The organism is Mesorhizobium sp. LNHC252B00 (assembly GCF_000502955.1).
In the GTDB taxonomy this organism is placed as follows: domain Bacteria; phylum Pseudomonadota; class Alphaproteobacteria; order Rhizobiales; family Rhizobiaceae; genus Mesorhizobium.
This window is the reverse complement of record NZ_AYWO01000001.1, coordinates 286470-344140: the sequence shown is the minus strand read 5'-3', so window position 1 is coordinate 344140 and position 57671 is coordinate 286470. Positions and strand designations below refer to the sequence as shown.

Annotated in this window: 39 protein-coding genes and 3 pseudogenes (2 of these 42 cut by a window edge); 14 read left to right on the top strand and 28 right to left on the bottom strand. The window is 63.4% G+C overall.

The features are described 5' to 3' along the window. The 4 genes from hydA to X744_RS167685 all read right to left on the bottom strand — a co-directional run. A protein-coding gene (gene hydA / locus X744_RS167670; protein WP_023756954.1) for a dihydropyrimidinase crosses the window boundary here: on the bottom strand, nt 1–32 show its beginning. It extends 1420 nt beyond the left edge of the window; only the first 32 of its 1452 coding nucleotides appear in the window; its start codon is at nt 30–32; its stop codon lies beyond the left edge, outside the window. A gap of 64 nt (nt 33–96) precedes the next feature. After that, nucleotides 97–1347 carry a Zn-dependent hydrolase gene (locus tag X744_RS167675; RefSeq protein ID WP_023756953.1) on the bottom strand — a complete coding sequence of 417 codons (1251 nt, stop codon included), beginning with the start codon at nt 1345–1347 and terminating at the stop codon, nt 97–99. A gap of 3 nt (nt 1348–1350) precedes the next feature. Continuing rightward, nucleotides 1351–1797 (bottom strand): endonuclease domain-containing protein, encoded by a 447-nt coding sequence (locus X744_RS167680; protein WP_023756952.1) that lies wholly within the window; start codon nt 1795–1797, stop codon nt 1351–1353. Nucleotides 1798–1909: 112 nt separating this feature from the next. Further along, the gene (locus X744_RS167685) at nt 1910–3238 is read right to left on the bottom strand and encodes an aspartate aminotransferase family protein (RefSeq protein ID WP_023756951.1); all 1329 of its coding nucleotides are present in this window, start codon (nt 3236–3238) and stop codon (nt 1910–1912) included. 226 nt (nt 3239–3464) lie between these two features. On the opposite strand from X744_RS167685, the gene X744_RS167690 reads away from it, so the two are divergent. Next, a complete protein-coding gene (locus X744_RS167690) occupies nt 3465–4100 on the top strand; it encodes a TetR family transcriptional regulator C-terminal domain-containing protein (RefSeq protein WP_023756950.1) in 636 nt (211 codons plus the stop codon). Nucleotides 4101–4104: 4 nt separating this feature from the next. Here the strand turns inward: X744_RS167690 and X744_RS167695 are convergent, their stop codons facing one another. Then, the gene (locus tag X744_RS167695) at nt 4105–4992 is read right to left on the bottom strand and encodes a helix-turn-helix transcriptional regulator (protein ID WP_023756949.1); all 888 of its coding nucleotides are present in this window, start codon (nt 4990–4992) and stop codon (nt 4105–4107) included. 103 nt (nt 4993–5095) lie between these two features. Here X744_RS167695 and X744_RS167700 point away from each other — a divergent pair, with 103 nt between their 5' ends. Together X744_RS167700 and X744_RS167705 are read left to right on the top strand one after the other, a co-directional pair. After that, nucleotides 5096–5941 carry an SDR family NAD(P)-dependent oxidoreductase gene (locus X744_RS167700; protein ID WP_023756948.1) on the top strand — a complete coding sequence of 282 codons (846 nt, stop codon included), beginning with the start codon at nt 5096–5098 and terminating at the stop codon, nt 5939–5941. Further along, nucleotides 5938–6660, top strand: a complete 723-nt coding sequence (locus X744_RS167705) for an SDR family oxidoreductase (protein ID WP_023756947.1) — start codon at nt 5938–5940, stop codon at nt 6658–6660. The genes X744_RS167700 and X744_RS167705 overlap by 4 nt, the downstream gene beginning before the upstream one ends. A gap of 231 nt (nt 6661–6891) precedes the next feature. On the opposite strand, the gene otsB is transcribed toward X744_RS167705, so the two are convergent. The 10 genes and pseudogenes from otsB to X744_RS167750 form a co-directional block, all read right to left on the bottom strand. Next, on the bottom strand, nt 6892–7653 hold the full coding sequence (gene otsB / locus X744_RS167710) for a trehalose-phosphatase (protein WP_023756946.1): 762 nt from the start codon (nt 7651–7653) through the stop codon (nt 6892–6894). After that, nucleotides 7650–9428 carry a trehalose-6-phosphate synthase gene (locus tag X744_RS167715; RefSeq protein ID WP_023756945.1) on the bottom strand — a complete coding sequence of 593 codons (1779 nt, stop codon included), beginning with the start codon at nt 9426–9428 and terminating at the stop codon, nt 7650–7652. The genes otsB and X744_RS167715 overlap by 4 nt, the downstream gene beginning before the upstream one ends. Nucleotides 9429–9570: 142 nt before the next feature. Next, nucleotides 9571–11733 carry an amylo-alpha-1,6-glucosidase gene (locus X744_RS167720; RefSeq protein ID WP_023756944.1) on the bottom strand — a complete coding sequence of 721 codons (2163 nt, stop codon included), beginning with the start codon at nt 11731–11733 and terminating at the stop codon, nt 9571–9573. 44 nt (nt 11734–11777) lie between these two features. Further along, nucleotides 11778–12839 carry a glycosyltransferase family 4 protein gene (locus tag X744_RS167725; RefSeq protein ID WP_023756943.1) on the bottom strand — a complete coding sequence of 354 codons (1062 nt, stop codon included), beginning with the start codon at nt 12837–12839 and terminating at the stop codon, nt 11778–11780. 155 nt (nt 12840–12994) lie between these two features. Continuing rightward, nucleotides 12995–13372 carry a DoxX family protein gene (locus tag X744_RS167730; protein WP_023756942.1) on the bottom strand — a complete coding sequence of 126 codons (378 nt, stop codon included), beginning with the start codon at nt 13370–13372 and terminating at the stop codon, nt 12995–12997. Between the two features lie 67 nt (nt 13373–13439). Further along, nucleotides 13440–13898 carry a carboxymuconolactone decarboxylase family protein gene (locus X744_RS167735; RefSeq protein WP_023756941.1) on the bottom strand — a complete coding sequence of 153 codons (459 nt, stop codon included), beginning with the start codon at nt 13896–13898 and terminating at the stop codon, nt 13440–13442. A 10-nt stretch (nt 13899–13908) separates the two neighbouring features. After that, nucleotides 13909–14427, bottom strand: coding sequence for an Rrf2 family transcriptional regulator (locus X744_RS167740; RefSeq protein WP_023756940.1), 519 nt, complete (start codon nt 14425–14427; stop codon nt 13909–13911). A 107-nt stretch (nt 14428–14534) separates the two neighbouring features. Next, nucleotides 14535–15771: pseudogene (gene preA / locus X744_RS01000000169120) on the bottom strand (NAD-dependent dihydropyrimidine dehydrogenase subunit PreA). Nucleotides 15772–15773: 2 nt separating this feature from the next. Continuing rightward, nucleotides 15774–17138: an NAD(P)-dependent oxidoreductase gene (locus X744_RS167745; RefSeq protein ID WP_023756939.1), complete on the bottom strand. Its 1365-nt coding sequence runs from the start codon at nt 17136–17138 to the stop codon at nt 15774–15776. 131 nt (nt 17139–17269) lie between these two features. Beyond that, nucleotides 17270–18007, bottom strand: coding sequence for a gamma-glutamylcyclotransferase (locus X744_RS167750; protein ID WP_023756938.1), 738 nt, complete (start codon nt 18005–18007; stop codon nt 17270–17272). Between the two features lie 172 nt (nt 18008–18179). On the opposite strand from X744_RS167750, the gene X744_RS167755 reads away from it, so the two are divergent. After that, complete coding sequence (locus tag X744_RS167755) at nt 18180–18956, top strand: VOC family protein (protein WP_023756937.1); 777 nt, start codon at nt 18180–18182, stop codon at nt 18954–18956. An 82-nt stretch (nt 18957–19038) separates the two neighbouring features. On the opposite strand, the gene X744_RS167760 is transcribed toward X744_RS167755, so the two are convergent. Next, complete coding sequence (locus X744_RS167760) at nt 19039–19527, bottom strand: hypothetical protein (protein WP_023756936.1); 489 nt, start codon at nt 19525–19527, stop codon at nt 19039–19041. Between the two features lie 193 nt (nt 19528–19720). On the opposite strand from X744_RS167760, the gene X744_RS167765 reads away from it, so the two are divergent. After that, nucleotides 19721–20113 carry a DoxX family protein gene (locus X744_RS167765; protein ID WP_023756935.1) on the top strand — a complete coding sequence of 131 codons (393 nt, stop codon included), beginning with the start codon at nt 19721–19723 and terminating at the stop codon, nt 20111–20113. Nucleotides 20114–20136: 23 nt separating this feature from the next. Here X744_RS167765 and X744_RS0135725 read toward each other — a convergent pair. Beyond that, nucleotides 20137–20940: pseudogene (locus X744_RS0135725) on the bottom strand (aminomethyltransferase family protein); the annotation flags it as partial. A gap of 1973 nt (nt 20941–22913) precedes the next feature. Then, entirely contained in the window at nt 22914–24452 is a 1539-nt protein-coding gene (locus X744_RS167770) for a trimethylamine methyltransferase family protein (RefSeq protein ID WP_023756934.1), read from the bottom strand. Between the two features lie 217 nt (nt 24453–24669). Between X744_RS167770 and X744_RS167775 the strand changes: the two genes are divergently transcribed. Then, on the top strand, nt 24670–25260 hold the full coding sequence (locus tag X744_RS167775) for a membrane protein (protein ID WP_023756933.1): 591 nt from the start codon (nt 24670–24672) through the stop codon (nt 25258–25260). 29 nt (nt 25261–25289) lie between these two features. Here the strand turns inward: X744_RS167775 and X744_RS0135715 are convergent, their stop codons facing one another. From X744_RS0135715 to X744_RS167800, 6 genes are all read right to left on the bottom strand, one after another. Continuing rightward, nucleotides 25290–27500, bottom strand: coding sequence for an ABC transporter ATP-binding protein (locus tag X744_RS0135715; protein ID WP_031259506.1), 2211 nt, complete (start codon nt 27498–27500; stop codon nt 25290–25292). Between the two features lie 73 nt (nt 27501–27573). Further along, on the bottom strand, nt 27574–28731 hold the full coding sequence (locus tag X744_RS167780) for an ABC transporter permease (RefSeq protein ID WP_023756932.1): 1158 nt from the start codon (nt 28729–28731) through the stop codon (nt 27574–27576). A 12-nt stretch (nt 28732–28743) separates the two neighbouring features. Continuing rightward, a complete protein-coding gene (locus X744_RS167785; RefSeq protein WP_023756931.1) occupies nt 28744–29778 on the bottom strand; it encodes an ABC transporter permease in 1035 nt (344 codons plus the stop codon). Between the two features lie 226 nt (nt 29779–30004). Next, nucleotides 30005–31657: an ABC transporter substrate-binding protein gene (locus X744_RS167790; protein ID WP_023756930.1), complete on the bottom strand. Its 1653-nt coding sequence runs from the start codon at nt 31655–31657 to the stop codon at nt 30005–30007. A 266-nt stretch (nt 31658–31923) separates the two neighbouring features. Then, nucleotides 31924–37977, bottom strand: a complete 6054-nt coding sequence (locus tag X744_RS167795) for a translocation/assembly module TamB domain-containing protein (protein WP_023756929.1) — start codon at nt 37975–37977, stop codon at nt 31924–31926. A gap of 2 nt (nt 37978–37979) precedes the next feature. Continuing rightward, a complete protein-coding gene (locus tag X744_RS167800) occupies nt 37980–39908 on the bottom strand; it encodes an autotransporter assembly complex family protein (RefSeq protein ID WP_023756928.1) in 1929 nt (642 codons plus the stop codon). Between the two features lie 273 nt (nt 39909–40181). Here X744_RS167800 and X744_RS167805 point away from each other — a divergent pair, with 273 nt between their 5' ends. The 8 genes from X744_RS167805 (at nt 40182) to X744_RS167840 (ending at nt 54013) form a co-directional block, all read left to right on the top strand. Then, nucleotides 40182–45662, top strand: a complete 5481-nt coding sequence (locus X744_RS167805) for an alpha-2-macroglobulin family protein (protein WP_023756927.1) — start codon at nt 40182–40184, stop codon at nt 45660–45662. Nucleotides 45663–45836: 174 nt separating this feature from the next. Beyond that, nucleotides 45837–47918, top strand: coding sequence for a penicillin-binding protein 1C (pbpC, locus tag X744_RS167810; protein ID WP_023756926.1), 2082 nt, complete (start codon nt 45837–45839; stop codon nt 47916–47918). A gap of 336 nt (nt 47919–48254) precedes the next feature. After that, the gene (locus tag X744_RS167815) at nt 48255–49280 is read left to right on the top strand and encodes a sulfate ABC transporter substrate-binding protein (RefSeq protein ID WP_023756925.1); all 1026 of its coding nucleotides are present in this window, start codon (nt 48255–48257) and stop codon (nt 49278–49280) included. 18 nt (nt 49281–49298) lie between these two features. Beyond that, entirely contained in the window at nt 49299–50150 is an 852-nt protein-coding gene (cysT, locus tag X744_RS167820) for a sulfate ABC transporter permease subunit CysT (protein ID WP_023756924.1), read from the top strand. Next, nucleotides 50143–51027 (top strand): sulfate ABC transporter permease subunit CysW, encoded by an 885-nt coding sequence (gene cysW, locus X744_RS167825; protein ID WP_023756923.1) that lies wholly within the window; start codon nt 50143–50145, stop codon nt 51025–51027. The genes cysT and cysW overlap by 8 nt, the downstream gene beginning before the upstream one ends. 13 nt (nt 51028–51040) lie before the next feature. After that, nucleotides 51041–52084, top strand: a complete 1044-nt coding sequence (locus tag X744_RS167830) for a sulfate/molybdate ABC transporter ATP-binding protein (RefSeq protein ID WP_023756922.1) — start codon at nt 51041–51043, stop codon at nt 52082–52084. A 235-nt stretch (nt 52085–52319) separates the two neighbouring features. Next, entirely contained in the window at nt 52320–53306 is a 987-nt protein-coding gene (locus X744_RS167835) for a sulfate ABC transporter substrate-binding protein (protein WP_023756921.1), read from the top strand. Nucleotides 53307–53563: 257 nt separating this feature from the next. Next, the gene (locus tag X744_RS167840; RefSeq protein ID WP_023756920.1) at nt 53564–54013 is read left to right on the top strand and encodes an Rrf2 family transcriptional regulator; all 450 of its coding nucleotides are present in this window, start codon (nt 53564–53566) and stop codon (nt 54011–54013) included. A 363-nt stretch (nt 54014–54376) separates the two neighbouring features. Here the strand turns inward: X744_RS167840 and X744_RS01000000169115 are convergent. The 4 genes and pseudogenes from X744_RS01000000169115 to X744_RS167855 form a co-directional block, all read right to left on the bottom strand. Then, nucleotides 54377–54932, bottom strand: a pseudogene (locus X744_RS01000000169115) (gluconokinase). A 2-nt stretch (nt 54933–54934) separates the two neighbouring features. Then, on the bottom strand, nt 54935–55921 hold the full coding sequence (locus tag X744_RS167845; protein ID WP_023756918.1) for an ABC transporter permease: 987 nt from the start codon (nt 55919–55921) through the stop codon (nt 54935–54937). Next, nucleotides 55918–56898 carry an ABC transporter permease gene (locus X744_RS167850; RefSeq protein ID WP_023756917.1) on the bottom strand — a complete coding sequence of 327 codons (981 nt, stop codon included), beginning with the start codon at nt 56896–56898 and terminating at the stop codon, nt 55918–55920. Before X744_RS167850 ends, X744_RS167845 begins: the two co-directional genes overlap by 4 nt. Continuing rightward, nucleotides 56895–57671, bottom strand: partial view of a sugar ABC transporter ATP-binding protein gene (locus X744_RS167855; protein WP_023756916.1) — the 3' portion only. 771 nt of this gene lie beyond the right edge of the window; only the last 777 of its 1548 coding nucleotides appear in the window; its start codon lies off the right edge, out of view; its stop codon occupies nt 56895–56897. The genes X744_RS167850 and X744_RS167855 overlap by 4 nt, the downstream gene beginning before the upstream one ends.

Sequence of the window (57671 nt, the reverse complement as noted above, 5' to 3'; positions counted from 1 at the left end):
ACGATGGTGCCGTTCTTGATGACTTTGGTCATTTTCGTGTTCCCTTGCTCTCTTCGCGCTTCTTTGCGAGCGGCGTTTGGAAAGTAGTTTCTAAGCTCACTCCACGATGACAGCCGTCTCCACCACTGCATGGAACAAAACGTCGGCGCCGGCGCTGGCCCATTCCTTGGTGATCTCCTCGGCCTCATTGTGGCTCAGCCCGTCGACGCAGGGGCACATCACCATGGCGGTCGGCGCAACGCGATTGATCCAGCAGGCGTCATGGCCGGCGCCGGAGACGATGTTGCGGTGGGAATAGCCGAGGCGTTCGGCGGCATCGCGGATCGCCTTGACGCAACCGGCGTCAAAGGTGACCGGATCGAAAGCGCCGACCTGTTCGATCTCGTAGCGGATGTCGAGCGCCTCGCAGATCGTGTCGATGCCTTCGCGGATGCGGCCGTCCATGGCGTCCAGCACTTCCTTCTCGGGCGAGCGGATATCGATGGTGAAGACGGTGCGGCCGGCGATGATGTTGCGCGAGTTGGGATAGACCTCCATGTGGCCGACCGCGCCGACGGCATCGGGCTGGTAGTCCATGGCGATCTCGTGCACCAGCTCGATCACGCGTGCCATGCCGAGCCCGGCATTGCGGCGCTTGGGCATCGGCGTCGAACCGGTATGCGCCTCCTTGCCGGTCAGCGTTACCTGCAGCCACTTCAGGCCCTGGCCGTGGGTGACGACACCGATGTCGATGTCTTCGTCCTCGAGGATCGGTCCTTGCTCGATATGCAGTTCGAAGAAAGCGTGGATCTTGCGGTCACCGACCTTCTCGGTGCCCTTCCAGCCGATGCGTTCGAGCTCCTCGCCGAATTTTTTCCCCTGCTGGTCGGTGTGCCCGTAGACATCGGCCTGGTCGAGCACGCCGGCGAACACGCCGGACGCCATCATCGCCGGCGCGAAGCGCGCGCCCTCCTCGTTCGTCCAGTTGGTGACGACGATCGGATGTTTGGTCTTGATGCCGAGATCATTGAGCGAGCGCACCACTTCAAGCCCGCCCAGCACACCGAGCACGCCGTCATATTTGCCGCCCGTCGGCTGCGTATCCAGATGGCTGCCGACATAGACTGGCGGCAGGCTGGGATCGGTGCCTTCTCGGCGGGCAAACATCGTGCCCATCTCGTCGACGCCCATTTCGAGCCCGGCCGCATCGCACCAGCGCTTGAACAGATGCCGGCCCTCGCCGTCCTCGTCGGTCACGGTCTGGCGATTGTTGCCGCCGGCAATGCCGGGGCCGATCTTCGCCATCTCCATGATGGAATCCCACAAACGGTCTGAATTGATTCGCAGATTCTCGCCGGGTGCGGCCATGCTTTAAAACCTCATCGATTGCAGGACGCCCGCGTCCCCCTCCCCCTCGAGGGGAGGGTGGCCGCGAAGCGGTCGGGTGGGGTCGCCGAACATGCGCTCGACCTTCTCCTTGACCACCTGTGCGACATGCCAAGCGCTATTTATGACATCGGGCTCGTCAACGCGAAAGACGTCGAACCCGAGCGAGCGGAGATAGGCATCGCGGACGGCATCGTGCCGTTTACCCCTCTCGTGTTCGTGCAGATCACCATCGACCTCTACGACCAGCTTTACGGCGAGGCACGCGAAGTCGACGATATAAGGCCCGATCGGGCACTGGCGGCGGAACTTGATGCCCACCGACTTCAGCTCCCGCAGTTCATACCACAGCAGGGATTCGCCCTTGGTCGCGTGAACTCGAAGCGCGCGCGCCTTCTGGCGCATTTCGAAACTGACGCGGGTACGGGGCATCAGGAGCGACCTCGCAGCAAAAGATCAGGTCGGCGCACTGCCGCACCGACCCCACCCGACCGCTTCGCGGCCACCCTCCCCTCGAGGGGGAGGGATATCCGCGTCCAGTTCTTCAATCGATCGCCCTCAGCACTTCCCGGACATGGTCGATCAACTCGTTGATCTGGCCCTTGGTGATGATCAGCGGCGGCGACAGCGCGATGATGTCGCCGGTGGTGCGGATCAATGCGCCGCGCTCGAACGCCTTGACGAAGGCGGAGAAGGCCCGTTTGGTCGGCTGGCCGGCGATCGGCGCCAGCTCGATCGCTCCGATCAGGCCGATGTTCCTGATGTCGATGACGTTCGGCTCGCCCTTCAGCGAATGCAGTGCGTCTTCCCAGTACGGCGCCAACTCCTCGCCGCGGGTGAGCAGGCCCTCTTCCTTGTAGGTGTCGAGCGTGCCCAGAGCGGCTGCGCAGGCGATCGGATTGCCCGAATAGGTGTAGCCGTGGAAGAACTCGATCATGTGCTCGGGACCGGTCATGAAGGCGTCGTGGATTTCCTTCTTCACGAACACCGCTCCCATCGGGATAACGCCGTTGGAGACGCCCTTGGCGGTGGTCATGATGTCGGGCGTGACGCCGAAGTAATCGGCGGCGAACGGCGTGCCGAGACGGCCGAAACCGGTGATGACCTCGTCGAAGATCAACAGGATGCCGTGCTTGGTGCAGATCTCGCGCAGCTTCTGCAGATAGCCCTTCGGCGGCAGGATGACGCCGGTGGAACCGGCGACCGGCTCGACGATGACGGCGGCGATGGTCGAGGCGTCATGCAGGGCGACGATGCGCTCCAGTTCGTTGGCGAGTTCCGCGCCATGCTCCGGCACGCCCTTGGTAAAGGCGTTCTTTTCCGGCAGATGCGTGTGCGGCATATGGTCGACGCCGCCGAGCAGCGTGCCGAACATCTTGCGGTTGGTGACGATGCCGCCAACCGAGATGCCGCCGAAATTGACCCCGTGATAGCCGCGCTCGCGGCCGATCAGGCGCGTGCGCGAGCCCTCGCCCCTGGCGCGGTGATAGGCGATCGCCATCTTGAGCGCGGTTTCGACCGATTCCGAACCGGAATTGGTGAAGAAGACATGATCCATGCCCTTGGGCGCGAGGTCGACCAGGCGGTTGGCCAGTTCGAAGACGATCGGGTGGCCCATCTGGAAGGCGGGCGCATAGTCGAGTTCGGCGGCCTGGTGCTGGATCGCCTCGGTGATCTTTGGCCGGCAGTGGCCGGCGTTGACGCACCACAGGCCGGCGGTGCCGTCGAGCACCTTGCGGCCGTCGCTGGTCGTGTAATGCATGTCCTTTGCGGACACCATCATGCGCGGCGCCTGCTTGAACTGCCGGTTTGCCGTGAACGGCATCCAAAATGCGCTGAGATCGTTCGGCGTGACTTTCAGCCGGTTGGACATGACCAAGACTTCCCCTTGTAACCTGTTTCGGTGCGCCCAACGCTTGGTCTTTGCCGCGCTTTCATGCTACGCAAATTTTGACCGATTGGACAAACGTTAGCACCGCCCTGCCGGCGGTCAAGGGATTACTAGCGGAAATGCAGCACCTGAAGTGCGTTCCACAGGCTAGGGAAAAACTGGTCCAGAGAATTGGTCCAGATGACCCTCAACACGAGGGCTTGCAACGGTGACCACCGGGACGGACGCCCCTCGCCGGACCCGCATCCAGCAGGAAAAGCGGGAACTCATCCTGGAGGCGGCGCTCGAGGTGTTCTCCACCAACGGTTTCCGTGGTTCGACCATCGACCAGATCGCCGAAGCCGCCGGCATGTCGAAGCCGAACCTGCTCTACTATTTTCGCCGCAAGGAAGACATCCACGAGACGCTGATGCAGCGCCTTCTCGACACCTGGCTTGCGCCGCTGCGCGAGTTGGACGACATTGGCGATCCGCTCACCGAATTGCGCAGCTATATCAGGCGCAAGCTGGAGATGGCGCGCGATTTCCCGCGCGAGAGCCGGCTGTTCGCCAACGAGATCCTGCAAGGCGCGCCGCGCATCATGCCGCTGCTGGCCGGCGAGTTGAAAACGCTGGTCGACGAGAAAGCCGTCGTCATCAAGGGCTGGATGCGCGCCGGCAAGATTGCCCGCACCGACCCCTGGCACCTGATCTTTTCGATCTGGGCAACGACGCAGCACTATGCTGACTTCGACGTCCAGGTCCGCGCCGTGCTCGGGCCGAACCGCGGCGGTGACGGCCGCTTCGAGGACGCGGCGAGGTTCTTGGAGCAGCTGTTCCTCGACGGGCTCAAGCCAAAGGGCTGACACCTCAGGCGCTGCGACGTTCGGCTGGCAGCGCGTCCAGTAATGTCTGCAGCTTGGCGACGGAGTTTTGCTCGGCAAGCGGCGTGTAGACGATCAGCTTCATGTCGGAGCCGTCGCCGATCGACAAGCTCATATGCTCGAAGGTCATGGCGCCTGCGCTCGGGTGCCGGACGTGCTTCACTCCCGACAGTCGGTGCGCGACGTCGCGCTGCGGCCACCAACTGCGAAACTCGGGGCTAGAGCGTGTCATCAACTCAATCAGCCGCTCGAAATCCGGGTCGCCGACATATCTGGCGCTTGCGGCCCGAAACGAGGCAAGCACGGTGCGCGCCAATTGCTCCCAGTCAACCAGCAGGCGCCGGTGGTGCGGGTTGGTGAACACCATGTGGACGATGTTGCGGGCGTCACCTTCCAGCAGGCCATAATCGCCGAACACCGCGACCGCCGCCGGGTTCCAGGCCAGCACGTCCCAGCGCCGCCCGACAACATAGGCCGGCTGCAGCACCAAGCTCTGCAGCATATGCAGCAACGGACCGTCGACCTTTTCCGGCGCTACGGCACGGCGCTCCGGCTGCTGGCGGTCGGCAAGGATGAACAAATGCTGTTTTTCGGCGACGTCGAGGCGCAACGCTTCGGCGAGCGCGGTCAGCACCTCGACCGACGGCCTGACCTCACGCCCTTGCTCCAGCCATGTGTACCAGGTCGTGCCGACGCCGGCGATCATCGCCACCTCCTCTCGGCGCAAGCCCGGCGTGCGCCGCCTGAGACCCGTGGCGATGCCTGCGGCTGACGGCGTCAGCCTTTCGCGGCGCGAGCGCAGGAAGGCGCCAAGCTCGCGCCGGCGGCTGTCTTCAGCCGAGTGAGTAGGGGTCGGGCGGGGTTGGGACTCCATGCGCCTAATATAGCAGTATTGATACCAGGATAAAGTTTGAACTGTTTGGCTCGCGCCAACTGCCCCATCTTCCACTCAGAGCAACAGAACGGAGGCTCTGAACATGGACCCGAAAGACAAGACAATCCTCGTCACCGGCTCAACCGACGGCGTCGGCCGCGTCGTCGCGCAACGGCTCGGCGCCGCGGGCGCCCGCGTGCTGGTACATGGCCGCGATGCAACGCGCGGCAAGGCTGTTATCACTGAAATTGAAGCCACCGGCGGCAAGGCCGAGCTTCTGGTCGCCGACCTGTCGTCATTGGCCGAGGTCCGCCGTCTCGCTGAGGCCGTGCGCGCCGGAACGGACCGGCTCGACATCCTCATCAACAATGCCGGTGTCGGCACCGCGGGGCAAGGCGCCAAGCGCCAGGTCAGCGCCGATGGCTACGAACTGCGCTTCGCCGTCAATTATCTCGCTGGTTTTCTGCTGACGTCGGAGCTTCTGCCGTTGCTGAAGGCCAGTGCTCCGGCGCGCATCGTCAATGTCGCCTCGGCGGGGCAGCAGGCGATCGACTTCGGCGATGTCATGCTGACCCGCTCGTATGACGGCGTGCGCGCCTATTGCCAGAGCAAGCTGGCGCAGATCCTGTTCACCATCGACCTTGCGGAGCAGCTAAAGGGTACCGGCGTCATCGTCAACGCGCTGCATCCGGCGAGTTACATGAACACCACCATGGTTCGGCAGGCGGGTGTCACGCCTTGGAACTCGGTCGAGACCGGGGCTGACGCTATCCTCAATCTCGCCACGTCGCCAGCGCTCGACGGAAAAAGCGGCCTCTATTTCGATGGCCTGCGCGAATCCCGAGCCGATGCCCAAGCCTACGACGCCAAGGCAAGACAACAGTTGCGCGCCTTGAGTCTCGACCTCATCGGCCCGGCCTCACCAACATCGAAAGAACAGCGTTCATGACCAAGGCAACCCAGCACACCGTTATCATCGGCGGCTCGTCCGGCATCGGCCTGGCGACGGCGCACAAACTGCTTGGCCCCGGCATGAAGGTGACCATCACCGGTCGCAACGAAGAGAAGCTGAGGAGCGCGTGGAAAAGCCTTGGTGGCGCTGCCGACAAGGCTGCTTTCGATGCCGCGAAGCCGGACGAGGTCAGCGGGTTCTTCGAGCGCCTTGGCCCGTTCGATCATCTCGTGTTGGCGGCGAGCGGCGGCAAGGGCCTTGGCCCTTTCCCGACGCTCGACCTGACCGACATCGGCAGCGGCGTCGACGAGAAAGTCCGCCCGCAACTGTCCTGCCTGCAGGCGGCCTTGCCGACACTCAGCAAGGGCGGATCGGTCACCTTCATCTCGGCCGTCTCGGCTCAGCTCGCCATGCCGGGCGTCGCCGGCATCGCTGCCATCAACGGCATGCTGTTGACCGTGGTGCCGATCCTGGCGGTGGAGCTGAAGCCCTTGCGCGTCAATGTCGTCGCGCCCGGCGTCATCGACACGCCGTGGTGGGATTTTCTGCCCGAGGAGCAGCGACAGGCGCTCTTTGCCGATTATGCCGGCAAGACCCCGGTCGGCCGCGTCGGCCGCGCCGAGGACGTCGCGGAGGCAATAGCCTTTCTCGTATCCAACGGCTTCATGACCGGCCAGGTGCTGACGTGCGATGGCGGTCTGCGGTTTGCGGCTTAACAGGGCGCTCCGGAACGTGGGAATAATCAGGCGTGTCGGCCCCATACATCTTGTTGTCGATCGCTTCTTGCCATCTGGAATCGGCATCGGACGGTGAGACGCCGGCGGTCCCATGCGAGCGGGAATGAAGCCAATTCGGCGTGATTTCTCGAATCAATTGTGCAAGGCGTCCCATCGAAACCGTTCCTTTCCTTCCTTTCCCGCACGCGCGATCGCGGTTGCGCCGTAGACCTAAAGTTGGCCTCTCAGCCAGGCGAGCGTCTCGGCAACGCCGGCAAGGCCGTACTGCGCCGTGGTATATTCTGGTGGTTTGACCCTTATCGATATGCCGCCGGCATCGTTGACGGTTTCGAAGCCGTTTTCGTCCGACGTGTCGTCGCCCAGGAAGACCGGGCGCCGGCCGGTGAATGGCGCGATATCCATGAAACGCCGGATCGCGGCGCCCTTGGCCGCCTCGAGCGGCAGCAACTCGACACCGGCATTGCCGGCAACCACCCGGTAGCCCTTGGGCAGCACGGCCAGCGCTTGCTCGACAAGCTGCGTCGCGCGAGGGAGCAGGTGCGGGGCGGCGCGCGTGTGGATGGCCAGCACCCGGCCTTTGCGCTCGATATACGCCCCACGACCGAGCTCGGCCTCGATCTCGTCGGCAAGAGCCGCAATATCCGACGGCTCATCCGCGATTTCGACGTCGTCGCCCGGCAGGAGCCTGTGTTCCAGGCCATAAAGCCCGGCCGCGCGCAGCTTCAAAGGCTGAAACAACTGGTCCACGGCCGCAACGGAGCGGCCTGTGATGAAGGCCAATGCGCCGTTCAACTTGTGATCCAGGCCTTGCAGCAAAGCGCGAAGCTCGGCGCTGACCGAGACGGCGTCCGGATGTTCCGCATGCTCCAGCAGGGTGCCGTCGATGTCGAGGAACAACGCCCAATCGCCGGTCAGCAAGGCCTGCGGCTTTTGCAGGGTTTTGCTCGCAACCTTTTGCAGGATTTCACTCATGACAGCGCCACCCGTTTCCGCTCGAACATGGACACGACATTGTCGATGCCCGGCGGCCGGTCGCCAGCACCGGTTACGCGATCGAGGTCACCGCGCTTGCGCAAGCGTGCCGCGTCCAGAAGCATGCTGCCGGCCCAGCGATAGACATTGTTGTCGCGAACCATCTGCCGCATGGGCCGCATGCGCTCGCGCTGTTCGTCTGGCGTCATGTTCAGCGCCTGCAGCAGCGCTTCGCTCATCATGGCCGCGTCGTAGGGGTTGACGATCAGCGCCTCCAGCAATTCGCGCGAAGCACCGGCGAATGTGCTGAGCATCAAGACGCCCTGTTCGTCGTCGCGCGCCGTGACGAATTCCTTTGCGACCAGGTTCATGCCGTCATGCAGGCTGGTGACCATGCATATGTCAGCGGCCCGATAGATCTCATAGACCTGTTCCTGCGAATGATGTTCAGCCACCATGATCACCGGCTTGTAGCCCTCGCTGCCGTAACGCTGGTTGAGCTCTTCTGCATAGCGATGGCATTCGTCGTGGAGCAGCTTGTAGGCCGGGAGCGTGCCACGGCTGGGGGCCGCGATCTGCAGGAAGACCAGTTTTCCGATCCACTCAGGGTATCGCTTGAACAATTCGTCCAGCGCATGAAACCGATCCAGAATGCCCTTGGTGTAGTCGAGACGTTCGACCCCGACGGCCAGCTTCACATCCGCCGTAAGTCCGAACCTATTCCGCAGGCGGGCGCGGCAGTCATCGGCATCAGGCAGTTTTGCCAGCAGGTCCGCCGGCCATTCTATCGAGATCGGATAGGCGTGCACCAGCGTCGTCTGCCCACCATAGGAGATGGCCGCATCCGCCCGCTCGATACGGCTTTCCAGGAAGCGATCGACGCTCTCGGTGAAATTGTTGGCATGGAACTGGGTATGGAAGCCGATGATCGAACTGCCGAGCAGCCCTTCGAGGATGCGTTCGCGCCATGGGCAAATGCTGTAAACCTCCGAATTCGGCCATGGGATGTGCCAGAAGGTGATGACGATCGCCTCGGGCAGGCGCTCTCGGATCATGCGCGGCAGCAGCGCGAAATGGTAGTCCTGGACCAGCACGATCGGCCGCTCGTTACGCGCCTCGGCCACCACCGTGTCGGCGAACTTCCGGTTGACGGCTTGATAGGCTTCCCAATCCGAGGCGCGAAAGATCGGCCGGGTGAAGGCGATGTGGCAAAGCGGCCAGAGGCCCTCATTGGCGAAGCCGAGATAGTAGCTCTGATATTCTTCCTCCGTCAGCCAGACCCGGCGCAGGGTATAGGACGGATTGCCGGGCGGCACCTGCACGCGGTCGTTGTCGTCGACCATGAGACGGTCCGCCGTTCCGCCGCCATAGGCGATCCAGGTGCCGCCACAGGCGCGGGTAATCGGCTCGAGCGCAGACACCAGCCCGCTGGCCGGCACCAGTAATTCGACGTCATCATTCTTGCTGTTGTGGATATAGGGTTCGCGGTTGGACACCACGATAACCTGCGCCCCCGGCAGGTCGTCGGCCAGAATCTTGCGCAATGTTTCAGGCGACCATGTCACCAGCGCCGCATCGGCCGATTGGCCATTCTTTTCGAACTCGCGTATCACCTTGCGCGCCGCTTCCGCGGCTACGTCTTCGCCGGCGATATGTGCAACCGTCGGAGGGCGACTGCGGCGCTGACGCGATATGGAGACGAAGACGGCGAAAGCGGAAAAACCGAGGCTCGCAAAGATCAGAACCCAGAGCAGGTCCGCACCGTAATTTGTCATTGGAATATCAACTCACCTCCGGCCGTTCGGCCGCCGTCTTGTTCGTGTTCCCGATTTAAGACTACCCGCGGGGATAGGGCCGCCGTTCGGGCCTGTGCTTTTTGCAACGCAGAAAGCCGGGATCGGTTCCGCCCAATTTGGTTCATGTTCTGACGACGAGCGGCACCAGCCCTTCATGGCGGTCCGCGAGGAACGCGACTACCCGATCGCCGACGCGTTGGAAGGTAAGATCGACCACCCTTTCGCCGACGCCTAGGTGGCGAAGCGGGAGCGTGTCGATGCCTATCGGCAGCCTGGGACGGGTAACGCGGATTTCACCATCCCAGCCGTCGATTTCCAGGCCAAGGCAGGCCTGCATCAGCATGAAGGCGGAACCCGCCGACCACGCTTGCGGCAGGCAGGCTACGGGATAGGCGATCGGTGCTTCGCCCGGCGCTCGGGTAAAACCGCAGAACAGTTCCGGCAACCGCATGTTGAAATGGACCGCGGATTCGAACGTGCCGCTCAACAGGCGAACCACGCTTTCACGCTCGCCGTAGCGCGCCAGGCCGGTACCGCACATAGCGGTGTCATGCGGCCAGATCGAGCCATTGTGATACGACATTGGGTTGAAGAACACGGCATCGTCGGCAAGCGTCCTCAACCCCCAGCCGGAATGGAAGGAGGCGGAAAGAAGCTGATCGGCGACCATCCGCGCCCGCTCCGGCTCAGGCAGTCCGACAAAGAGGAGGTGGCCCGCATTCGAGGTCCGCACCTTGCAGGGCTCCCCTGCTCCATCGATCGCCAACGCATAAAAGCCCAGATCGTCGACCCAGAAATCGCGTTCCACCGCTGCCCGCATGGCCTCCGCGCGGTCATCCCAGTGATCGGCCCTCTCGTCCTCGCCGCGGCGACGGGCAAGTGCGGCCAGCCCCCGGAAGGCGGCAAAGACATAGCCTTGAACCTCGACCAGCGCGATCGGACCCTTGGGGATGCGGCCATCGGCGTGAAAGATGGAATCGAAGCTGTCCTTCCATCCCTGGTTGGCGAGGCCGGACTCGGCGGCCCGCTGGTAGGTGACGAATCCGGTCTCGCGGCCCGCCTCCTCCGTCCATTCTGCCGCGGCGCACAGCGACGGCCACAGGATGTCGATGAACGCCATGTCGCCGGTACGATCGGCATAGGCACAGGCGAGATGGATGTAGAGCGGCGTCGTGTCGACGCCGCCATAGTAGCGGCCGAACGGAAGCTCCCGCAGCGCCGCCATCTCGCCCTTGCGCGTCTCGTGCATGATCTTGCCGGGCTGCGAATCGCTGAATGGCAATGTCTCCGTCGCCTGGTGCTGGGCAAGGAAGGCCAGCACCCCCCGCGCCAGGCCTGGATTGAGCCACAGCATCTGCAGCGCCGAGATGACGCCGTCACGGCCGAACGCCGTCGAGAACCAGGGGATGCCGGCATAGGGATAGGGTCCCGTCGCCAGTTCGGTTGTGAGCAGCGCGACATCGGCGCGGGCGCGCTCCACCCAGTCGTTGAAGACGCGGCCCGAACTGTGCACCGTTGCGCCGTGGCGGCGCTTGGCCCGCATGCCAAAGCGAGCCCGGGCGGCGGCCGCCCGGAAACGGTCGCGGTCAGGCGCATCCGCCATCTCGGGACCGACCTCGACATAGAACACCTTGCTGCTGCGCTTGGTGACGGCAACCAGGAAATCGGCGCGTTCGGAGGTCAATTTGTCCGGCGCCTGCGAGAACGATATCGCCGATACGCGCACCAACTCATCCAACCCCTCGTAGCGCAGCAGGACGGATGTCGCATTCATCTCGGCCACATGGGCCATTCCGCGCCTCGGCCGCGTCGAGCCGCGCACTTCGAACATGTCACGGAAATCGGCGGCAAAGTGCAGGGAAACGCCGATTGTCGAGGTCTCCCGGCTGTAGTTGGAAAGGGTGATGCGCTCGAACAGCCTGTCCTGCCATAGCAGCCTGACGCGTTCGATATGAATCGCGCCCTGCGGAATGTCGCGGCCGCTGACGCTCTGGATCGGCAGATTGGTCAGGTTGGCGGTGAACAGCACATTGTCCTGGCTGAGGGAGGCGCCAAGCAGCGACGTCTGCCTGCCGCCGATGGTCAGCCGGAATTCGGAGAGCACCCGTGTATCGTCGCGGAAGAAACCGTCGCCGGCGCCGCGTATGTCGCCATAGGCATCGGCAACCGCAAAGCAGTCGGCCTGCTTGAGCGCAAACAGCCGGTGCGGCTCACGAGGAGCGGTCGCGTCGAGCGACGCAAGCGCTACGGCGGGATCGAGCTGGCGCTCATCGAGTTGGGCCATTCGTCACAAATCCTATTGTTTCGTTGCCATCGCTCGAACGTTGCTCACGATGCCTTCGCCTCAACCGGGACGCCGATCAGGCGCGCATAGGCGGCGAGGTAGTCCCCAGCCATTCTTCTGGCGGAAAACCGCTTTTCGAAAACAGCCCTCACCTTTCGCCTGTCGAGTCGCAGCAGGTCCGGCACCGCGGCGACGGCGTCGTCCATCGACCCGGCAATAAAACCGGTTACGCCCTGATCGATGATCTCTGGCAGTGCACCACAATTCCAGGCGATCACCGGCGTGCCACAGGCCATAGCCTCAATGGCGGCAAGACCGAACGGCTCCGGCCAGTCGATCGGAAACAGCAGGCCAGCCGCCTTGCCGAGAAATTCCACTTTCTGGTCCTCTTCGATCTCGCCGACATAGACGACACGGTCGCCGTCGATCAAAGGCTCGACCATCTCGTGGAAATAGGAACGATCGTCGTCGCCGATCTTTGCCGCAAGCTTCAGTTTCAAACCCGAGCGCAAGGCGATCTCGATGGCGCGGTCCGGGCGCTTGTCGCGTGAAAACCGGCCGAGGAAGCAAAGATAGGGTTCCTCCGCCGTCGTCTCGAAACTCGGCTCGTAGATGTCGGTCGGCAGTCCGTGGTGAATCGTCGCCAACCAGTTGGCCTTTGCGAGGCCCGCCTTCTGGCTGCGCGAAATGGAAATCATCGGAAAGCGCGGAAAATGCGCATAGGCCGGCGCCAGGTCGACATAATCCAGCCTGCCATGCGGCGTCGTTACCGTCCGCTCCGCCATGTCCTCGAAGAAGGAAAAGTGCAGGAAGTGGCTGAGATGGAAGTGGATGACGTCGAACTCCCGCGCCCGTTTCCGCACATCGGCAAGCATCGAAAGATGCGCCGCGATCTCGGATTTGAAGGGACGCGGATCGAGGCGAAGCGCGCATTCCCGGCCGGCCACCAGCTTTGCGGAAGTCCGGCTGTCGCCACTGGCAAACAGCGTCACCTCATGCCCCAACTCGACGAGCGCTTCGGTGAGATACGACACGATGCGTTCGGTGCCACCATAGAGCCTTGGCGGCACCGACTCATAAAGCGGCGCGACATGGGCAATTTTCATATTGTGTCCTGGATGCTCGGCATACAGGTGCCAAATGCGTCAACGGCTCGATTGGTTCCGATTTAATGATCGATGCCGTCTGCGCCATGCGTCCGCCCTTGTCCTGAAAACGCGCATCGAGGGAACGAAAATGGCTTAGGGCCGCGGCCGGACTGTCAAACAGACTGCGCGATCAGCGTCAGGAAACCGCCGACTAATGCGACATTGCCGACGAAGCCATTGATGCGCGAAGCCCGATCCGGGCCCTGGTGGTCCCAGAAATTGTGGAACATCGGCGTGGCGACGATGAGGAATAGCAGCAGTACCGCCGCAGCGATTGCCGTCCACAGGCCGGCGATCACCAGCACGCCGGCGGCGAGCCGAAGCACGATGCCAAGCCACAGCGCCAACCGCGCTTGCGGCACGCCGCGCGCGGCCATCAGCTGGGTCAGGAAAGCCGCGTTCTGAATGTTGCGCAGGCCGGCGAAAACGAAGGCGCCGCCGAGCAGCAGGCGGCCAAGAAACAACAAGCCCGAAGGCAAATCGGCAGGCATCGAACTCTCCCTTTGAAAAACGATTGGAGCGCCGCCTCTCGACGGCGCTCCAAAACTGACCGGACAATCAGGCGGCCTTGGCCGCCGGCATCGGATGAAGTGCCTGAAACGGGACGCAGAGCCGGTTCCAGGTGTTGATCATGCCGAGCGCGACGGACAGCTTGACCAATTCTTCTTCCGAGAAATGCTCAAGTGTCCTTGCATAGAGTTCGTCCGGCACGCCGTTGTTGGCGATCAGGGTCACCGCCTCGGTCCAGGCTAAGGCGGCGCGTTCACGCTCTGAAAACAGAGGCGATTCCTTCCACGCCGACACCAGGTAGAGCCGCTGCTCGGTCTCGCCGTCGCGCCTCGCCTCGCGGCTGTGCATCTCGACGCAGAACGAGCAGCCATTGATCTGCGACGCCCGCAATTTGATCAGGTGCAGCAGGCTTTCCTCGATCCCGCATTCGTCCACCGCCTTGTTGAGCGCCGACACCGCCTTCATGATCTCCGGCGCCTTGGCGAAAAATTGCAGCCTCTGTTTCATCTGATGTCCTTTACGCTTGCTTGGTTGAACTGGATTTCTGCGGCCGCTGATGGCGCGCGACAAAGGCGCAGCCGGCGGCGACCGAACGCGGATCGGCATCGGTCACGTATTCCGAAACGATGTCGGACAGCTTTGCTTCGGCGAGTGCAGCGCGATAGGCCTTCTCGGCCTTCAGCATCGCGGCGTTGATGCCGCAGGGTTTGACATAGGCAGACGCGTCGAGCCTGACCGGACCGTTGCGGCGGATCTCGCCGCAGCGAAAGGCCGGCTCACGCCCTTCGACGGCCAGCACGATATCGAGCAGCGAAATCCGTTCGGCCGACCGCGCCAGCCGATAGCCGCCGGCCGGTCCCGAGACCGATTCCAGGATGCGCGCGGCGGTAAGCATGTTGAGATGTTTCAGGAGATAGCTCGGCGACAGGCCGAAAGCCTCCGCCATAGCGGAGGCCGCCATGGTGCTGTTGCCTTCGACACCGGCCAGCATGGCGGCGCAGTGGATGGCTGCCTCAACGCCCTCGCCCAACTTCATTGGATGGATTTCCTAATCATGGATATTCTTTATCGTGGATAATGTTTATCTGCAATAGGAAAATGAAAAAACGGCGTCCGAAGGCGCCGTTTTTGTCGAACGGCTCGCTACTCCGCCGCCACCTTGGCCATCGGGTTGTTGGGGTGCGTCGTCCAGTTGGCGTAAATCGGCGACACCGGCTTGCCGGTGCGCTGGTCCATCGCGCCGGCGGCCAGCGGCTCCATGGTGATGCAGTTCTCGACCGGGCAGACATTGACGCACAAATTGCAGCCGACGCATTCGGCCTCGATCACCTCGAAGTGCCTCTTGCCGTCGACCATGCTGGTGATCGCCTGATGCGAGGTGTCCTCGCAGGCGATGTGGCAGCGGCCGCATTTGATGCAGGCGTCCTGGTCGATACGCGCCTTGGCGACGTAGTTGAGGTTGAGATACTGCCAGTCGGTGACATTGGGCGTGGCGCGGCCGACGATGTCGTCGAGCGAGGCATGGCCCTTCTCGTCCATCCAGTTTTCCAGGCCGGCGATCATCTCCTGCACGATCTTGAAGCCATAGGTCATCGCCGCCGTGCACACCTGCACATTGCCGGCCCCGAGCGCCATGAATTCGGCCGCGTCGCGCCAGGTGGTGATGCCGCCGATGCCGGAGATCGGCAGGCCGTGGGTTTCGGGATCGCGCGCGATCTCGGCCACCATGTTCATGGCGATCGGCTTCACCGCCGGGCCGCAATAGCCGCCATGCGAGCCCTTGCCGTCGATGGTCGGCTGCGGCGCGAAGCTGTCGAGATCGACGCCGGTGATCGAGTTGATGGTGTTGATCAGCGAAACCGCGTCGGTGCCGCCGGCGTGTGCCGCGCGCGCTGGCTTGCGCACATCGGTGATGTTGGGCGTCAGCTTGGTGATGACGGGCATGCGGGTGTTCTGCTTGCACCAGCGCACCACCATTTCGATATATTCCGGCACCTGGCCGACGGCGGCACCCATGCCGCGNCTTCCAGGCCTCCTCGACGCAAGGCACCATCAGCGAGACGACGATGGCGCGATCGGGCCAGTCCTTCTTGACCTGCTTGATCTCGCGCAGGTTGACCTGCAGGTCGCGATCGGTGATCAGCTCGATATTGTTGAGGCCAAGCAGTCGGCGGTCGGCGCCCCAAATCGCGCCATAGCGCGGGCCGTTGACGTTGACCACCGGCGGGCCTTCCTCGCCCAGCGTCTTCCACACCACGCCGCCCCACCCGGCCTTGAAGGCGCGGATGACGTTGTAGGCCTTATCGGTCGGCGGCGCCGAAGCGAGCCAGAACGGATTGGGCGATTTGATGCCGACGAAATTGTTTCTGATATCTGCCATGCTCATGCCCTCCCGTTCGAGGTCAGTGCCCGATTGATACTCTCCGCCGCGTCGCGGCCCTGCGCGACCGCCGAGACGGTGAGGTCGTCGCCGCCGAAGATGCAGTCGCCGCCGGCCCAGACCCTGGCGAGTGAAGTGCGCCCTTCGGCATCGACCTTGATGCGGCCTGCTTCGAGCTCGATAGACGCGCCGCTGCCGTTGAGTGCTGCCGGCACAAAGCTCTGGCCGATGGCCTTGAACACCTGGTCCGCAATGAGCGTCAGCGTCTCGCCTGTGCCGGCAAGCGTGTCGCCGTTCAACGCCGTATATTCGAGTTCGATGGCACTGACCTTGCCGCCCTCGGCTATGACCCGCTTCGGCTGCAGCCAATGGCGAATGGTGACGCCATTGGCGGCGGCAAGATCCTGTTCGAACTCGGACGCGTTCATGTGCTCCTGGCCGCGCCGGTAGCAGATAGTCACCTCCTCGGCGCCGAGCAGCTTCGACTGCACGGCGGCGTCGATCGCCGTCATGCCGCCGCCAATGACCACGACGCGCCGGCCAACCGGCAGGCCGGAAAGGTCACTCGCCTGACGCAGCTCGGCAATGAACTCCACCGCATTGACGACGCCGTCCGCGTCCTCGCCATCGGCGCGCAGCGCATTGACGCCGCCAAGCCCCATGCCGAGAAACACCGCATCGTAATTGCGGATCAGGTCCGACAGTTGATAGTCGCGGCCAAGCGCCTTGCCGTTCTGGATATCGATGCCGCCGATCGCGGTCACGTAGTCGACTTCGGCCTGGGCGAAATCGTCGACGCTCTTGTAGGCGGCGATGCCGTATTCGTTGAGGCCGCCTGCCTTCGGGCGCGCCTCCAGTATGGTCACGTCATGGCCATGGCGGGCAAGCCGGTGCGCGGCGGCAAGGCCGGCCGGCCCGGCGCCGACCACGGCGACTGTCTTCCCGGTCGGCTCGGCGCGCGCATAAAACTGCTTGTTCTCGCCCATCGCGACGTCGGTAGCATAGCGCTGCAGGCGGCCAATCTGCACCGGCTTGCCCTCCGCCACTTCGCGTACGCAAACTTCTTCGCACAGCGTCTCGGTCGGACAGACGCGGGCGCACATCCCGCCCAGAATGTTCTGATCGAAGATCGTCTTGGCCGAACCGATCGGATTGCCGGTCGATATCTGGCGGATGAACAGCGGAATGTCGATCGAGGTCGGGCATGCATTCATGCACGGCGCGTCGTAGCAGAAATAGCAACGGTCGGATTCGACCAGCGCCTCATGGTGATCGAGCGGCGGGTGCAGGTCGGAGAAATTGTCCGCGTACTGGTCGGCCGAGAGCCTCCCGCCTGCAATGCCTTCTTTGAACTGGCCTTCTGGCATTTTCAGTTCCCCATGTTTTTCGCTTTGGGGAAGGCTAGCACATTTAGTTTTTTTATCAATTGGTCAATTTTTCGCGCAAGACCGCGCAAGACGTTGAAAAGCTTCGCAATAATATGAATTTTTTACTCATGTTAAGGCGATTGCCGTTGCCTCCGCGGAGCGAGCGAATGGCTCGGATCAAGTCTGCGGCCATGAATAACCCTGACCTCGTCCGCGACCAGTTGCTGCAACCGCCACAGGTTGCGATCGTGGATGCCGAATGCTTCGAGATGGCTGACCGTGTTGTAGAGATATTCGGCGCCGGACCCGATATGACCGCAAGCTCTGGCCAGCACGCTCGCCACCTTGTCCAGCGGCTGGTTCAGCGACGTTCCCCTGCCCTTCACGCCGACCCAGAAGCCGAGCGCGCGCAGCGCGCCTTGCAGCGTGTGCACCGGCAGCCACCTGACCGTGTCGATGCTTTCGTGGTCGCTGATCTCGCGTCGCAGCAGCCTTTCGATCTGGGTCGGTTTTTCGCCCTCCGGCAAACGATAGATCACCCCGTTGCACCGGCCGCCCCGCTCGAGCGCCATCATCAGACCCGGCTGCTCGGCGCTGCCGCGCCAGCGCACCATGTCGAGGCAGAAGGAGCGGTGCCAGCCAAAGGCGGTGGCGAGCTGTTGCTCGACCGACTCGAATTCCGGCTTCCAGATCAGCGACCCGTAGGCGAACACCCACAGCGGCCCCTCATCGGCTTCACCGGACAGCCGCAAGGCAAGGGCCCGGAAATCCTCGTCGTTCAACTCCGTCCAGCTCGGGTCCGGACCGGGATCGGCCTCTTCCCGATGGCACAGTGCGACAAGCTCGGCCGTGAGCGACATAAAGCGCATGAATGATAACCCCTCATGACCGCAGAGAAATCGAAAAACGCCGGGCGCGCAATCGGGGAACGCTTGGCATGCAGAGACATTGTTGTTCGGGGGCTGTCGGATTTCCGTGGTGAAGATCGTCCTAGGATGGATCGGACGACGATCGATGCATGAAAGGTGAGGAGACCGAAAAATGCCAAAAGCCCCGATGCCCTTCTTCTGGTACGAATTGATGACATCAGACCTCGACGCCGCCGAGGCGTTCTACCCCAAAGTGGTCGGCTGGACGGCACAGCCTTTCGACAAGGCGCCCGGCATGCCACGCTACATCGTCATGAATGTCGGCGAGCGTGGCGTCGCCGGCCTGATGACCCTGCCCGAGGATGCCGCCAAGATGGGCATGCCGCCCGCCTGGCTGGGCTACATCCATACAAAAGATGTCGATGCCGCAACGGCATCGCTGGAAAAAGCCGGCGGCACCGTTCACCGCCAGCCCGAAGACATTCCGGGCGTCGGACGATTTGCCGTCGTCGCCGATCCTCAAGGCGCGACATTCATGTTCCTGCAGCCGAACGGCCCCGACCAGCCTGTCGTGCCGGCCAGCACGCCCGGCCATATCGGCTGGCACGAGCTTTACACGAGCGACTGGAAGGCCGCGTTCGATTTCTATTCGGACCAGTTCGGCTGGATCGATGCCGGTGATTTCGACATGGGCCCGATGGGCACCTACCAGACCTTCACGGCGGGCCCCGAATCCGGCGGCGGCATCATGAACAAGCCGGAGCAGATTCCAGTCCCGGTCTGGCAATTCTATTTCAATGTTCCGGCCATCGACGCGGCCGCCAAACGCGTGACCGACAATGGCGGCAAGATCCTGATGGGGCCGATGGAGGTCCCCGGCGGCAGTTGGGTCGTCCAGTGTCAGGACCCGCAAGGCGCGCATTTCGCATTGATGGCGCCGGTACGCTGACGGCGATAAACAGCGTGGGAACAAAGCGCCGGCCTTTCATCGCACCACCGATGAAGGCGGTATTCCTTAGCCTGGCGCCGACCTATTCCGGCGCCAGGACCGCGACCTTCAGGTCAGCCCCTTTCGCGCCGCTGAACTGGACGGTGGCCGGGCCGGACGCAAGCTTGAAGCGTACGCTCTTGCGGATGCCGGGGCAGGTTTTCACGCCGCTATAGCCCGCCGACTTGATGGCGTGACCATCCTGAATGACATCGATCCAGGCCTCACCCGAGAGACTTATCTGTATAGCTCCCTCGGGTGGCACCTCCACGCTGGTAACAGCGCCGAACGTGCCTGCCACCGGAGCCCGTTCGGGCGGTATCGCGAAGCCGGCTCTCTCGACCGGCACCAGTGCCAGGTCCGCGGCCGCACCGACCGCCAGCGTCGTTCCCGACGGGGTCGCCGGCGCTGCGGCAAACAAGACCTGTTCCCGGGTCACCGGCCATTTGAAGGCCTCGCAGCCTGCCTCCTCGGCCACGGCGAAGCTGGTGCCTGCAAGGAATGCGAATAGGCTGATGACGACTTTTTTCATGGCAAGGGGACCCACGGGTTGGAGTTCCACACCAATACAACCATAACGGAAATAATGCAACCCTAGCGTGAATAATATAAAGTGGCTGCGGAACATTTCCGATCACCGACTGTTGATGGCAGGCCATGGGATGTGAATGGTCCATTGCCAGGCGATAATTTATGCCCGGCCCGGGAGGTAAAGGGAGTTTAAGATGAAGCTTTTCGATGGCCTTGCCAGATATCAGCCGCAGGCACTCGGCGTATTGCGCATCGTCACGGCCCTGCAGTTCATCGAGCATGGCTCGCAGAAACTGTTCAATTTCCCGGTCGGCGAGCATGCCGAAGCCCTGACCGGACTGACACTCTCAGCCGGCATCCTCGAATTCGCAGGCGGTATCCTGCTGGCGCTGGGGCTGCTCACCCGCCCGGTCGCATTCCTTCTGGCTGGCGAAATGGCGATCGCCTATTTCATGGCGCACATGCCGCGCGACTTTTTCCCCGTCAACAACGGCGGCGATTCGGCGATCTCGTTCTGCTTCATTTTCCTTTATCTGGTGTTTGCCGGCGCCGGCGCCTTCGCGCTGGACAATCGCCGCAACGCCTGACGCCTTGCAGCGCCCGCCTGGCTTCAGGCGCGCATCCGCTCAAAATTGGCGTCGAACAACGGAGCCGGTTGCATGCGCGCCGCATGTCGCTTGCCCAACAACTCGATCTCGAACCCGTCGCTCTCATCGGCGATCTCTTTTGGCACATAGCCGACAGCGACGGATTTTTTCGAGTGATGCGCGTAGCCCCCCGACGTGACCCAGCCTCGCACGGCGCCGCCGAACCAGATTGGCTCGTCGCCGATGACATCGGCGTCGTCTGCATCGACGATGAAGGCGCGCAGGCGCAGCCTGCCGCCTTGCTTGCGCTCGGCGAGCGCAGCGGCCTTGCCGATGAAGTCGGCGTCCTTGCCGTAGGCTACGAAACGGTCGAGCCCGGCCTCGAGCGGCCCGTAGATCGGCCGGTACTCGCGTCCCCAGGAGCCGTAGTTCTTTTCCAGCCGCAGCGCGTTGAGCGCGCGCGAGCCGAACAGGCCGATACCGAATTCCACCCCCGCCGCCATCAGCGCCTGATACGCGGCACGTTGATATTCCGGCGCCACCCAGATCTCGTAGCCGAGATCGCCGGTGTAGCTGACGCGGCCGACCATGCACGGCGCCGTGCCGACGTCCATCTTGCCGACTGCCATGAAGGGAAATGCCTCGTTAGATGTGCCGGAGCGCGTGGCTTTTGCCAGCACGTCCCTGGCCTTGGGGCCGGCAATCGACAGGCCGGTAAGCTTTTGTCCCAGCGCTTCGATATGAACCGAGCCATCATCAGGCAGATGCTGCTCGAACCAGCGCATGTGATATTGCTCGGCAATGCCGGAGCCGGCCAGGAACCAGCCCNAGTTCAGACGTGTGCTCTTCCGATCTCTCCGGTGTAGCTGACGCGGCCGACCAGGCACGACGCCATGCCGATGTCCATCCTGCCGATGGCCATGAACGGAAACGCCGCATTCGACACATCGGAGCGCGTGGCCTTTGCCAGCACATCCCGCGCTTTCGGCCCGGCGATCGACAGGCCGGTGAGCTTCTGGCCAAGCGCATCTATGCGAACCGATCCGTCGTCAGGCAGATGCTTTTCGAACCAGCGCATGTGGTATTGCTCGGCGATACCGGAGCCAGCGAGGAACCAGCCTTCGCTACCCAGATTGGCCAGCGTGAAATCGCCGATCAGTCTGCCGTCGTGCTTCAGCATCGGCGCCAGCGTCATGCGGCCGGGCTTCGGCAGTTTGCAGGCAAGCATCCGGTCGAGCCAGGCGGCCGCGCCCTCGCCCGTCACCTCGTATTTGGCAAAGCTCGAAATCTCGGACAGGCCGACACCGTCGCGAACGGTCGCGACCTCCTTGGCCAGTTGTGTGAAATCGCTCGAGCGGCGCCAGGAGAACTCGTCCTTGACGCCCTCCGGCGCGTACCAGAGCGGCACCTCCAGCCCATAGGCAACGCCCCATTGCGCACCCTTGGCCGACAACAAATCATAGACCGGCGTCGTCTTCAGTGGCCGCCCCGCGGGCAGTTCCTCATTGGGGAAGCGGATCGAGAACCGCCTGGAATAGTTCTCGCGCACCTTGGCGTTGGTGTAGGCCATCGTCGCCCAGTCGCCATAGCGCGCGACATCCATCGCCCAGATGTCAGCGCCGGGATCGCCTTCGATCATCCAGTTTGACAGTGCCAGCCCGACGCCGCCGCCTTGTGAAAAGCCAGCCATGACACCGCAGGCGACCCAGAACCCTGGCAGCCCGCGCACCGGCCCGACCAGCGGGTTGCCATCCGGGGCGAAGGTGAAGGGGCCGTTGATGATCTGCTTGATGCCAGTGTTCTGGAAGGCCGGGAAATGCCGGAACCCGACTTCCAGCGACGGCGCGATGCGGTCGATGTCCGGCGCCAGCAATTCGTGGCCGAAATTCCACGGCGTCTGGAACTCGGACCACGGCTTGTTGGCCTTCTCATAGGTGCCCATCAGCATGCCGCCCCGCTCCTGGCGCAGGTAGAGCTCGCCATCGAAATCGACCGCGTGGATGATTTCGGTACCAGTCTTGGCGTTCCAGGCGGCGACCTCCGGCATGTCCTCGGTGATCAGGTACATATGCTCCATCGCCAGCACCGGCAGTTCGAGCCCGACCATGCGGCCAACCTCGCGCGCCCACAGGCCGCCGGCGTTGACGACATGCTCGGCCACCACCTCGCCCTTGTTGGTGATGACGCGCCATAGGCCGTCCGGACGACGCACGATGTCCTCGACCTTGGTGAAGCGTTCGACCTCGGCGCCTAGTTTCCGCGCCGCCTTGGCATAGGCATGGGTGACGCCGGAGGGATCGAGATGGCCATCCTCCTTGTTCCTGACAGCGCCGACGAACTGCTTGGGATCGAGCAGCGGCATCAGCTCGGCCGCCTCGCTGGGCGAGATTTCCTCAAGCTCGATGCCGAGATAGCGGCCCTTGGCGACGACGCCGCGCAGCCAGTCGAGGCGTGCCTCGGTCGCCGCCAGGAGCACGCCACCGGTCAGATGCACGCCAGTCGCCTGGCCGGAAAGCTCCTCGATCTCCTTGTAGAGGTTGATGGTGTATTTCTGCAGCTTGGCGACATTGGGGTCGCCATTGATGGTGTGCATGCCGCCGGCCGCATGCCAGGTCGAGCCGGACGTCAGCTCGTCTCGCTCCAGCAGCACCACGTCGGTCCAGCCGTGGCGGGCGAGATGGAACAGCACGGAGCACCCGACGACACCACCGCCAATGACCACGACTTTTGCATGCGATTTCATGGATTTTTCTCTGATATCAGTGGGTTGGATGGGCGAATGGATTCACGATGGGAGGCATCACGGTTCGCCCTGCCCGATCGCTTCCTTACGCTTGGCCATGTAAGCCTCCAGCGCCTCGCGCACGGCGACGTCCATCACCGGCTCGACATAGTCTTCCAGCGCCTTCTTCCACAGCCGCGTCGCGCGTGCCGTGGCGTCGAGCCCGCCGGCTTCCTGCCAGGCCTCGTAGTTCTGCCAGTTGGACAGCATCGGCTGGTAGAAGGCAGTGGCGTAGCGCTCCAGCGTGTGCGGCTCGCCGAAGAAGTGGCCGCCGGTCGGCACCGCGCCCAGCGCCTCGACGGCAAGCTCGGCCTCGTTGACCTCGATCGGACGCAGGAATTCCATCATGTGCTGGATCATCTCGACATCAATGATGAGCTTCTCGAATGACGCCGTCAGCCCGCCCTCCTGCCAGCCTGCGGCATGATAGACGAGATTGCCGTGGCCGAGCACCGCGCCCCACAGCGCCATCAGCGTCTCATAGGCGCCTTGCGCGTCGGCGGCATTGGAGGCCGAGCCCGGCGTCGTGCGATATGGCAGCCCGTAGCGCCGCGCCAGTTGCCCCGACGCGATGTTGGCCTTGGTGTTCTCCGGCGTGCCGAAAGCCGGTGCGCCCGACTTCATGTCGACATTGGAGGTGAAGGCGCCATACATGACCGGCGCGCCGGGACGCACCAGCTGCGTCAGCACGACGCCGAACAGCGCCTCCGCATTCTGCTGCGCCAGCGCGCCGGCCAGCGTCACCGGGCTCATCGCTCCCATCAGCGTGAATGGCGTCACCGCAACGGACTGGCCGAACTCGGCCATGGTCATCAGCCCCTCGGCCATCATCTCATCGAAGCGGCGCGGCGAGTTGACCGAGATGATGGTGGTGACGCCGGGGTCGTCGCGCAACTGGTCGAGGCTCAAGCCTCGGGCGATCGCCATCATTTCGATGCCGTCGAGCGCCCTGCCCCGGCCGATTGCCGAGACATGGAAACTCTTGTCGGTCAGCGTCAGATTGGTGAAATAGGTGTCGAGATGGCGGGAATTGGCCGGCAGCTCGACCGGCGCGCAGACCTGGTTGCCGAGCATGTGGATGCAGTTGAAATGCTGCGCCAGCCGGGTCAGGTCCGAATAGTCGCGCAGATTGCCGGCGCGACGGCCGCGCTCCATGTCATGCACATTGGGCGGTCCGGCAACGAGGGTGAAATTGATGGTGTTGCCGCCGAGATGAACGGCCTTGGCCGGATTGCGCGGAGTCAGCACATAGCTCGACCGCGTGGTTTTCAGTGCTTCGGCGACCAGACCGCGATCGATGCGGACATTCGCCGAGGCATGATCGACCTTGGCGCCGGCCTTCTCGAAAAGCGCCAGTGCGCGCGGGCTCATAACCTCGATGCCGAAATTCTCCAATATGTGCATCGACGCGTGGTGGATCTGCTCGATCTGGTCGGCAGACAGCATGGCCATTGGCGGATAGGGATTGGTCACGCGCCGCAGCGGCAGTTGCGGAATGGCCGACGGGCCCCTGTTGCTGGTGCGCTCTGCGCCGCGTTTGCGTCTCGGTTCGTTCATGCCTGGCATCAAAGCCCCGGCAAACCAGGCAAGCTGTCAGAAATACGTCATATGCGGGCGTGATTTTAGCCAAGGCGGCATTTCTGTGATTTCAATATAGATAAAACGACGAAATGCGTCGATTTATTGATACGATGCTTTCTCTGAGGACCACGCCGCCGAAGCATTAACGAAGGCTGCAAGATTCCCTTTATGATTTCGGCCTATTGCTCTGCCGATGCGTAGTTCGAGTTTTAGTAAAATTGCTGCGGTTTGCGTGCTGCTGGCGCTTTCGGCCTGCGCCACCGCGCCCAATCATATCAACAATGTCTGCGCCGTCTTCGATCAGAATGACGGCTGGTTCGACAACTGGCAGTCGGCCGCCGAGCGCACGCAGCAGAAATATGGCGTGCCGGTTCCCGTGCTGATGGCGACGGTGCGCAAGGAATCCGGCTTCAAGAGCAACGCCGGGCCGCCACGCACCAAGCTTCTCGGCTTCATTCCGTGGAAGCATGTCTCATCGGCCACCGGCTTCTCACAGGCGCTGGACGGCACCTGGTCGCAATATCAGGGCGAGACCGGCAACTGGGCGGCGCGGCGCACGAAGTTCGCCGATGCGGTCGATTTCGTCGGCTGGTATCACTCCAAGACGGCAGACACCTACGGCATCGCCCGCAACGACACCTATAATCTCTACCTTGCCTACTATCTCGGCTGGACCGCCTATGGGCGAGGCAACCGGGGCGATGCCGGCGTACAGGGCTACGCGCGGGCGACCGACAAGATGGCCCGCGATTATGCGCAGCAGTTGAGCCAGTGCGGCAACTAGAAGGACTGCCGCGACAGCGGCAGCCTTGATCAGCTCGGCTTCGGCTTCTTGCCGCGCGGACGCTTCGGCGGCGGGCCGGCAAAGCCGGGGCCATCGCCATGCGGCGAGTCCTCGGGCACGCCCTCATGCGCGGCATGTTCCTTGTCGAACTTGATCACCGGCTCCATCTTGGCCAGCACGTCGTCGGAGAGCCAGCACAGGCTCATATGGCCGTCGCCGAGATGCTTGACCGGCGGCACCTTGGTCTCGCACAGATTATCCGGCACCAGCTTCTTGTAGCCGCAGCGCGTCTGGAACGGACAGCCCGACGGCGGGTTCATCGCCGACGGGATATCGCCTTCCAGCACGATGTGGCGCTTGACCACGCTGGTGTCGGCGATCGGGATCGCCGACAGCAGTGCCTCGGTATAGGGGTGATAGGGCGGCGCGAAGATCTGGTCGGTCGTGCCCTGCTCGACGATATAGCCGAGATACATCACGACGACGCGGTCGGCGATGTAGCGAACGACGGACAGATCGTGGCTGATGAACAGCATCGTCGTCTTGTTCTTACGCTGGATGTCCATCAAAAGCTCGGTCACCGCTGCCTGCACGGACACGTCCAGTGCCGAGACCGGCTCGTCGGCCACCACAACCTTGGCGTCGCCGGCAAAGGCCCGCGCCACGCCGATGCGCTGCTTCTGGCCGCCGGATAGCTGGCGCGGCTTGCGGGTCTCGAAGGCCCGCGGCAGCTTCACCAGGTCGAGCAGTTCCAGCATGCGCTTGCGCCGGTCGGCAACCGTCTTGCCGACATTGAACTTCTCCAGGGTCCGGATGATCTGCGAGCCAACAGAATGGCTGGGATTGAGCGTGTCGAACGGGTTCTGGAACACCATCTGGATCGACGATACAGTCTCGACGCTACGGCTCTCGATGCCGGTCGACTGGATTTCCTTGTTGCCCAGCGTCACCGTACCGGCACTTGCCGTCTCCAGCCCGAGCAGCACCTTGGCCAACGTCGACTTTCCGCAGCCGGATTCGCCGACGATGGCAACGGTCTCGGATTCGCGCGCCATGAACGAGATCGTCTCGTTGGCCTTGACGACGCGGCCCTCGCTCGAGCCGAACACCTCGCTACCGCCGACCTTGTAGTATTTTCTCAGATCCTCGATCTTGAGCACCGGCGCGCCGGGCACGACGCGCTCCTTGACCTTCTTGGCGCCCGGCGGCAGCGCGTCCCAGTCGATCTCGTTGAAGCGCACGCAGCGCGAAAAATGGCCTTCGTGACCCGCGACCTCGATCATCGGGATTTCGGCGGCGTTGCAGACGCCCTCGACGAAATGGTGGCAGCGTGGGCCGAAATTGCAGCCCTTGGGCCGCTCGTGCGGCAGCGGCAATTGCCCTGGGATGGAAATCAGCGGCCGTGAGTTCTTGTCGGCGCCGGGCAGCGGAATCGAGCGGAACAGCCCTTGCGTATAGGGATGGCGCATCCGGTCGAACACGTCCTTGATCTTGCCGGTCTCAACCGCTTCGCCCGAATACATCACCGTGATGCGGTCACAGGTTTCCAGTATCAGGCCAAGATTGTGCGAGACGAAGATCATCGACGTGCCGAACTTCTCGCCAAGCCCCTTGACCAGGTCGACGATGCCCGCTTCCACCGTCACGTCGAGCGCCGTCGTCGGCTCGTCGAGCAACAGCAGCGCCGGCTTCGACAGCAGCGCCATGGCAATGACGATGCGCTGCTGCTGGCCGCCGGAGAGCTGGTGCGGATAGGAGCGCATCATGCGCTCGGGATCGGGCAGCTTGACCGAGCGCACCATTTCAAGCGCGCGCTTATACGCCTCTTCCTTCGACACCTTGTCGTGGATCAGCGGCACTTCCATCAACTGCTGCCCGACCTTCATCGCCGGGTTGAGGCTCGCCATCGGCTCCTGATAGATCATAGCGATCTTGTTGCCGCGGATGGTGCGCAACTCCTCGTCGGAGAGCTCGCCCATGTCCTTGCCCTGGAACTTGATCTTGCCGCCGACGATCTTCCCGATGTTGGAGAGGTCGCGCATGATGCCGAGCGACACGGTCGACTTGCCGCAGCCGGATTCACCGACGATGCCCATCGCCTCGCCCGGCATGACGGTGCAGGAAAAATCCATGACCGCCGGTATCTCGCCCTTGCGGGTGAAGAAGGAGATCGACAGGTTCTCGATCTCGATGATCGGCCCATTGGCCGGCTTGGCGGGATTTCGAACTGCCTCATTCATGGGTCGCTCCAATCCTGGTTCTTTCGGGCCTGGTTCTTGGTTCTTTCAGGCGCATCGGGTCGAGACCCGCAGATCAGTCTTTCATCGATTGTTCGCGCAGCGAGTCAGCGAGCAGGTTCAAGCCCAGCACGAACGACATCAGCGCGATCGTCGGCGGCAGCGCCGGGTGGACGAAGGAACGCAGCAGCCGGCTGGCGTCCTTGATCGCGGTGCCCCAGTCCGGGCTTTCCGGCGCCAGGCCAAGGCCGAAATAGCCGAGCGTGCCGAGTAGGATGGTGGTGTAGCCGATACGTAGGCAGGCATCAACGATCAGCGGCCCGCGCGCATTGGGCAGGATCTCCCAAAGCATGATGTACCAGGGCGACTCACCGCGTGTCTGCGCCGCTGCCACATAGTCGCGTGTCTTGATGTCCATCACCAGGCCGCGCACGATGCGGAACACGCCGGGGCTGGAGGCGAACACCACCGCCACGAAGATGTTGAGCTGGTTGGGATCGATGTGCACGATCCGCAGCGGGTCCTTGTCGAACACAAGGCCGAGATAGATCCAGCCGCCGACGATCAAGGTGATGCCGAGCAGGATGTAGAGCCGGTCGGGCCGGTTCTTGTAGCGCGTCCAGAACAGCACGCTGAAGAAGATGATCGGAAAAAGGAAGAACACGCCGGCCATCGCATAGGGGATCGGCGTATCCATGATGCCCGGCGTCACCAGCAGGTAGAACAGCAGGATGACCGGGAAGGCGAGCACCAAATTGGCCAGGAACGACAGCACCGTGTCGATCTTGCCGCCGTAATAGCCGGCCGGCAGGCCGAGCGTGATGCCGACCATCAGCGCGAAGCCGGTTGCGGCAGGCGCGATGATCAGCACGATCTGGCTGCCAAAGACCATGCGCGAGAACACGTCGCGCGCCAGCTTGTCGCCGCCGAACAGATAGGAAAGTCCCGATTGCGGTTCGATGGCGCCCGGTAGCACATCCTTCATGATGGGGACCTGGGCCAGCGGATCGAACGGTGAGATCGTTGCGGCGAAGATCGCCGTGAACAGCCAGAACAGGCAGATGCCGACGCCGACGACGCCGACGCCGCTATCGAACAACTGGCCGTAGAGCGCCAGCTTCTTCTTGTAGGCGTAGCTCGCGCCCATGACGATGACGAGCGCGATCCAGACCGGCCAGAAGCGCGACAGCACTTCGAGAACGACGGTGAAGCCACTGATATATTGTACCGGCATCCGCTTCGCTCCCTACTGAACTCTGATACGCGGATTGAGAAACGCGTAGCCGACATCGGAAATGAGCTGCGTGATCAAGACGATGAACACCGAAACCAACGAGCAGCCGAGCAACAGGTCGATATCGTTGTTGCCGGCTGCCTCGACCAGCGTATAGCCGAAGCCCTGGTAGCGGAACATCACCTCGACGATGACGACGCCTGTGAGCAGCCAGGGAAACTGCAGCATGATGACTGTGAAGGGCGCGATCAGCGCGTTGCGCAACGCGTGTTTGATCACCACGCTGCCGAAGGAGAGACCCTTCAATCGGGCGGTGCGGATATATTGCTGCGTCATCACCTCGACCATCGAAGCGCGCGTCATGCGGGCGATGTAGCCGATGCCGTAGATCGCCAGCGTCATCACCGGCAACGTGAAATTGTAGAAGGTGATGCCCTGGCTCGCCGAAGCGGCCGAGCCATTCAGCAAGCCAAGCCACGAGGCGAAGATGACGGTAAAGATGACGCCCGATACATATTCAGGCGTCGCCGTCGAAGCGATCGAGGCGACCGAAAGCACGCGGTCGGTTCGCGAGCCCTCACGCATGCCGGCCAGAATGCCGATCAGCAGCGAGATCGGCACCATCACCGCCAGCACCCAGAACATCAGGATACCGGTGGCGCCGAGCGCCGGAAACAATTTCGAGGCGACCGATGCCTTGAACTTGGTCGAGCAGCCGAAATCGCCTTCGAGGACGCCAGCGAAGGTTGGCACGACCGGATCGTTGCAGAAGGAGAACCGCTGCGCCGGCTTTCCGGTCGCAGGGTCCGTCACCGGTTGCTTGGGCACGACGCCCAGCCACTGGCCATAACGGACGAAGAAGTTCTGCCGGTAGCCATGATTGACCAGCCAATTCTCAAGCTGCTCGGCCGACGTATGCATTTCGGTCTGGCTGATCGCCAGCTTCTTCAGATTGGGTTCGAGGTTAATCAGGAAGAAGACAACCATGGTCAGGCACAGCATCGTCAATGCCATGGTGCCAAGACGCCTGATAACGAAAGAAAGCATGGCTGCCCCTGCCGATGGGTTGGGGTTTGAGCCGGCTATGAAAGCCAACCCTGCCGTGACCGGCGGGGCTGGCTGTCAAACAGGCCTTCGGATGCGATCAACTTTGTTTTTGTTGCATGACCTTGGCCTGGAGTCCCGCAACTTTTTTGAGAAGCGCGGACCCACAGGGGCAGACGATGCAAAGAGCGAGGGAAAGGGGCGACGCCCCTTCCCCTTGTCGGCGCAATCAAGCCTGTTCGAGCCAGACCTTGCCGTAGTCGCGCTCGAAGGTCGGGTGCATCTTGTAGTTCTGCACCGCCTTGACCGAGTGGCTGTACAGCTTGCGCCAGTACGGCTGGATGATGATGCCTGAATCCTGCAGGATCTGCTCGATATCCTTCATCATTTCCTTGCGCTTGGCGGCGTCGGCAACGGCGAGCGCCGCATTGAGCTTGGCATCCCAGTCGGGATTCGACCACGCCGTCTCATTCCAGGCCTCGCCGGTGCGATAGGCGATGGCCAGGACCTGGACGCCGAGCGGGCGCATGTTCCAGTTGGTCATCGACAGCGGATACTTCGTCCAGTCGTTCCAGAACGTCGAGCCCGGCAGAACGGTGCGCTTCACCTTGATGCCAGCTTCGCGCAACTGGGCGGCGATCGCATCGCCGGTGTTCTTGTGCCAGTCCTCGTCGACGGTGATCAGCTCGTGTTCGAAGTCCGCCTGGCCGGCTTCCGCCATCAGCGCCTTTGCCTTGGCCGGATCGCGGGCCACCTTGGGCAGCTCGTAATATTCCGGATGGATCGAGCACACATGGTGGTTTTCGGCCACCGAGCCGGCATTGCCGTAGCCGAGCTGCAGGACGACATTGTTGTCGACCGCAAGCTGCAGCGCGTTGCGCACCTTCTGTTCGCCATAGGGCTTGTTGTTGACGTTGGAGCGGCAGACGATGGTCGATGCCGTAACGATTTCCGACTTGACCAGATCCATGCCGTCGAGAATCGACACATAGTCGGCCGAGGTCTCGAAATTGGTGTGCACCTCGCCAGCTTCGAAAGCGCTGACCATGGCGGCCGGATCGGTGCCGTAGTCGATGAATTCCAGGCCATCGAGGAACACTTCGCCGTCCCACCACTTGTCGTCGGTGCGGCGCTTGTAGACCACTTTCTGGCCGACATCGTAGGAGACGAGTTCGAACGGACCGGTGCCGATCGGGCAGGCCTTGAAGTCGCCGCCCTTCTCGTCGAAGCTCTTGTGGACGATCAGGCCGGGATAGTCGCACATGTTGGGAATGAGCGCGATGTCAGGCTTGCCGAGCTTGAGTACGACCGTGTGGTCGTCAGGCATGGTGACGGCGCTCTCGTCGAGCTTGTCATCCTTGACCAGCGAGCCGAGACGGCCGGGCATCGAATTGCCTTCGGCTTTCTTGTCGGCCCAACGCTTCAGATTGAAGACGACGTCGGCGGCAGTGAAGGGGTCGCCATTCGACCAGGTGACGCCCTTGCGCACATGCAGCGTGTACTGCGTGGCGTCGTCGTTGACGTCCCAGCTCTCCAGCAGGTAGGGGCGGAACGTGTATTCGGATGTATACTTGACCAGCGGCTCGAGCGCCTGGCGCTCGGCATTGGCAATTTCCGACCAGTCGGCTTTGCGCGGGTCCTTGGGATCCTTGATCCACTGGGCGATCTTGAGCGTGCCGCCCTTCTTGCCTTTTACCTCTTCGGCCTTCGCCGGAGTCGGGTCGGCGAGGCCGAGCAAGCCGTAAGCCATTGCCGTCGACGCACCGAAGACGCTGGCCATGGCCAGGAATTCGCGGCGATCCACCTTGCCTGCCTTGGCGTCTTCGGCCATGGCCAGGATGTGATCCGGAACGCGATCGCCATTACTTTTATAAATCGTCATGACTTAACTCCCATTGTTGGCTTTCCGCCTTTTAACATTCCGCATCCGGGCCATGATGTCAAAGACGGCATGGATTGGGAACATGTTAGGGAATGTGCAACTTTGGCAAAGAAGCGGTTCGCGTGATAACGACAGTCTTGGCGCAAAATTGCTACTGCGTGACGGATTCCTCTGGAATCTCGATAGTCGATTAAACTGAGACATTTACGCGGGCCCGGACGGCGCCGGCCTTGAACCGACCTAAGGCCAAAAGCTCCGACGAAGTATCAGTATTCCCTCTCGTAAAAGATGCCGCCCTTGGCTTCACCGGCGTCGTTGGCCTCGCCGCGCAGCTTGACCCCGCGCCCGACATTGAGATCGACCGTCGCCTTGCCCGAGCCTGGCTTGTCACCCTTCTGGATCGTCACATAGGTGCGGTCGTTGAGGTATTTGCCGGCCGAAACCGCCGTGCCGCCCTGCTCGTCCGTCGTGACGTCCAGATCGTCGACGCCGATGGCGCTACGCAGGTTTTCCAGCAGCGACGTCGAGCCGCCAACCCCGGCCAGTTGCCCTGCCGCTTCGGCGAGCTGGGCGATCTGCAGCGGCGACAGGTTTGACATCGAGCGGCCGAAGATCAATTGCGCCAGCACCTCGTCCTCGGGCAGCGCCGGCACCGAGGAGAAGATGAATTTCGGATTTGTCGCCTCGCCCGACACCAGAATGGTGACGGTGGCGCTGCTCGTCGTCGTTGTCGCCGCCAGGTTGAGATAGGGTACCAGCGAGCCGGAGAAGCCAACCGTGCCTTCGGTGAAGGTCAGCCGCTTGCCGAGGATCGACAGCCGGCCGCGCTGCAAGGTGAAGGTGCCGATCGCTTGCGGCGACGAGGCCGGGCCGGTCAGCCTGAGCGAGCCGCCGAATTCGGCATCGACGCCCCTGCCCTGGATGAAGATCTGGTTCGGCGCATTGACCGTGACATCGAGGGTGAGGCCAGTGCCGCCGCCCTTGCCGCTGGTCGTCGGCGGCCGCAGCGCCTTGTCCTGCGCCCGTACAGCACCAGGCGCGTTTTTGTGCTTGACGTCGAGCGCCGCCAGCGAGCCCGGCAATTTGTCCGGAACCGTGATCACCGTCTTGGCGAGATTGATGGTGCCGGCAATCACCGGGGCTGACGTCAGCGGTCCCTTGATCGTCAGGTCGCCGCCGAGATTGGCGGTCACGACCCGTCCGTCCGTATAGCGGCCGTCGACCAGCTTGATCGACAGGTCGGCCGGGAAACCCTGCGCCGGGTTGATGCCGACCGTGCCGCTGGCCGACAGACTGCCGCGCGTCGACAGCGTCCCGGTCAGCCGGTTGATCCTGGCGATGCCGCCGGCAATCGAGATATCGGCGGCGAGATCGTTGACGGCGAGGCCCGAGCGCGCATCCACAAGACGCGCGCCGGAGGTGCTGACGCTACCGCCAATGACAGGCGCTGAAGCCGCACCGCGCACCTGCAAATTCACATTGGCGGTTCCAGACAGCGACAAGCCTTGCGCGGCGAGCTTCTGGCTGAGCAGGCCGAACGGCACGGCGCCATTGAAATCGAGCACCAACGCCGGCGTGCCAGCGGTCGTCACGGTGCCGCCGCCCTTGAGGCCAAGGCCGGCGCCATCACTCACATTGGCGTTGAAGGCCAGCTTGTTGGCGGCAAAGGTGCCGGACGAGGAAACACTCACCGCCCCGACACCAGCGCCTCGGGTCTGCGATGTCTGCACACCCGCCGCGTCGATGTTGAAGGCGACCGCAGGGCTCGCCGGCGCACCCGTCACCTTCACCGTGCCCGAAATCGAGCCGGCGGCGTCGAGGCCCGCCGAGAAACTGTTCGCAAGCGACATCGGCACCCGCGCCAGCGTCGCGTTGATGTCGAGCGCCGTGCCGATCTTGCCGGTCACCGTCGCTGTGCCGCCGCCAAGGTTGAGCACCAGCCGGTCCAGCGTCGTCGTGCCATTGGCAATGCTGACGGTCGAGGCCTGGGCGATGGCGGTCTTGATGCCCTGGACCGTTGCCTGGCCGGACGCAAGCTCGATGGTCGTCGTGCCGTTGGCCACTTTCACGCGGCCAGCGGCCCGCGCCGGAATGCCCTTGGCGGTCGCGCCGCCGGAAAAGCCGGTCCAGTCACCGTCGCGTTTCAAGTCGACATCGATGCCGCTGATCACGGTGCCCCCTGACGTGACGGTGTCGGCGCGGATTTTTCCGGAGATGACGGGTACGGCCAGATAGTTGGCGACCAGCGCATCGATAGAGACAGCTTTCGCCTGAAGGTCGCCCCGCCTGATCGACGCGGTCGCCGCCTTGATCGCGACCTGCGGAGCGCCGCCATTCTTCGAGAAAGCAATCGTGCCGCGCACGTCGCCTTCCGCCTTCTCCAGCGCCAGTGCCGCCAGCGGGCCGATATCGGGAAGGTCGAGCGCAATCGTGCCGACCGGCACGAACTTGTCATCCAGCGCCAGATCGCCGGAAATCCTGTTCTTGCCGAGCGACAGCAGCAGGCCGTTGATGGCGCTCTTGCCGTCAGCCGTCGCCAGAACCGCACTGCCTTGCAGCGCCTGGCCGGTGACATTGCCGGTCAGTTGCACATTTGCCGCCGGGTTGGCGGCATCGGCCTTCGCCGTGGCGGTCAGCTTCAGGCCGGTGATCTCGCGCGATGCCACCAGCAGCCTGTCGCTGTCGACCGTCAGCGACAGATCCGGCGCGGCGGCCGGCCCCTGAGCATTCAACGCGAAGACGATGGCGCCCTTGGCATCTTTCGATAGCAGCGAGATGTCGCTCAGCGCACCCTTGATGTCGGCGGCGAGTTTGTTCTCGGCAAGGCTGGCATGCCCTTGCGCAGTCAGCGCGCCCGAGGCCAGCTGCAATCCATCGACATTGACATTGCCCGACGCATCGCGCTTCAGCGCAGCGCTCAGTTCAGCGCGTTCGGCAAGCATGCCGCGCACCGCCGCCGGCAGCGCCGTCGAGGCGGCATCGGCTTTCAAATTGAGGTCGATGGCGCCGTCGGCCAGCGATACCCGACCGGTGAAGCCACTGTTCAGCGCATCGCTCGTCACCGAGCCGCTGTCGATGGTGACTGCATCCGCAGCCAGCCTGCCGACAACCTTGGCCGTGACCTTGCCGGCGATGAGCGGCGCAACGGTCGCATTGTCGAGACCGATCTTTTCCGCCGATACCGTGCCGGAGATCGGCCCTGTGCGGGTCTTCAAGTCAAAGGCATCGGAATGCAGGGCGACCGCGATGCCTTCGACCTTTGCCAGCTTCGTAGCAACCGAAGACACCCTCGCCGAAATGTCGAGCCGGGGCTGCGCGCCCTGCCCCGCTGCCTTCACCGAAAGCGCCTGCAGCTCGAGCTTGATCGGGCTTTCAGCGCTGCCCAGCGTCAGCGGCAGGCTCGAACCGGTCGAATTGAGGTCGATAGCAAAATCGCTGGCGCCGTTCGGATTGAGGGTGCCGGTCGCCTGGCCGGAAATCTTGTCGCCGGTCAGCGTCGCATGGTCGAGCAAAACACCGCCGGCCGTCGTGTAGCTGCCGGCGGCATCGACAGCGAGCGGCCCGAGCCCGGCCTGGCGAGTCTGGCTGGTTTCGACGCCAGCCAGCTGCGCGTTGAAACGGACGTCAGGAGCTGCCGGCGATCCGCTCACCTGCGCCGTGCCGCCGAGCGTCCCCGCCGCATCGAGACCGGGCGAAAAATCATTGGCCAGTGCTGCCGGCAGCGCCGAAAATTGCGCCGCGAGGTCGAGTGTCTGGCCGGCGGTGCCCGACAGCGTCACCGAACCGCCACCGACATCGAGCGCCAATTTCTCGATGGTGGTCGTGCCGTTTGCAATGCTTAGCGTAGAGGCTTGAGAGATTGCCGCCTTGATGCCGCGAACCGTGGCTTCGCCCGAGGCGATCTCGACGCTTGTCGTGCCGTCGGCGATCTTCACCCGGCCGGCAGCGGTTGCCGGAATGCCCGATATGGTGGCGCCGCCGGTAAAATTGGTCCAGTCGCCGTCGCGCTTCAGATCGACGGCGATGCCGCCGATTTCGGTGGTTCCGGAGGTGACGCTGTCGGCCTTGATCGAACCGGCGATCGCCGGCGCCTTGAGATAATTGGCGATCAGCGCATTGACGGTGATCGTCTTGGCCGTCACCTCGCCACGTGCGATCGACGTGCTCTTCGCATCGATTGCGACGGAAGGCGCGTCACCCTCCTTGGCAAAGCGGATGGTGCCATCGACGTCGCCCGTCACCGCCTGGCCGGCAAGTGCGGCCAGCTGGTCGATGGCGGGTGCCGCGAGCGTCAGCGTGCCGAGCGGCATGAATTTGTCGTCCAGCGCGAGGTCGCCCGAGATCTCGTTGTCGCCAAGCGAGACCAGGAAGCCATTGATCGACCGCTTGCCTTCGCTGGTCACCAGTGCCGCCTTGAGGTCGAGCGGCTGGTCGTTGACGGAACCGGTCAGCGAGACGTTGGCGGCAGGGTTCTCAATGTCGGCCTTGCCGCTCGCCGTCAGCTTGATGCTCTTCACCGTGCGGCCCGAGGCCGTCAGGCTGTCGCTGTCGGCGGAGACCGTGAAGTCCGGGGCCGTCATGGCGCCGCTTGCCGTCAGCGCGAAATCGATGCCGCCGGCAACCGGCACGCCGACCGTTGGCGACAGCACGGAAACATTGCCCAGTTTGCCCTTGATGTCGGCCTGGATATCGGTGCCTTGCAAGCTGGCGGTGCCAGTGGCGCTGAGCGACCCGGACGTGAATTCGATCGCGTTGGCAGCGAAGGAGCCCTGCGGATCGCGAGTCGCGCTGGCCGAGAATTTCACCCGGGCGCCGAGCACAGAGGCGATCTGAGGCGGAAGGGCGGTCGCGACGGCATCGGCGTTCATCTTGAGCTGCATCGACAGATCGGCAAGCGCCACCGTCGCCGTCAGCGAGGCGTTGAGCGCGTCCGAGCGCAATGTGCCCTGGTCAATGGCAATGGCATCCTTGCTGACCGATCCGGCGAGGTCGACGCCGACCTTGCCGGTGACCAAGGGCGCCAGCGTCGCCACGTCGGTTTTGAGACCACCTGCCTCCAGCTTGACGGCGACCGGGCCGGCGCGGTTCTGGATGTCGAAACCGTCGGAATGGATCTGCGCCGCCAGATCGTCCAGTCGCGTACCACCGGCTATGATCGAAACGAAGGAGGCGCCGATGTCGATGATCGGCGCCTTGCCGTCCCCGAACGCGCGGGCGGTGGCATTGTTGATCGCCAGCGTGATCGGCTGCGCCTTGCTGCCGACGCTGATGACGACCGGCGGGCCCTTGGCGGCGAGTTCGACCGAGAGATCGCTTGCGCCGGCAGGATCGATGATGCCGGTGGCGGTGCCATGCACCGCATCGCTGTCGATATTGGCACGGTCGACACTGACGCCGCCGGCTGATGTGGCGGTGCCCGCGACATCGAAGCTGGTCTTGCCAGCAAACAGTGGCTTCAAATTCTCCGGCAGGAAGCTAGCGAAGTCCCCGTCGCCCTCGGCTTCGACATGGCTGCCCTTGTCGGTCGACTGGTGTCGGCCTGTCAGCTGAGTGACGATCCTGCCGTCGACTGAGAACGTGCCGATGCCGTTCCAGTTGGCGAGCGGTCCCGTGCCGGAGACGATTATGTCGACCGGCGGCGCGTCGGGCAATTTGAGCAGATTGGCGATGATGCCGCCTGCCGGCTCTGAGGCCTTGAGATCGAGGTCGAGCCTGTTGTCTGCCGGCGCAAAGTGGATTTTGGCATCGACATTGCCTTGCTTTCCGTCATGACGGGCGACGTTGATCGTTGTCTCGATCGCCAGCGGCGCGGCGTCGGCCTTGAGCATCCCCTTGGCGGCGAGTTCGGCGATGCCGCTGCCGGCCAGATCCTGGCCGAGCGCGATCTCGGGCAGATCGATCTGCTTGATGTCGAGCGAAACCGGCAGCGTCGTCGTGCCGCCGCTCGGCGCTGGCTGCGTGCTGGCCATAGGCAACCGGGCGAGTTCTATGCGTTCGGCGGCGATGCGGTCGGCGCTGAAATTTTTCGACAGCAGCGCCAGCGGCGACCAATCGACGGCCACTTTGCGCGCCACCAGCCAGGCGCCCTCGCGATCCTCCAGCACGACATGGTCGACGCTTAGGGCCCCGGACCAGATGCCGTCGATGCCGCTGACAGTGATCTTGCGATCGTCGCTCGAAGCCAGGCGCGAGATGATGCCGGCGAGATTGTCGCGGCCGCGCTCGGTCTCGGTCAGCACGACCAGTGCGCCGATCGCCCCCGCAACCACGATCAGCAGCGTGTAAAGGACAATGCGGAGGATGCGCCAGACCGTCTTCATCGTCAAAACGCCTGTCCGATGCCGGCATAGATGCCGAAATGCGGGTCGCTCGGATCGCGGTTGAGCGGCAAGGCCGCGTCGATGCGCAGCGGCCCGAACGGCGTCACATAGCGCAAGCCGACGCCGGCGCCGACCTTGACGTCGGAGAAATCGGGCAACGGTTTGGTCGACACGGTGCCGGCATCGACAAACGGCACGATGCCGATCGTGTCGGTGATGGCGATGCGCATTTCGACCGAAGTCTCGAAGAACGACAGGCCGCCGATCGGCTGGCCGGTGAAATCCTTCGGGCCGATGCCCTGATAGGCATAGCCGCGCACCGAACCACCGCCGCCGGAGTAGAAGCGCCGGTCGGCCGGCACGTGTTCTAGGCTGGTACCGACGATCGAACCGGTGGCGACACGTTCGGCCAGCACGAACTTCGAAGCCGAATCCAGCGACTGATAGGCCGATCCCTCGCCCTTCAGCTTGAGGAAAGCCGCGCCGCTCAAAATGTCGTAGCTCGGCTCGGCATAAGCCAGCACCCGGAAGCCGCTGGTCGGGTTCAGCCGGTTGTCCCTGTTGTCATAGACATATTGCAACGGAATGCTGGCGATCAGGTATTTGTGCTTGCCGAAAGCGTCGTGGATGCGGGAATAGTCGAGCGCCAACTCAGCTGAAACCGTCTGGTTCTTGGTCAGTTCGTAGGACAGGCCGGTGCTGCCCTTGACCGAGAAATGGTCATAGGCATCAGGATGTTCGAGCACGGTCTTGACGCTGGCGATGAACTTCGATGCCGGCCCGATCACGCCCGGCTTCTCGAACATGATACCGGCATTGTAGTTGAGTTCGCCAAGATCGTTGCTGCCGATGCCGCTGATCTTACCATCGATGCGCAGCTTCTCGGCCCGGCCGAACAGGTTGCGGTGGCCCCAATAGCCTTCCAGGCCCAGCCCCTCGGTGTTGGAGAAGCTGCCGCCGACGCCAAAATAGCGCGGCTTGCGCTCGCTGACCTGGACGCCGATTGGAATGTTGCCGTCGGCGTCGAGCGTGTCGGCTTCCTTGAACGTCACGCTGTTGAAGACTTCGAGCGCCAGCAGCCGGTCGCGCGCATCGTCGATCTCTTGCGGCGAATATTGCCGGCCGCGCTTGAGGCCCGTCATGTATTCGGTGAAGTCGCGGTCGACCTTCTCGGTGCCTTCCACCGTGGTCGCTCCGTAGCCGGCGACCGGCCCGGCAGCGACCGTCAGCGTCACGTCCAGCGTCGAAGTGGCATGGTCGGCGACGATTTGCCGGTTCGTCACCTTGGCCAGCGGCCTGCCTTGCTCTTTCAGCGTCCGCACGATCAGTGCCTCGGCCTTGAGCACGGCGCCGGACCCGGCGTCGCCGCCTGATATCAGGCCATAATCGGCGCTCATCAGCCCCGCCGCGTCACCTTGCAGCCGGATATTGCCCAGGGTGAATTTCGGCCCGCTGGCGATATCGATGACCACCGGGACCGGCTGCGGCCCCTTGAACTCGGCGTCGGGCGGCAAATCATCGAGCGGCTTGCCGTCGATGGTAACGGTGACCACGCCTTCGTAGCGGGCATCGGCATAGAGCGCGGCGACAAGCTGTTCGCGATCGCTGCGCGCCTTGGCCATCAGCCCGAGCGAGCCGGAAACCGGACGCTCCTCGTCACTTTTCAGCGTCGAGGCGTTTTCGAGCTTCTTGACGAGATCCTTGTCGGCGTCGGGGGCATTGATTGTGACGGCATAGCGCAGCGGGTTGACGATGTCGGCATCCTCGTCGCTGGACGACCCCCACAACTTGATGCCGAAAAGCTCGAACGCAGCCGCCGGCCTTGATTCGGGAACCAGCGCCGCCGAGCATATCACGGCTATAAGCAGGGCGCGCGGAAGCACACGCCCTGGCGCGCGACCTCCTGATATCTGCTCTTCATGCGCCGGCATTAAGACAACCTAGGTTATAAAACTAAAATTGGAATGAAGTTCTGAAGCGCTCGTAAAGGGGCCACAATCCAATTGTCTGAAATAGGACGGGCTTGGAATTCACACCTTTTGCGTTGCCGCAAGAAAGCGTGATCCCCTGTCCTATGGAGGTACTACCGGCCATCGGCCGGAAAGGAAACCGTTGGCAGGCGGAACCCTGCCGCGTCCTTGCGTTGACAAGCCTGACTGAAGCTTGATCATGCCTGGAACGTCAGCTGTGTCTGGAGGGGTGCTATGGCAATGCGAGCGGCTCGTGGTCTGTCGGTCCTGATTCTTCTGTTTTTTGCCTGGAGTGGTATCGCGCAAGCGGCTGAATCCCGACGAATAGCGACGACGGACAATTCCGACTATTTCGGCTTTGATCTCAGATCCGACCAGAACGTCACGCTCGACCAGTGCAAGACGACATGTCTGGGCGATCCGGCCTGCCGCGCCTTCACTTACAACAATAAAGCCAAATGGTGCTTCCTCAAATCCGACTACAACCAGCTGAAACTGTTCAACGGCGCGGTCGCCGGCAAGGTCGTCAACATCGATGGCGATCCCGATATCGGCGCGCCGCCTGAACTCGCCTTCTTCCCCAACTGGATGGCCGATCAGGCCCAGCAATACCGCAACAAGTTGTTGGGTCCGGCCTACATCAAGCCGACCGAAGGGCTGACCGCGCTGACGACTGCCGCCGAGCAATCGGTGCTTACCGGCGACCACCGCTCCGCCATGCTGAGATACGAAGGCGCCGTGTCTGTCATGCCCGATGACGGCCAGCTCTGGCTCGACCTGGCGCGTGAAACGCTGGCCGTGCAACCCGCCGCCAACACTTCCGATGCCTCCACTTTGCCGGCAGACGGGACGTCGGCCGCATTCATCGCCTACAAGCTGCTCCGCACCACCAAGACGCGAGCAGAAGCGCTGGCGCTGCTCGGCAACGGCCTCGACAAGCGCGATCTCTACCGGCCGGCGCTGCAAGCCTACGAAGCCAGCCTTGCCCTGAACCCTTCGCCGGCGGTCCAGGCCGACTATGCCGATCTCAAGGCGCGCAAGGGTTTCCGCGTCATCGACCATACCCTCGATGCCGACACCAGCGCGCCGCGTATCTGCGCGCAATTCTCCGAGGATCTGGTCAAGACCGGCGTCGATTACGCGCAGTTCGTCACCGTCGACAATGCGCCGCCCAAAGGAGTCGAGGCCAAGGACAAGCAGATCTGCGTCGAAGGGCTGGAGCACGGCCAGCATTACGACGTTACTTTCCGCGCCGGCCTGCCGGCGGCAATCGGCGAAGTGACCGCAGCCCCCGTGGTGCTGTCGATCTATGTGCAGGACCGCGCACCGTCCGCCCGCTTCACCGGCGACAGCTTCGTGCTGCCGGCCGGCGCACGCCGCGGCATCCCGGTCGTCACCGTCAACATGAACGCCGCCGAGATGAAGCTCTACCGCATCGGCGATCGCTCGCTGGCCCAGCTTCTGTCGGGCTACCAGTTCCTGCACCAGCTTGACGGCTACGACATCTCCAACATTTCCGAGCAGATGGGCGCGCCGGTCTGGCAAGGCCAACTCGACATCGCCAACGATCTCAACAAGGAAGTCACCACCTCCTTCCCGGTCGACCAAGCACTGCCGCAGCGCAAGCCCGGCGTCTATGTGCTGACCGCCCAGGCGGTCAACGACAACGCCGACGACTACAATTCGATGGCTACGCAATGGTTCGTCGTCTCCGACATCGGCCTGTCGACCTATACCGGCCAGGACGGCCTGAATGTCTTTGCCCGTTCGCTGGGCAGCGCCAAGCCGATAGCAGGCGCCGAACTGACCCTGGTTGCCAGGAACAATGAGGTTCTCGGCACGGCGACATCGGATGCCGATGGCCACGCCGTCTTCAATCCCGGATTGACGCGCGGCGACGGCGGCATGATGCCGGCCGTGCTGATGGCCAAACAGGGCAACGATGATTTCGTCTTCCTCGACATGGGCCGGGCCGGCTTCGACCTGTCCGATCGCGGCGTCACAGGGCGCGCGGCGCCCGGCGCGCTCGACGTCTATGCCTGGACAGAACGTGGCATCTACCGCGCCGGCGAGGACGTTCATGTTGCGGCCCTTGCCCGCGACGGCGCCGCCAAGGCGGTCGAAAACCTGCCGCTGACCTTCATCTTCTCGCGCCCCGACGGCGTCGAGGACCGCCGCATCGTCAGCGACGGCGCCTCGGCCGGCGGCCATGCCGTCGACCTGCCGCTCGAACCCAACGCCATGCGCGGCACTTGGTCGGTGTCGATCTACACCGATCCCAAGCAGGCGGCGGTGGCCAGCCAGATGTTCCTGGTCGACGATTTCGTGCCGGATCGCATCGAATTCGACATGAAGGCCGACAAGCAGGAGATCGCGCAGGGCGAAACCGCCAACATCAATATTGACGGCCGCTTCCTCTACGGAGCGCCGGCAGCAGGCCTGGCGCTGGAAGGCGAACTGACGCTGTCGACCTCGCGCGATTGGGACCGCTTCCAGGGCTTTTCCTTCGGCCTCGCAGACGAGCAGTCCGCAGAACCCACTGTTACCCCCCTCGCCGATCTGCCGGTGGTTGGCGATGACGGCAAGGTGACCTTCCCGGTCTCCGTCGATCAACTGCCCTCGACCACCAAGCTGGTCGACGCCAAGGTGACGGTCAGGATGCGCGAAACCGGCGGCCGTGCCATCGAGCGTTCGCTCGACATCGGCATCCGTCCGCAAGGCCATATGATCGGCATCCGCCCGGACTTCGCCGACAATGAAGTGCCGCAAGGCGGCACGGCCAAGTTCAGCCTGATCGCCGTCGATCCCGACGGCAAGCGCGAGGCGCTGAAAGGCGCGCAATGGACGCTGGTCAAGGTCGAACGCAATTACCAGTGGTACCGCTCCAACAATTCCTGGAACTACGAACCGGTCTCCTTCACCAAGTCGATCGCCAATGGCCAGGTCGACCTCAGCGCCGATGGCGACGCAACGGTCTCCGTGCCGGTCGATTGGGGCCAGTACCGGCTCGAGGTTGAAACCGCCGATCCCGAAGGACCGGCGACCAGCTACGAATTCGATGCCGGCTGGTACGTCTCATCTACCACCACCGAAACGCCTGACGGTCTCGAGATCGCCCTCGACAAGGACAGCTATGCCGCGGGCGAAGTGGCCAAGCTGAAAGTCTCGCCGCATTTTGCCGGGGAACTTCTCATCAACATCGGTTCCGAAAAGCTGTTGAAGAGCGTTACGGCGTCAGTGCCGGCGGGAGGCAGCACCGTCGATATTCCGGTCGGCGACGACTGGGGCGCCGGCGCCTATGTCACCGCAACCCTGTTCCGGCCGGGCGAGGCGCAGGAAACGCGCATGCCGGCGCGCGCCATCGGCGTGAAATGGCTGAAGGTCGATCCGGGCTCGAAGAAGCTCGCCATCACCTTGACGTCGCCGGACAAGACCGTGCCGCGCCAGCAGCTGTCGATCCCGGTTTCCGTGGCTGGCGTGCAGCCGGGCAGCAATGCCTATGTCATGGTTGCCGCCGTCGATGTCGGCATCCTCAACCTGACCAATTACAAGGCACCCGATCCGGAGAACTGGTTCTTCGGCCAGCGCATGCTGGGCATGGAAATCCGCGACATCTACGGTCGCCTGATCGACGGCTCGCTTGGCAACACCGGCAAGCTCAGGACCGGCGGCGACGGCGCCAATATGCAGGCGCAGGGCAGCCCTCCGACAGAAAAGCTGGTCGCCTTCTTCTCCGGCCCAGTCGAGCTTGACGCCGACGGCAAGGCTAGGGTCGACTTCGACATTCCGCAGTTCAACGGCACCGTGCGCGTCATGGCCGTCGCCTGGACCAAGGACGCAGTCGGCCATGCCCAGTCCGACGTCATCGTGCGCGATCCCGTCGTGATCACCGCCGGCCTGCCGCGCTTCCTGGCGCCTGGTGACGCCGCCATCATGCGCCTCGATGTCGCCGACACCGACGGCCCTGCCGGCGACTATGCTTTGTCGATCGAAACGACGGGGGACCTGTCGACGGGCGACAAGCCCCTGCCCCAGAAGCTGACGCTCGCCCAGGGCAAGCGGCAGACGCTGACCGTGCCGCTGATCGCACAGACGGCCGGCAATGCCTCGCTGACCATCAAGCTCGCCCATGCCGACGGCACCAAGGTCGAGCAGACGCTCTACGTGCCGGTGCGTCCGGCGCAATTGCCGGTCACCACCCGCCTGGTGGTCGACCTCAAGGGCAATGGCGGCGCGTTGCGCGTCGACAAGGAACTGCTGGCGGCGAGCCTGCTCGATGGCGCTTCCGTCAGCGTCGGCGTTTCACAGGCCTCCGCCTTCGACGTGCCGTCGCTGTTGATGACGCTCGACCGCTACCCCTATGGTTGCGCCGAGCAGACCACCAGCCGCGCCATGCCGCTTCTCTACGTCAATGAGTTGGCATCCGGCATCGGCATGGCCAGCGACCCCGACATCCATGGCCGCATCCAGGACGCGATCTACAAGGTTCTGAGCTACCAGGCCTCGGGCGGCAGCTTCGGCCTGTGGGGTCCTGGCTCCGGCGATCCGTGGCTCGATGCCTATGTCACCGACTTCCTGACCAGGGCGCGCGAGCAGAAATACGACGTGCCGAGCCTGGCCATGAACCAGGCGCTGAGCAATTTGCAGAACTCGCTCGGCTACGACCAGAGCGTACAGGACCGTGGCAGCGAGATCGCCTACGCCCTCTACGTTCTGGCTCGCAACAAGAAGGCTTCGATCGGCGATCTGCGCTACTATGCGGACACCCAGCTCGAAGCTTTCTCCAGCCCGATGGCCGTCGCCCAGCTGGCGGCGAGCCTGGCGCTCTACGGCGATACGCCGCGCGCCGAAGCGACGTTCAAGACCGCCCTGCAGCTCGCCAAGTCGACCACCGACTACGACTACTACCGCTCCGACTACGGCTCGCGGCTGCGTGACGGTGCGGCGATGCTGGCGCTGGCGGCGGAATCGAAGCCGGTGCCGACGATCGTGCCGGAGCTGATCAAGCTGGTTACCAGGGAACGCGCCGGAGCCCGCTGGACCAGCACCCAGGACGAATCCTGGATGCTGCTGGCGGCTCGCGCGCTGAAGGAAGGCAATGATGCAATCACGTTGACAGTCAATGGTGCCGCGCACGCCGGCGGCTATTCCAACCAGATCGACGGCAGCGACCTGGCCGACAGCCCGCTGACCATCGCCAACACCGGCAAGACTCCGCTGCAAGCCGTCGTCACGACGGTGGCGTCGCCGATCCAGCCCTTGCCGGCAAGCGGCGACGGCTTCACCATCGATCGCACCTACTACAAGCTCGATGGCACTGAAGCCAATGTCACCGAGGCGACCCAGAACGAACGCTATGTCGTCGTGCTCAAGGTCAACGAGCAGAACAGCTGGCCGTCGCGCCTGCTGGTAACGGACCTGTTGCCGGCCGGCTTCGAGATCGACAATCCAGGCCTGGTGTCCAGCGCCCAGTTGACCAACTTCTCATGGCTGGCGCAGACCGATGCGGCCCATCTCGAATTCCGCGACGACCGTTTCGTCGCCGCGTTCAACCCGGCCGACGGCGACCACGACCACAATCTGACCCTCGCCTATGTCGTACGTGCCGTGACGCCTGGCACCTATGCGCACCCGGCGGCAACGGTGGAGGACATGTACAGGCCGCAGTATTCGGCCCGCACCGCCACCGGCATGATGGAGATCAAGGCGCCGTAAGGCGCTGGTGGTGATGGACGCGATAAGCAAAGTGCCCCCTCACCCGCCCTCCGCTTCGCTCGGTCGACCTCTCCCCGAGGGGAGAGGAGACGACCAGCGCCGGCGCCAGTCTCTTCTCCCCATCGGGGAGAGGGTGGCCGCGAAGCGGCCGGATGAGGGGGCATCTTTCCAGCCATGAAGATACTTCGCAAACTCGCTATTGGAGCCGCAGGCGGCGCCTGCCTGTTGGCGCTCTCCACCGCCTCCCTCTGGGAACTCGACCGCGCCTTCCCGCCACCGCTGCCTGCCGAGCTCACGGTCTCGACGGAAGTCCAGGACCGCGACGGCCAACTGTTGCGCGCCTTCGCCACGCCGGACGGCTACTGGCGGCTCGAAACCCGGCTCGATCAGGTGGACAAGCAATTCATCGACATGTTGGTCACCTACGAGGACAAGCGTTTCTGGGATCATGAGGGTGTCGACGTGCTGGCGCTGGCCCGTGCCGCCGGCCAGTTCGCCACCAGCGGCCACATCGTCTCCGGCGGCTCGACCCTGTCAATGCAACTCGCCCGGCTGATCGAGCCGCGCGAAAGCCGCAGCCTCGGCTCCAAGATCAAGCAGATGCTGCGCGCCATCCAAATCGAGCGGCGGCTGTCCAAGCGCGAGATCCTCGAGCGCTACCTGACGCTGGCCCCTTATGGCGGCAATCTGGAAGGCGTGCGCGCCGCGTCCCTCGCCTATTTCGGCAAGGAGCCGAAGCGGCTTACCGTGTCGGAATCCGCTCTGCTCGTTGCCCTGCCGCAGCTGCCGGAAAAGCGCCGGCCCGACCGCAACCTGAAAATCGCGCACGCCGCCCGCGACCGGGTGCTGACCCGCATGGTGTCCGCCGGCCTGCTCGGCGAGCGCGAGGCGGCACGTGCCGCTCTCGATGATGTGGCGGGCCTGCGTCGCACGCTGCCGGCGCTCGCCGCACACGCCGCCTATGCGATGCTGCCCAAGGCCGTGCCCGGCCAGCCTTTGCAGCTGACGATCCGCAAGAGCGTCCAGGAAGGGCTGGAGCAGGTGGCGCGGGACGCGGCCACCAAGCTTGGACCTCGCCTGTCGGTCGCCATGGTGCTGGCCGACTCCCGCACCGGCGACATTCTCGGCGAAGTCGGCTCGGCCAATTTCTTCGACGCCAGCCGCGCCGGCTGGATCGACATGACCAAGATCGTCCGCTCGCCCGGCTCGACGCTGAAGCCGTTCATCTACGGTCTTGCCTTCGAACAGGGGCTGGTGGCGCAGGAAACGCTGATCGACGACAGTCCTGTCGATTTCTCCGGCTACCGGCCGAAGAATTTCGACATGGGCTATCAGGGCGACGTCAGCATCCGCCAAGCGCTGCAACTGTCGCTCAACGTGCCGGCGATCCGCGTGCTCGACGCGGTCGGACCAACGCGTCTGATGGCGCGCTTCCACCAGGCCGGCGTCAGCCCCGTGCTGCCGGTCAACGAGGCGCCGGGCCTGGCCATCGGCCTTGGCGGAGTTGGGATAACATTGCGCGACCTCGTCCAGCTCTACACAGGGCTCGCCAATGGCGGCAAGACCCACACGCTGCATGACGGCACCGAGCCCGCCAATGCCGAGCGCACCAGCGCTACCATCCTCGACGGTCAGGCCAACTGGCAGATCATCGACATTCTGTCGGGCGTCAAGCCGCCCGAGGGCGCCTTGCAGCGCGGCATCGCCTACAAGACCGGCACCTCCTACGGCTATCGCGACGCGTGGTCGGTCGGCTTCGACGGCCGCTATGTGCTGGGTGTCTGGGTCGGCCGCCCCGACGCCGGCGCAGTGCCGGGCCTGTCCGGCTATGTCTCGGCCGCTCCCATCCTCTTCGAGGCTTTTGTCCGCTCGGGCCTGGCCACCGTCCCATTGCCGGGCAGGCCGCCCGGCGTGATCAACCCCAGGCGCGAGGATCTGCCGGTGACGCTCGCCCGCTTTGGCGCCGGGTCGGACGGCCTCGTGCAGGCGACAGTGACCGAACCCGCACCGACCATCATCTTCCCGCCCGACGGTGCCCGCGTCGATCTCGACACCAATTCAGTCGATGCCTCGCCACTGGTTCTGAAATTGCAAGGCGGCCGCGCGCCGTTCCGTTGGCTGGCCAACGGCAAGCCGCTCGCCGGCATCGACCGTCGCCGCACCGCGACTTGGCAACCTGACGGCGCCGGCTATTCGACGCTGACCGTGATCGACGCCGCGGGACGCGCGGCCAGCGTCAAGGTGTTCGTCGAATAGACCGAGCCAAGCGATTCATTCAATTGGCTTTCCGGGCGCTCGGCAGATAGCAGGACATTCACCCATGCCTGTTCCGAGTCACCCCCCTCTGGCCTGCCGGCCAGAGGGGGGTGCCTCGCGCGATCCTTTCTTGTCGGCAGCTTTGCCTCGACGCTGCTCATTTCTAAATAGGCTGGGTGTGCGGCAGGATTCTTCCCGGAGACGCGGGAGGAAAATATTTCTCCATGCTGCAAAGGATCGTCGAATATTTTCTCTAGAGGGGCAAAAAAGGCAACATTCAATGCATCTAATTTCTACCAGTTCGGTAGATTTGCCGTGGGTTCAACGGAGGCAGAAATGACCAAACCTCATTTCAGGAAACTGCTCGGCGCACTGGTCGCCACATCCATCCAGTTCGGCACGCTCGGCTTCGCGTTTGCCGACACCACCATTCTCAACGTGTCCTATGATCCGACACGCGAGCTCTACAAGGCCTATAACGAAGCCTTCGTCGCGCATTGGAAGGCCGAGACCGGCGAGACGGTCACCGTCCAGCAGTCGCATGGCGGATCCGGTGCCCAGGCCCGCGCCGTGATCGACGGCCTCGATGCCGATGTGGTGACACTGGCGCTCGAAGGCGACATCAACGCAATCGTCTCGAAGTCGAAGAAGATCAATCCCGACTGGCGCACAAAATTCGAAAACAATTCAGCGCCTTACACCTCGACCATCATCTTCCTCGTGCGCAAGGGCAATCCCAAGGGCATTCACGATTGGAGCGACCTCGTCAAGGACGGCATCCAGGTGATCACGCCCAACCCCAAGACCTCCGGCGGCGCTCGCTGGAACTATCTCGCCGCGTGGGCCTACGCCAGTGCCAATGATGGCGGCGACGAGGCCAAGACCAAGGAGTTCGTCGGCAAGCTCTACGCCAATGCCCCGGTGCTCGACACCGGCGCGCGCGGTTCGACCGTAACCTTCGCGCAAAAAGGCCTCGGCGACGTGCTGATCGCCTGGGAAAACGAGGCCTATCTGGCGCTCGACGAGTTCGGCGCCGACAATTTCGACATCGTCTACCCGCCGACCTCGATCCTGGCCGAGCCACCTGTGGCGGTGGTCGACGCCGATGTCGACGCCAAAGGCACGCGCAAGGTTGCCGAAGCCTATCTGAGCTGGCTCTATTCCAAGGAAGCCCAGACGATCATCGCCAAGAACCACTATCGCCCGGCAAAGCCCGATCTGGTGCCGGCGGAGGACCTCGCCAAGCTGCCTCCGATCAAGCTGATCTCGATCGACGACCCGCTTTTCGGTGGCTGGAAAAAAGCACAGCCTTATCATTTCGGCGATGGTGGTATATTCGACCAGATCTACAAGCCTCAGTAAGTCGATATTCAGGACGATATGACCACAGCACCCGCGCAGGCGGGGTGGCGATTCAAGCAGCCGAGCGTCATTCCGGGTTTCGGATTGACGCTCGGCTTCTCGCTTGCCTACCTCACCCTCATCATCCTCATCCCGCTTTCCGGGCTGCTCTGGCGCTCGGCCGCGCTTGGCTGGCCTGAATTTTGGGCGATCGCCACCGATCGCCGCACCATCAATGCGCTGAGGATCAGCTTCGGCACCGCCTTCCTCGCGGCTGCTGTCAATGTCGTGTTCGGCACGCTGGTCGCCTGGGTGCTGGTGCGCTACCGCTTTCCCGGCCGCCGAATCGTCGATGCCATGGTCGATCTGCCCTTCGCCTTACCCACGGCTGTGGCCGGCATCGCGCTGACCACTCTCTACGCACCGAACGGCTGGATCGGCAAATTGCTGATGCCGCTCGGCATCAAGGTCGCCTATACCCCGCTCGGCATCGTCATCGCGCTGGTCTTCATCGGCTTGCCCTTCGTCGTGCGCACCGTGCAGCCGATCATGGAGGAGATCGACAGGGAGGTGGAGGAAGCCGCCGCCACGCTTGGCGCCAATCGCCTGCAGATCATCACCCGCGTCCTGTTTCCGGGCCTGGCGCCGGCCATCGTCACCGGCTTCGCGCTCGCCTTCGCGCGCGGCGTCGGTGAATATGGCTCGGTTATCTTCATCGCCGGCAATTTACCCTACAAATCCGAAATCGCGCCGCTTCTGATCGTCATCCGCCTCGAGGAATACAATTACCCCGCGGCAACTGCGATCGCGGCGATCATGCTCGCTTTGTCGTTCATCATGCTTTTGGTCGTCAATCTCGTGCAGACATGGAGCCGCAAGCGCTATGCCTGATCCCGAGATCAAATCCTACGAACCGCACCACGGAAGCCGGTCGGCGGCGGTCACGGAAAGTCGCCCAGCGCGTGTAGCGCTGATGGCTGTCGCCTTCGCCTTCCTCGGCATTTTCCTGGTCTTGCCGCTGATCATCGTCTTCAACGAAGCCTTCGCCAAGGGCATCGATGCCTATACCGAAGCGCTTGGCAATCCCGACACGCGCTCGGCGATCCGGCTGACCCTGCTGGTGGCGGCGATTTCGGTGCCGCTCAACATCGTCTTCGGCATCTCCGCCGCTTGGGCGATCGCCAAGTTCGAGTTCAAGGGCAAGGCCTTCCTGACCACCCTGATCGATCTGCCGTTCTCGGTCTCGCCGGTTATTTCGGGGCTCGTCTATGTGCTTCTGTTCGGCGCCCAGGGGTTGCTCGGCAGCTGGCTGAAAGCACATGGCATCGTCATCCTGTTTGCCGTGCCCGGGATCGTGCTGGCCACCGTCTTCGTCACCTTCCCCTTCGTCGCTCGCGAACTGATCCCGCTGATGCAGGAACAGGGCAATGGCGACGAGGAGGCAGCACTTTCGCTTGGCGCCAATGGCTGGCAGACCTTCTGGTACGTGACCTTGCCCAACGTCAAATGGGGCCTGCTCTACGGCGTACTCCTGTGCAATGCGCGTGCTATGGGCGAGTTCGGCGCGGTGTCGGTCGTGTCGGGCCACATACGCGGCCTGACCAACACCATGCCGCTGCATGTCGAAATCCTCTATAACGAGTACAACGCTGTCGGCGCCTTTGCCGTCGCTTCATTGCTTGCGGGCCTGGCGCTCGTCACGCTGGTCTTGAAAACACTTCTCGAGATGCGCTACGGCGCCGAGATCGCCGCGACGCGCGGGCACTGACAGAGGGATTTGCATGGAAGTTCGCGTTGCCAACGTACGCAAGGAGTTTGAGCGGTTTCCGGCGCTTCATGACGTGTCGCTCGACATCAAGTCGGGCGAGTTGATCGCGTTGCTGGGGCCGTCCGGTTCCGGCAAGACGACGCTGCTCAGGCTGATAGCCGGTCTGGAGCGTCCGACGCGGGGCAATATCTTCTTCGGCGACGAGGACGCCTCGCACAAGTCGATCCAGGAGCGCAATGTCGGCTTCGTCTTCCAGCACTATGCGCTGTTCCGGCATATGACGGTGGCCGACAATATCGGCTTCGGCCTGAAGGTCCGGCACGGGTCGTCGCGCCCGCCGGCGCAGGAAATCCGCCGCCGCGCCTCCGAGCTGCTCGACCTCGTCCAGCTTTCCGGGCTCGAAAAGCGCTATCCGGCGCAGCTCTCCGGCGGCCAGCGCCAGCGCGTGGCACTGGCGCGCGCCATGGCCATCGAACCCAAGGTACTGCTGCTCGACGAGCCGTTCGGTGCGCTTGACGCGCAGGTGCGCCGGGAATTGCGCCGCTGGCTTCGTGAGATCCACGACGCCACCGGCCACACCACCGTCTTCGTCACCCACGACCAGGAAGAGGCGCTGGAGCTTGCCGACCGCGTTGTGGTGATGAGCCAGGGCCGCATCGAGCAGGTCGGCACTGCCGACGACATCTATGACGCGCCCAACTCGCCCTTCGTCTACGGCTTCATCGGTGAATCGAGCTCGCTTCCGGTCAAGGTCGAAAATGGCGAGATCTGGCTCGCCGACCGTCCGATCGGGCTTGCCGCGCCGCCCAACGAGCCCTCGGGCGAAGCGACGCTTTACTTCCGCCCGCACCATGTCGAATTGCTGGATGGCTGCAGCGGCTGCATCGCCGGCACGGTCGCCGCCAGCCGCCGCGTCGCCGGCACGCGCCGCGTCGAACTCGAGATCGGTGGCGAGCGCCAGCGCGTGGAAATCGAACTGCCGGTCGATCATCCCGCGGCGCAGAAAAGCCGGGTGGCGTTCCGTCCCGGCCGCTGGAAGCTGTTTCCGCCTGCCTGATACTCGGTCGAGCGCTATTCCAGCCAGTTCTGGACCCAGCATCGCGATGCGATCTTCTTGCCCACGATCAGATCTGAAGGGTGTCTCTCTTTGGAAGAAAATCCTGGCATCCGGCTGTTTCGGCCGATAACTTTTCTCGCAGCACAACCACAGAGCCGTCTCGCGTGCCTCGTCGCGCACCCTGCGCCACAGCTATGGTTCGACCATAAACCAATTGCATCCGGAGCTTGTTTTCATGAAGCGATTTTTCCTCGGCGTCGCCACCGTCGCCGGCCTGCTCCTGGCATCCTCCCAAGCCTGGTCGGCCGATAAATTGCTCAACGCATCCTATGATGTCGGCCGCGAACTGTTCGTGCAGATCAACAGGGCCTTCATCGCGCACCATCCGGGCGTCGCCGTCGACCAGTCGCATGCCGGCACCTCGGCGCAGGCGCGTGCCATCGCCGAAGGCCTCGCTGCCGATGTCGTCACCTTTAACCAGGTCACCGACATCGACTTCCTCGTCAAGAAGGGCCTGGTCTCGGCCGACTGGCAGAAGGATTTCCCCGACAACGCCTCGCCCTTCTATTCGCTGCCGTCCTTCCTGGTGCGCGCCGGCAACCCCAAACATATCAAGGACTGGAACGATCTCGTGCGCGACGACGTGCAGGTGATCTTCCCCAACCCGAAGACATCAGGCAATGCGCGCTACACCTATCTGGCGGCTACCGCCTATGCCAAGGAAGCCTTTAAGGGCGACGACGCCAAGGTGAAGGAGTTCATCACCAAGCTGTTCAACAACGTGCCGATCTTCGACACTGGCGGCCGCGCCGCGACCACCACCTTCGTGCAGCGCGAGATCGGCGATGTGCTGATCACCTTCGAGTCCGAGACGCGCGGCATCCGCAAGGAGTATGGCGATGACAAATTCGAGCAGGTCACTCCCTCTGTCAGTCTGCTGGCCGAATTCCCGGTCGCCATCGTCGACAAGGTCGCCGACGAGCATGGCACGCGCGATCTGGCAAAGACCTATCTCGACTTCCTCTACACGCCGGAGGGCCAGGACGTCGCCGCCCGCAACGGCCTGCGAGCCCGCGACAGCGCTGTGGCGACGAAATACAAGGCCGACTTCCCCGATATCCGGCTGCTGACCGTGGAAGGCGTTTTTGGCGGCTGGGACAAGGTGCAGAAGGAGCATTTCGCCGCCGGCGGCCTGCTCGACCAGACCTATGGCAGCCGCTGACGGCACAAACATCCGGAGCAAATGAAGAAAGCCGGCACCTTGCCGGCTTTCTTCATTTTGTGCTCCGGCAACCCGGTTTTCAGCGAGATATCGGCGTCATCCGTGCAAAACGTTACAAACAATCAACGTGTTTGCGCCTAACATGCCATTCGGCGCCTTGTTTTCGCGAAATATCGCCGCACGGCAAAAACGTCATTATTTGCACACAAACAGTCGCCAGATGCGAGTGGTTGGGGCCTCAATGGGGTGATCTGGGCATGCTGACAAAAAAAGGCAAATACGGCCTCAAGGCCCTCGTGCATCTGTCTGGCCTGCCACTGGGCCAATTGGCCTTCGTCAACGACATCGCGGTGGCCAACAATATTCCGAAGAAATTCCTCGATGCCATCCTGGGCGAGTTGCGAAATGCCGGGTTCGTCCAGAGCCGCAAGGGCAAGGAAGGCGGCTATCGCCTCGCCAGGCCGGCCTCTGAAATCAAGATCGGCCATGTCGTGCGGGTGCTTGACGGGCCGCTGGCGCCGATCCCCTGCGCCAGCCGCACGCAGTATCAGCGCTGCGACGACTGCGACGAGGCCACCTGCCAGGTCCGGCAGATGATGCTGGAGGTGCGGCAGGCGATCGCCGAAGTGCTGGACAATCGCAGCCTCGCCGCCATGCGCGATGCCGACAATGATGATTTCCCCGTCGAACTGACGTCACAGATCTAGACCACCGACTGCCAATCTGCCGCCGCGTATCGAGGTTTCGCTTGTAGCGCCATATGCGCAAGGAATTCCCTGCTTACGCCGCCGCCACCCACGCTGTGCTTGGTGAAGGCACCGATGCGCGCAAACTGTTCGAGGGTTTGCTGGCGGCTCCGCCATCGCTGCCGCCTGCAGCTCGCCGCGCATCCGGTGGCAGGCCGCTGGGTCGCCTACGATCCGGTTCAGGGCAACGAACTCGGGTTAACGGGTTCCTTCGGAGCCTTTGCCGGCGCGTAGGCTGACGGAAACGAAAACCCGCCTGTGCGGCGGGTCACTGGCGCAAATCAGCACCATAGGCGAATATGTACCATAGCTGAGGTCACGGAATCAAGAAAAAATTCCTATCGACCGGCGTAGCTGCTGGACGGCGGCACTGACGAGTTCGCTGACCGGGCGGGTCGCATCGAGCGTCAAGGCCCTCTCATCCGCTGTCGGCGGCTCTAGGATAGCGAACTGGCGGTCGACGAGGCTTGCCGGCATGAAATGGCCCTTGCGGCTGCCGACACGCCACTTGGCCGTGTCAGCGTCGATCTGCAGATAGAGGAAGACGATCGCAGGGCAGAAAGCGCGCGCGATAGCTGCGCTTCAGCGCCGAGCAGGCGGCAATCACGCCTTCGCCCTGCCCTACCGACGCGGCGATGCGCTCGCCGATCGCGTCAAGCCAGCCTTCACGAAGTTGATCGGTGAGTGGCTCGCCGCTGGCCATGCGCGCGACATTTTCCGGCGGGTGCAGCCCGTCACCCTCGATAAAGGTAACGCCCAGCGCGGCCGCCAGTGCAATACCGACGGCCGACTTGCCGCAGCCGGCGACGCCCATCACCACGATGGCTTGAGGCAATGAGCCGGGAGCGCCAATTGGCGCCTGTGCTGGCCTTTCGCCCACTGTCAGCGGCTTGCCGGCGCGCGGCCGTAGAGCAGCAGCATGGCGACGATGACGACGCCGTAGATGATCTGCCGCCCCGCCTCCGGCATCTGCATGACCGACAGGATGGATTGCAGCAGGGTGATCAGGATGACACCGGCGACGGTGCCCAGATACGAGCCGCGCCCGCCCAGGATCGAGGTGCCGCCAAGCACGACAGCTGCGATCGATGGCAGCAGATAGGCATCGCCCATCGACTGCGCCGCCTTGGAGGCATAGCCGGCGAGCAGCACGCCGCCGAACGCGGAGAGCCCGCCCGATACCGCGAAAGCGATCATCACCACGCGCCGTGTGTCGATGCCGGAGAGATAGGCGGCGCGCTCGCGGTTGCCGATGCCGTAGACGGTGCGGCCGAAACTGGTGCGGGTCAGCACGAACACCATTGCAGCGCCGATCAGCGCCCAGATGATGACCGCGTTGGGAACGCCCGGAATGGCGAAGCCGGTCGCCAGGTAGCGCATTGCGCCCGTCGCCGAATCCTGTGGCGAGAAGCCGCCGGTATAGACGACCATCAGCCCTTGCGCGACGGCGTTGGTGGCCAGCGTGATGATCATCGACGGGATACGCAGGTAGGCGACGCCGATGCCGTTGACGATACCGATCAGCACACCGCAGAGAATGCCGAACGGGATCGCCAGCACCACCCCGGCCGGGCCATAGGCGGCCGCCGCGCAGGCCATCATCGCGCCCGCCGCCATGGACCAGGGTACCGACAGGTCGATCTGGCCGAGCAGGACGACCAACATCATGCCGGTGGCGATGACACCGAGGAACGAGGCGACCTTGAGCTGCTGCAAGAGATATTCAGGCGACAGGAAGCTTCCGGAATAGAGGCTGCCGAGGAACAGCAGAAGCACGATGCAGGCAAAGGCGGTCAGCACCGCCGGATCGGCGCGGCGGATGAATCTGGGCATGCGGCCGGCAATGCCGCCAAGCGTCGTTTCGCTCACAGGAACCACTCCAGCCGGTTGCGGACCCGAAACAAAGCGAAGGCGCCGAGGCTGACGGCGACCAGCAGGATAACGCCCTGGAACAGCGGCTGCCAGAGCGGATCGAAATCGAAGACGAACAAAAGGTCGCCAATGGTGCGGAAGGCCAGCGCGCCGAAGATCGCGCCGATGGCGCTGCCCTTGCCGCCGAACAGCGAGACGCCGCCGAGCACCACGGCGGCGATCGAAAACAGCGTGTAGGCGTTGCCGCTGGCATAGGCCGCCTCGCCCGTATAGGTGAAGAAGGTCAGGAACAGCCCGCCGATCGCCGCCAGCAGCCCGGCCAGCGTGTAGGCGGCGAACTTGCCACGCCTTATCGGCACGCCGGACATGTAGGCCGCCGTCTCCGACGATCCTGCTGCGTAAGCGGCGCGGCCTAGCACCGAACGGCTGAACGGCACCCAGATCACCAGCACGATGGCAAGCAGCACCACAAGGCTCGCCGGCACCACGCCGAACACGCGGCCGGTCAGGGCGTCGGCCAAATCCTCATTGACCGAACCGCCCGGAAATGGCCGCAGCAACAGGCCGATGCCGTAATAGACGGCCCCTGTGGCAATGGTGGCGACGATCGGCTGCAGCCGGCCATAAATGACGATCGCGCCATTGATCGCCCCGCACAGCAGACCTACCGCCAATACGGCGAGTACACCAAGCGTCGTCTGCATCGGCGTGCCCACCACCAGCCAGGACGCCAGGCAATTGGTGAGCAGGAAGATCATGCCGACGGACAGATCGATGCCGGCGGTGATCACCACCAGCGTCTGCGCCATGGCGACGAAGGCGAGCAGCACGCCCTTGTTCGCCGCCGTCTGCACGACATTGGCGGTGAAACCGGCCGGATGGTTCGAGGTGTAGATGACGAACATGACGATGAAGATGCCAAATGCCAGCAGCGTTCCGCGTTGCTCGGCAAGCCAGTAGCGCCAATCCTTCATGCGTCCGCTCCCAGGCTCACGGGGCTGTCCTCGCCATGGATGTTGAGCGCACTCGATATCAGCGCCCGCTCGCTGATCTCGGCGCCGACCAGCTCGCGCTTGACCGCTCCATCATAGAGCACCAGCACACGGTCGCAGCAGCCGATCAACTCGTCATAGTCGGTCGAATAGAACAGGATCGCCGCACCCGCATCGGCAAGCTTGCGCATCAGCTGGTAGAGCTCCTGCTTGGTGCCGACGTCGATGCCGCGTGTCGGATCGTTGAGTAGGATGATGCGCGGCTGGCGCATCAGCCATTTGGCGATGACAACCTTCTGTTGGTTGCCGCCCGAAAGTGCCGCGACCGGAATGTCGAGGCCCGCCGTCTTGATCGCCAAAAGGCCGACCATGTCGTCGATCAGCCGCTGCTCGGCGGCGCGGTCGATGATGCCGGCTTTCGAGAGCCGGTCGAGGGCTGCGAAAGACAGGTTCTCGCGCACGGTCATCGGCAGCATCAGGCCTTCGGTCTTGCGGTCCTCGGGGATGAGCGCCATGCCGATACCGTCGTCGCGCGCAACGGATGGACTGGTGATCGACACAGACTTGCCGTCGATCAGGATTTGACCGCTGAGGCCGCGCAGCACACCGAAGAAGGCGAGCAGCAATTCGCGCTGGCCCTGGCCATCAAGGCCGCCGAGGCCAACCACCTCGCCGGCCCTGACAGTCAATGAAATATTGTCGAGCCGGTCAGTCCACGAGAGCTTGCGGGCCTCTAACCTGGGGGCGGCGGTGGC

Bases quoted from the DNA above. Each gene is read 5' to 3' on its own strand.
- X744_RS167700 (WP_023756948.1), top strand. From the start codon at position 5,096: ATGGACCCGAAAGACAAGACAATCCTCGTCACCGGCTCAACCGACGGC.
- X744_RS167750 (WP_023756938.1), bottom strand. From the start codon at position 18,007: ATGCGCTTTATGTCGCTCACGGCCGAGCTTGTCGCACTGTGCCATCGG.
- X744_RS167765 (WP_023756935.1), top strand. From the start codon at position 19,721: ATGAAGCTTTTCGATGGCCTTGCCAGATATCAGCCGCAGGCACTCGGC.
- X744_RS167830 (WP_023756922.1), top strand. From the start codon at position 51,041: ATGGAAGTTCGCGTTGCCAACGTACGCAAGGAGTTTGAGCGGTTTCCG.
- X744_RS167705 (WP_023756947.1), top strand. From the start codon at position 5,938: ATGACCAAGGCAACCCAGCACACCGTTATCATCGGCGGCTCGTCCGGC.
- X744_RS167790 (WP_023756930.1), bottom strand. From the start codon at position 31,657: ATGACGATTTATAAAAGTAATGGCGATCGCGTTCCGGATCACATCCTG.
- X744_RS167850 (WP_023756917.1), bottom strand. From the start codon at position 56,898: ATGAAGGATTGGCGCTACTGGCTTGCCGAGCAACGCGGAACGCTGCTG.
- X744_RS167755 (WP_023756937.1), top strand. From the start codon at position 18,180: ATGCCAAAAGCCCCGATGCCCTTCTTCTGGTACGAATTGATGACATCA.
- X744_RS167675 (WP_023756953.1), bottom strand. From the start codon at position 1,347: ATGGCCGCACCCGGCGAGAATCTGCGAATCAATTCAGACCGTTTGTGG.
- X744_RS167770 (WP_023756934.1), bottom strand. From the start codon at position 24,452: ATGAACGAACCGAGACGCAAACGCGGCGCAGAGCGCACCAGCAACAGG.
- X744_RS167760 (WP_023756936.1), bottom strand. From the start codon at position 19,527: ATGAAAAAAGTCGTCATCAGCCTATTCGCATTCCTTGCAGGCACCAGC.
- X744_RS167685 (WP_023756951.1), bottom strand. From the start codon at position 3,238: ATGTCCAACCGGCTGAAAGTCACGCCGAACGATCTCAGCGCATTTTGG.
- pbpC (WP_023756926.1), top strand. From the start codon at position 45,837: ATGAAGATACTTCGCAAACTCGCTATTGGAGCCGCAGGCGGCGCCTGC.
- X744_RS167715 (WP_023756945.1), bottom strand. From the start codon at position 9,428: ATGACAAATTACGGTGCGGACCTGCTCTGGGTTCTGATCTTTGCGAGC.
- X744_RS167795 (WP_023756929.1), bottom strand. From the start codon at position 37,977: ATGAAGACGGTCTGGCGCATCCTCCGCATTGTCCTTTACACGCTGCTG.
- X744_RS167800 (WP_023756928.1), bottom strand. From the start codon at position 39,908: ATGCCGGCGCATGAAGAGCAGATATCAGGAGGTCGCGCGCCAGGGCGT.
- X744_RS167785 (WP_023756931.1), bottom strand. From the start codon at position 29,778: ATGCTTTCTTTCGTTATCAGGCGTCTTGGCACCATGGCATTGACGATG.
- X744_RS0135715 (WP_031259506.1), bottom strand. From the start codon at position 27,500: ATGAATGAGGCAGTTCGAAATCCCGCCAAGCCGGCCAATGGGCCGATC.
- X744_RS167805 (WP_023756927.1), top strand. From the start codon at position 40,182: ATGGCAATGCGAGCGGCTCGTGGTCTGTCGGTCCTGATTCTTCTGTTT.
- X744_RS167835 (WP_023756921.1), top strand. From the start codon at position 52,320: ATGAAGCGATTTTTCCTCGGCGTCGCCACCGTCGCCGGCCTGCTCCTG.
- X744_RS167840 (WP_023756920.1), top strand. From the start codon at position 53,564: ATGCTGACAAAAAAAGGCAAATACGGCCTCAAGGCCCTCGTGCATCTG.
- otsB (WP_023756946.1), bottom strand. From the start codon at position 7,653: ATGAGTGAAATCCTGCAAAAGGTTGCGAGCAAAACCCTGCAAAAGCCG.
- X744_RS167735 (WP_023756941.1), bottom strand. From the start codon at position 13,898: ATGAAACAGAGGCTGCAATTTTTCGCCAAGGCGCCGGAGATCATGAAG.
- X744_RS167815 (WP_023756925.1), top strand. From the start codon at position 48,255: ATGACCAAACCTCATTTCAGGAAACTGCTCGGCGCACTGGTCGCCACA.
- X744_RS167730 (WP_023756942.1), bottom strand. From the start codon at position 13,372: ATGCCTGCCGATTTGCCTTCGGGCTTGTTGTTTCTTGGCCGCCTGCTG.
- X744_RS167740 (WP_023756940.1), bottom strand. From the start codon at position 14,427: ATGAAGTTGGGCGAGGGCGTTGAGGCAGCCATCCACTGCGCCGCCATG.
- X744_RS167725 (WP_023756943.1), bottom strand. From the start codon at position 12,839: ATGAAAATTGCCCATGTCGCGCCGCTTTATGAGTCGGTGCCGCCAAGG.
- cysT (WP_023756924.1), top strand. From the start codon at position 49,299: ATGACCACAGCACCCGCGCAGGCGGGGTGGCGATTCAAGCAGCCGAGC.
- X744_RS167745 (WP_023756939.1), bottom strand. From the start codon at position 17,138: ATGCCAGAAGGCCAGTTCAAAGAAGGCATTGCAGGCGGGAGGCTCTCG.
- X744_RS167780 (WP_023756932.1), bottom strand. From the start codon at position 28,731: ATGCCGGTACAATATATCAGTGGCTTCACCGTCGTTCTCGAAGTGCTG.
- X744_RS167720 (WP_023756944.1), bottom strand. From the start codon at position 11,733: ATGGCCCAACTCGATGAGCGCCAGCTCGATCCCGCCGTAGCGCTTGCG.
- X744_RS167775 (WP_023756933.1), top strand. From the start codon at position 24,670: ATGCGTAGTTCGAGTTTTAGTAAAATTGCTGCGGTTTGCGTGCTGCTG.
- cysW (WP_023756923.1), top strand. From the start codon at position 50,143: ATGCCTGATCCCGAGATCAAATCCTACGAACCGCACCACGGAAGCCGG.
- X744_RS167680 (WP_023756952.1), bottom strand. From the start codon at position 1,797: ATGCCCCGTACCCGCGTCAGTTTCGAAATGCGCCAGAAGGCGCGCGCG.
- X744_RS167695 (WP_023756949.1), bottom strand. From the start codon at position 4,992: ATGGAGTCCCAACCCCGCCCGACCCCTACTCACTCGGCTGAAGACAGC.